We start from the raw sequence: 55,078 nt of genomic DNA, 5'->3' as shown, positions 1-55,078 counted from the left end.
CCGCTGCAACCGAACGCGCCGAAGCTGGAGGGGACGGGGGAGATCAAGATGGAGTCCGCCGAGCGCGCGGCCGGGTACTTCACGACGACTCATGCCGGTACGGACTCGAGCCTGAACGCTCGCACGGTAGGTGTCTACGTGCGCGCCGATCCGGAGGACGCGAGGACCCTCGATGGGGACGACGTCCGTCAACGCGCGAAGCTGATCGCAGTTCGGCTGAAGCACTGGAAGGCGATGACGTCCACCTGAGATCTTCCGCCCACCGACCGCGCAAAGCGCGCGTGGGACAAGACGAGCTGGGACGGGATCGGATGGAGCGGACGAATGTCCCTACGCTCGAGCTGGAGCTCGCCCTCGCGTCCGACCTCGCGAGAAAGGCTGGCGACGCCATCCTTGCGGTGCGCGCCGAGGCCATCGCGTCTTCGTCGCTGAAGGCGGACGATAGCCCGGTGACCGTCGCCGATCTCGCCGCCGACGCGGTCATCCGCGGAGGGCTGGCCGCGACCGGCGACGCCATCGTCACCGAGGAAACGTGGAGGGACGGCAGCATCGGGAGACACCAGCGCGCATGGTTCGTCGACCCCATCGACGGCACCTCGGACTTCGTCAGGGGAAGCCGTGACTACGTCGTCCAGATCGGACTGTGCGTGGACGGCGTTCCTGCGCTAGGCGTCGTCTACCAGCCCGAGACCGGCCTGCTGTGGCGCGGGGTGGTCGCAGACCGCCGCTGCGAGCGCGTCGAGGCCAGCGTCGCGCTCCCGCGCACTGTCGCGGGCCGCGCGCTACCGCCGAGACCGCGCATCGCGATCAGCGTCGCGCACCCGAGCGCGGTCGGCGACTTCGTGGTTCAAGAGTTCGGCGGCGTGTCCGTCTGGCGCGGGTCGGTAGGGCTGAAGGTCGCGCTCGTCGTCGACGACGAAGCCGACGCCTACGTTACCGCGAGCCCGCGCATCAAGCTGTGGGACACCTGCGCGCCCGCGGCCGTGCTGCTCGCGGCCGGCGGCGCGGTCACCACGCTCGCAGGTTCGCCGCTGTCCTACGAAGGGCCCGTCGCACACGCCGGGGGCGTCTGCATGTGGACGCTCGCGGCGCGCGACGGCCTCTCGTCGCGCATCGACGAGGCAGTGCGGCGGTTTCGCGGCCGGATGTTCGACTGACGAGGCTCCCCCTCCGAGCAACCACCGTCATCACTCGTGGCCGCGCCCCTGCGCCCGCCGCTGGCGACACACTCCTGCGCCTCGCAGAGCAGCGCGTGGGGACACAACCATAATCCTGAGAGATTACGGTTTGATGGACGTGGCTCGCGGAGGCACTTCCGGCGCCATTCAGGCGCGGCGCACAAGAACAGGAAAAGGCCGCCGACTCCGAAGGAATAACCCTCCGGAATCAGCGGCCTTCTGAGTCGGGGAGACAGGATTTGAACCTGCGACCCCTTGGTCCCGAATCGCTGCCGGCCACCTCGCACGCGGGCGCAGCCCTTCGCATGGCGTCGCATCCCGTCGGATTTGCTGGCGTCGCGCTTCGCGCTGCGGCGCACGTGGTCGCGCCGCACCCCACCGTTCGCATGGCGCGCACTGCACCAGCACTGCGGCTCCCGCCGCCCGAGCCGGCCCTCTGGGAGGCCGCCGGGGCGAGCGCGGCGACGGCGCGGCCGGCCCTGGCGCGCGTCCTGCTCGCCCGCGCAGCGCTCCAGTCGGCGCTCGCGGAGACGGCGTAAGGGCGGCAGCCCTCACGTCAGCTTCGGCTCGCGCCTCTTCCTTGGGCGTCCCTTCCTGCGGATCAGGTCGCGTCGGATGCGCGCCAAGACCTTTGTGCGCTGCGCGAAGACCTCCTCGAGGAGGTGTTCGAGTAGGTCGAAGCCATCGAACATGTCGTTGGTACTCAACCGTTCGGCTCCGTGGCTCCCTGCGTTCCCCAACCACTTCACCGCCATCATCTCGTCCGCGATCGCAGGGTCTCGCTTCCCATACAGAAGGATGCGCGAGTGAAGCGAAAGCTGCACCCGCTTCCCGTTCCTATCTCGACCGAAGCTCTTCACCCGCTGGCTGGTGAGAATCATTTCGACGCACGAGCGGATGCGATTGGCACATGCAGCTGAATCAACCCAGAACAGGTTCCAGGCGCGGCCAAGTTCTTTCCGAACGTCGGGCGGACACTGATCTGGAATCTGGAACAGGGGTGGTGCCGGATCGAATCCAGACGGCCTGAAGTAAGTCTCCAGGTTGTACGGGTCTCCGGCAATTGCGACGAATTCCACCTCCGTCGAACCGGCCATGACAACAAGGCCCGCACAGGTAGAGCACCGAAGGATCGCGGCGAACCGACCGCGTATCCAGTCAGGGTCCCACCCCGGGTGCTCGTGCAACTTCCTAGACTCGGCGGTCTCCTCCTCAAGGAAACCTCTCTTCTCCTTCCGCTTTAACAGGCCGCCAGCGCAGTGGGGACATGGCCACGACGGCATCCACTCCCACGTAAAGCGCTGGGTCCACTTCTTCCGCTCGACCGCCATCCGGACCTCCGCACGTACAGCATACCGAACGTCCGCGCGCACGTCGGCAAGTCGGCATGACCTTTCGCCGCAGAATTCGAAGACCCGATTCGCGTTCAGCGTGCGCAGGACCACCGCCCAGCATCGGCAGCGATATCGCACTCCTCACCGGTGGCGGCCAGGAAAGAGAACCTGCGCACTCCGCGTGCTATCATCGCGACAACCACCGGCAGTTCGGCGCGGCTCATGGACCCAACCCCGCTCGCACAGCTCCACACGTACCTGGAGGCGTCACGCCAGAAGTACGACGCCTGCCTCGACCATCTCGAAGTCGTGCTGCCCGTTCCGGGAGTGACCGCGACGGTCCGGTTCCACTACTTGCGCCTGGACGCGAACGGCGTACCCAAGTTCAAGGATCTCGCGCTTTGCCTCGTTGATCACGTGATCGAGTTCTGCCTCTCCGCGAGGCGCCGTGGGACTCCGAAGGCGTTCCACGAGTTCAGCCGCCTGAACCGCGAGGCACGCGCGCTTCTGCGTCAGCACGCGAAGGGGGGCGAAGCCGGGGAGTTCCTGCTGTACCTATTGATGGAAGCCGTCCTGCGTGCGCCACAGGTTGTCGCAAAGATGGACCTAAAGACGAACCCCAAGATGGAAGTACACGGGTCAGACGGCATTCACATGCGGTACGATGAGAAAGAGCACTGCCTCGACGTGTTCTTCGGGGAAGCTAAGCTCGAACAGTCCGTTACCGCCGCCGTTAAGCACGCGTTTGAGAGCATCGCCTCGTTCCATGCCACCGGACTGGTCGAGCATGAATTCGGGCTCGTCACCAGCCACTTCAAACACCTGGACGCCAAGCTACAGGAAGCCGTGCTGGAATACGTTGACCGCCTCAACCCGAAGAAAGACTGCCGGATAAACCACGCCATGCTCGTAGGGTTCACTTGGCCCCCGTACCCCGACAGCGCCGGCAAGTCGTACAAAGAAGCGATCGATCAGTTCGTGACGCTCTACACGAAGGAGTGCCCGAAGCTCCACGAGCTACTCACGGTTCAGTTCGGCGCCTTCGCGCACAAGCACCTCAGGTACGACATCTTCTTTCTGCCGTTTCCAGACGTGCAGAGCTTCCGTGACGCCTTCAACGCAGCTCTCAACGCCGAGTAGTGTCGGATGGCGATGATCGACGACAACACGCGCGCCCTGTTCAAGCGACTCGTCGTCCAGAGCGTTCACCCGCTCCTTCCGGGGCAGGCACACGGAGACATCCCCGCGCCCCTGACGAATCGAGAAGGATCTCACCTGCTCGCGATAGCGTCCGCACTTGCGCTCTCCGCGAGCGCAGAAGAACGCACGCTCGCATACGAGATCGCTACGAGGCTGGCCGAAGCAGCGCCTGGCGACGAGGCCGTAGCCGCTGCCGCAGATTTCATCTTTGGCCGTCTCGGCAACTTTCCGGGCCGCCGGCTCTTTCGTGAACGGCACGACGCCCTAGCGCAAAGACGTCCAGTGATGCTCGATCTCGAAGCGCTCTCACGCGAAGAGGAAAACAGCGTAGAAGGCATTGCGGGACAGCGTGTCACATTAACGGACTTCCAATTCGACTTCTTGGAGGAGATGGAGCACGGCGACGCGCTTAGCGTTTCCGCACCGACTTCTGCTGGAAAGTCCTTTGTCTTTTCTCTCGAGATCATTCGGCGTCTGCGCGCCAAGCCCGAACAGATTGTTTACATCGTCCCGACGCGAGCGCTTATTCGGCAGGTCCAAGTTGGGCTGATCCACGAATTCGCCAAGTCCGGACTCGCCGGCGTCCCGGTCAGAAGCGTTCCGCTCCCCGTGACACCGGAGTTGGCTCCAGCGGGAGTCGTTTACGTTCTAACGCAGGAGCGCCTGCTCTCTCTCCTCCAATCCAGCATCGGCGAGGCTGCCATCACCACCCTCGTCGTCGACGAGGCGCAGGGCGTTCGCGAAGGCTCTCGGGGAGTCGTGCTCCAAACGGCGATAGAGACCGTCCTCACACGGTTTCCGCTTGCACAAGTGATGTTTGCTTCACCGATGGCCCGCAATCCCGAGAAGCTTCTTACCGTCTTCGGACGGCCGGGGCGAACGCTTCTCGAAACTCATTCTCCGGTCTCCCGAAACCTGATCCTCGTCTCTCCAGTGAAGCGACGCCCTCAGTCCGCGCGGTACGAGCTACTGATATCCGGCGAGAAGCTTCCGGCAGGCTCCAAGGATCTGACCTTCAGGTTCTCTGGTCCGGTGACCGCACGGCGGGCCGAGTTCGCGAGGGCCGTGACACGGGAAGGCGAGTCGACGTTGGTATACGCGGGCGGCGCGGCACAGGCCGAGGATCTCGCGAAAGCCATCGCAAAGCTCGAGCCAGCGACAGCTGGCGACGATCCCGAGATCGTCGACTTCGTCGAGTTTGTGAAGACTCACGTTCACCCCGACTACGCACTGGCGGAGACTCTCCCGAAAGGGGTCGCCTTTCACTATGGTTATATGCCCGGGCTCGTTCGCTCTCGCATCGAGGAACTGTTCGGCGCGGGCAAGCTGCGATTCTTGTGCTGTACGAGCACGCTACTTCAGGGCGTGAACCTCCCTGCAAAACACATCCTTCTCGAAAACCCACACCGCGGACAAGGGAAGCCGATGACGCGCGGAGATTTTTTGAATCTCGCCGGACGCGCGGGACGGCTCGTGAAGGAGTTCCATGGAAATGTGTGGTGCCTATTACCGAATGACTGGGACGTGAAATCGTACGAGGGCGACGACCTTCAAGACATCGCCACGGCATTTGAACTAACGCTCAAGACGCAGTCCCACACGCTCACGGATGTCATCAACGGCCAAGCAACCCCCGAGGCGACGGAGCTCGGAGAGGCAGTTATCGGCAAGGCATATTCCGACCTCACGCAGGCTGGGCGTTCACTTCTGGGTTCCGAGTTCGTAACCGACGAGAACCGTGACAATCTCAGGCGCGTGGATGAACGGCTTGCATCGTTTCAGCCGACCCTGCCTGCGATCGTATTCAAGCGGAACTCAACCATCCTGCCAGAGCGTCTTCAAGCCCTATTTGACGATCTATCGGCGCGACCCAGCCTGGAATCGTGCTTACCGCTGATGCCGTATGAAGCTGGATTCATCGAGCGGATGCGCTCGCTATTCCGAGATTCGGATCAAATTCTTGAAGGGGTTCACAATGAAAGCTACCGGTACTTCGCGATGCTCGCGTCGAAATGGATTCACGACACGCCCCTTGGCCAGCTTATCGCGCAACGCATCCAGTACCAGAAGCAGCAGGGTCAGTTCCGGAACGTTAGCAGCGAGATCCGCGCGCTGATGAAGTCGCTGGAAACGGATCTTCGCTATCGGTATGTGAAATCGCTCAAAGCCTACAATGACGTACTGAGTGCAGTTCTGGCTAAGAAGAACCGGCCCGACCTGATCGAGAGGCTTATTCCGCTGCATTTGTTCCTGGAGTGCGGCGCCTCGGATTCTGTGACCCTCGGTCTCATCTCCATCGGGTTGTCCCGGACCACTGCGTTGCTCGTCAAACGGTTCGTCAGGTTTCCAGATCGGGCAGCACCGGAGGAGTGCCTCGCCGTTCTCAGGAGAGCGCCGCTGGAGAATCTTCCGATTCCAGCTCTGTGCAGGAGCGAGCTTCTTCAGTTGTGTCGTGCCTAGCTGTCCCGCGGCCCGCCCCGGAGCCGAGTTGGCTCCGGGACGAGCCCCCGTCTTACATCTTGGTGGTTTTGCGCCGAATGGCGGGCCCGCGGTGCTTCGCCGCGAACTCCTTGGTGATGCCGCCCTTCATCACGAGGTGCGCCCGGTACCACGCCGGGTAGTAGCTGTGGTGCTCGGGCATGTTGAACGCGGCCTTCAGCGCCGCCCAGACCTCGGCGTTCCCCTTCCCTTCCTGGATGAGGCGGTACGCGAGACCGGCGCGCGTGACGCGCTCGGGCTTGGGGGCCGGCGTGGCAGGCTTCGTCGCGGGCGCGGGAGCGGCGGCAGGAGCCGGAGCCGAGAGCTTCGCGGTCTTCTTCGCGGCGGGCTTGGCGGTCGAGATGGAGGGGCGGCGGGTGGTCTTCTGGCTGGCGGTCTTCTTGGTCATGGCGACCTCGACGTCGGTTGGAGTTAACTGCAAGGCGAATTCTTGTAGACAGGCAGCTAGACGACTCGCCGTATGACCATGGTGAGCCGGTTGAGGGAGCCCCGACCCTGCTCCGCGGGTTGAGGATGTCGGTGCGTCGGCATACTCTGTGCGTCATGGCGTTCGCCTGGACCGACCTGCCCAAGTTCTTCGACATCCGTAAGGTGCCGGCGCAGATCTGGTTGGCGCTCGCGCTCGCGAGCGGCGCGGCTCTCTTCGCTCCGTCAGGTCTGGCCGGGGCGATGGGCGTGGATAGCCTTCGAGTCACGCATCGTGCGCACTTCGGCGCCGCTTTCATCGTGGCGCTCGCGATGCTGCTCTCACGGCTCCTGACGTATCTCGGGCGGGAGGGCCAGGTGCTGCTACTTCGCTGGCGCGACAGGCAGAACCTTCGCTACCTCGGCCCGGACCAGAAGGCGCTCTTGAAGCGATTTCTCGACGACGATGTCGCGGTGCTCAACTTTGAGTTCACCGATGCAGTGGCGGAGAGTCTGGAGTCGCTAGGGCTTATCCACAGGTTTTCGCGCTTCGACATGGCTGAGGGCCTTGGATTCGCCATCATTCCCTGGCTTCGTCTGCACCTGAAAAGGAACCCCCACCTTCTCGAGGGCGCGGCTGCTCCGAGGGAGATCGACTCGAATTAATAGGCTGCGCGCGCAGCGCGCAGGCAGAGCGGGCACGCCGCGGCGGTGTGCGGGAGCGACCCGTGGGTGGCGCACCGGATGGCGCCCGGGCGGTACTGGTCCCACGAGGCCGCGAGCGTCGGAACGACGCGCCCGCACGTCTGGCATGACCAGCGGCTCCCGTCGGAGCGGAGGAGCCCGCGGCACCGGCACGGCGCGCGAGGTGGGGTCGGGGCGGCCACGGGTTCCTCCTGCTCGCGCACGGCGCGGCGGGGCTGAGCGCGCTTGCGCGTCCCGTGCCGCGCGCTCCACCACTCGCGCTGGCGAGCTCGCCGCCACTCCGCGCAGACGAAGCACTCGCGCCCGTGCCAGACGGGGCGCTCCCCGCACCGCACGCAGAGGCCCGCGACCGTCATCCGCTCCGCCCGTGCGGCGACGCGCCGGGCGCAGCGAGCGCAGGTCTTGAGGCCGGGCCTCGCTGGCCGGCCGCAGCGACAGATGGTCATGCGGCGTTGCGCTGCGAACGTGGCGAGCGAACAGCCCAGACCTGAAGGTGGCGACCGCAGGTCTTCCGCCCCGGGCGCGCTGGTTGGCCACAGGCGCAGAGGCCGGCAGCTGCACGTTCATGGCGGCGGGCTGCCACGCGGGCCGCGCACACCGCGCAGGTGTGCTTGCCATGGCGAGGCGGCCGGGAGCGGCACCGGCTGCACTTGGTGACGCGCATGGACTCCTCCTGAAGCGAGCACCGAGCGACCGAAGCCGCTCGGCAGCGCCCTCCCTCTGGTTACCGGGGCTCGAGGGTGAGGTGCGTGCTGACGGTGGAGCCGCCGCGGTACCGGGTTACCGGCTGCGCCCACCACGACTGCGCCCCGAGCCGCATGGTGAAGCGGAAGGCGCTGACCTGGTAGTCGAACCAGACGTGCATCGAGAAGTCCTCCCGAAGCCCGTCGTCCTCGCCCTCGCGCGTGGCGGTGTAGATGCCCATCGGGTCCACCAGCATCAGGTCACCCTGCGAGCCGAGCGGCTGCGCGGCCTCGGTGACGAGCACGGGGCGACCGAAGATGCGCCCCACGCCGTTGTCCTCGGGCCAGTAGACGATGACCGGCGTGCCCTGCGGCGTGGTGGCGTTCTGCAGCTGCTGCTCCACGTCGCTGTGGCAGAGCCACACGGCGCGCGTGCGAGCGGGCGCGTACAGGCGCGACCACATCTTGCTGACGTTCCCGTACGCGACGGTCCCGGCGGCCTGACCCGACTCCTTGGTCTGCACGACTAGGGCCGGCGAGTTCAGGATGCCTTGAGGCTGGCCGCTGGTCCCCGCGCCGTTGATGAGCAGGTCGTTCACGCGGAACGCGAGGCGGTCGATGACGGCCTGCTTGAGGTAGGCGTCCAGCGCGGCGCCACCGTCCTCCACGAGCTCGTCGCTGACGGGCACGAGGATGTCGACCTTCTCCAGGCGCACCGTGCGGCCTTCCAGCGCGAACTTCGACTGCTTCAGCGCGGCGGCCTCCGGATCCATCGCGGGCTGCGGGCCCGTCGTGTACCAGGACGGCGCGGCATCGGCCGGGAGCAGCACGCTGTTGGACTTCGTCGGGTTGCGGTCGGTGAGCGCGAGCAGGCTCGTCTCGCCGAGCACCACGTCGACGACGGCGCGGCGCACGTCGGGTGGGACGAGGTACCCACCGTCGGAGCCGATGCCCTCTGTCGAGATGGTCGAGCCGGGCGCGGCGGCGAAGATGCCGAGGCGCGAGTCGACGGGGCCCTTCTTCGTGATGGCGTTGCGGACGGCGACGGCGTACGCGGCGAGCGAGCCGTTCCAGGCGGTCTTCATGGTGTGCTCCTTCGTGGCGCGAGCGTCGCCCGGCCGGTCGGTGGGGGTGGTGCTGGGGATGGCCGCGACGACGTGCGGCGAGGGCCGGAGCGCGGCGCGCGGCTTGCGGCGGACCTCGCGAGCACCGGCCCGAGCGCGACGGTCGGCAGCGGCGAGCACGCGGCGCCGAACAGCCTCGCTCCAGATCGAGTCGTTGTACGTGGCGACGATCGCGGCCGGGTCAAGGACGCCGGCGGCCTCGTGGTGCTCCGAGCGCCGAACGATGACGTGGCGTCGCGCCATCAGTGGACCTCCGGGCTGATGCTGCCCAGCGCGCTCAGCACGCCGCTCATCGAGAGGGCCGGAATGGGGTCGACACCCTGGAAGACGGCGGTGCGCGCCGGCCCGTCGAGCCCTGCATACGCCTCACGCCCCTCTGCGATCGCGGCTTGACGCTCCTCCAGCTTCGCCAGGATGCCTGCGTGCGCCTCGGCAGCGATGACACGGAGCTCGGCGTCGATGGACGCGACGCGGCGGGCGCGCTCCGCGAGCTCGTCGAAGTGCTTCTTGAACTTCGTCATGTGGCCGAGGACGGCCTTCGCGTGCGCAAGCGCGTCGGCGGCACGGCGCGCGTCGAGCGTGGCGAGACGAGTCCGAGCCTCTGCAGCGGGCAGCTTCGCCTTGAGCGAGTCGACGTCCGCGATTCGGTTCTCGTAGGCGGCCTGGCCGATCTGGTCGCGGACTGTCGTTTCGGCGGCCTGCGCCTCCTTCACGGCCTGAGCCGCGGCGGCCTGCGCCTGCTCCGCCTTCACCACTTCCTGCTTGGCCTGCTCGGACGTCACGGGATCACCTCGCGTTGGGAGGAGTGGAGCCCGGCCCCCGGGACCTGGAGGAGCCGGAGCCGGGCCCCGGACGCAGCGAGCGAGGTGGGGCTCGGTGCGTCCGATCCGGTCGGCGCGAGGCCAGCACGTGCCGGGTTGGGCTGATGGGGCCTCCCCGCACCTCGCGCCGTCGATCGATCTCGGAACTGCACCGTGCGCCTCGTCGCTCACTGCTGACCCCAGCATTTCCGATGCTTCGGAAACGCGCACTATTAGTGCTTGCGCGATTCGGCGGACGCGAACGCGGAGGGCGAACGAGGACTTGCGCGAGCGCCGCTCGGCGGTGGCTACTTCACGACGCGGAGGCCGGGCTCGGCGAACTCGTCGTCGGGGTCCAGCGCGCCTGTGGCGGGCTTCACGGACTCGACACGCCCGCGGCTCGCGGGGTCGAGGCCGAACCGGGAGAGCATCCCGGAGGCGTTCTGCACCAGACGCGCGACGGCCGAGGGCGGCGCGAGCGGCGGCAGGTCATCGATCAGCGTGACGGCGCGCACGAGGAGACGGAAGGCCGTGTAGTCCGTTTCCGTGAACACGCTCAGCGCGTCGACCTGGCGGGCGAGCTCGCGCCAGTTGCGCTTGAAGGCGGCGCTCTCGCCGGTCGGAGGCGGCGGGACGCGCGAGGCGGCCGGAGTGGGCTCGTTGCGGGAGGAGCGATCAGCGCGGTAGGTGCCGCGCAGCTTCTTCACTCGGGACGGGACTCGGGTGGGCATTGCGGTCACCTCAGGGCGCGCTCGACGTCCTGCACCGTCAGGCCGAAGGTGCGGAGCCAGCCGGCCTCGTCGTTCACCGGAAGGCCCGCCGCGCGATGGACGGCGACGTTCTCGCAGAGGGCCCGGAATGCGAACACCGCGTGCACCGGGCGGATCACGAGGCCGGTCGCGTCGACGAGCGGGGCCAAACGGCGCCACATGCGAGCAGCGCCGGGGTACATGCCGTCGGGCGGTGCGGTCTTGGCGAGGCGGATGCGGTCGTCGTGGCGCATGGGGCCATCTTCGACCGTGACCGGGCTACGCGCACGCTTGGTGCGGGTACCGCAGGAAAGCGCCCGCGAGGGCGCGGGAGAACACCGAAGCCGGCGGTAGGAGGAGGGGTGGCGTCGGGTTACAGCCGGAATCCCACGGTTGCCCTCACATTCTTTCGTGCGGCGCGCGGGTCCTGGCGCACTGCTTGTAGAAATCGAGCCGCCCCGGGGTGCTCGCGCGTTGTCGTGGGCCGGCGTCGTCGTTCACGTCGTCGTCGACGAGGACGCCCGGTGCTCACGGGCTGCCGCCGGGTGGCGCTGGCGCGGCGAGTAGCGCCCGAACGCGGTGCCGGTCTGCGCAACCGCAGTCGTGCTGAGACCTTGCCGTTTACGGGTGTTTCGGGTCGCCAGAGCACCCGTAACACCGTAACACGCAGTGACTACGAGTAATTGCGGCCGTATGTTTCGCTGTTACGGGTTGCCGTGGTCCACCTGGGGCCGCGCGCGGCCACCACCCCGCGCTCTCTCCCACCCCGCGATTCGACGCAAACCCGTAACAGCGTAACAGTACGAGCTCAAACCCTCGGCCTTACTGGCTGTTACGGTGTTACGGCTTGCCAAAACGACCCGAAACACCCGTAACGGGTGATGACCCCCGCCCGCGTCGGTAGCGCCACGCTGAAGAGCGGAGCGCCGAAAGCCACGCGTTCACTTCCTGCCGTCCACCGCAGCCGTCGGAGCGCCGAGCGCATGGCATCGGCGCCCACGCGCCGAAGCGCTGAGCGCCTCGTGTCTCGTTCCTAGTTCCCGCAACGCGTACGCGTGTCGCCGTGGGCCGAAGCGCGACGCGCTCCGCGCTCAGGACTGGGACGGAGCGCCGACCGCTGCTAGCGCGGACGAACCACGTCGCGAGCACGGGCCTCGTTCGCGGCTCGACGCGCGACGCGCTCCGGATTCGGACGCGGGCGGCGACGCGGCCTTGACAGGAGGGACGCGGGGCTCGGCGCTTCGGCCGCGAAAGGGCCCAGCCATGCCGCTTCAGGCGTTAGCCATTTATCCAGACGCCGCATAACAGATCGAGATCCTTACGAATGCACGATCCGTGCGGACAAATCGTACGCACGAGCCGGCGCTACTCGCGACAGGATCGACAAACCCGATCCATGGTGCCCGCACGAACGGAGGCGAATGCCGGCAGGCCGCGAGCGCGATGGTCTAGGTCCACCGCACTCATCGGCCGGGCGACTCAGTGCTTCCGTTGCGGAGATGAACATGGGCAGCGACGAGAGCACGCGGACCCCGGAGGAGCGGCTGAAGGCGATCCTGACCTACCTCGCCGGGGAGGAGTTCACCAAGGACCTCGACACGCGGTACGCGAAGATGAGCACGTCGGATCTGTGCGTCGAGGCGCTCTGTGGCGTGATGCACGAGCACGGCGACTACATCGTCGAGGACGCGCGGCGCGAGTACGAGCCGAAGATCGAGCGGCTGTTCCTGGCGTGGCTCACCGACCCGGCGTCGCCAAGGATCACCCACGACCTGATCCTTACGCTCGCCGTGGCGTGTGGGCTCAAGGGCATCTTCGCGCACTGGGTGCGCGAGATCACCGAGCACGTCGCGTCCGTCAACGCGACGCTCACCATCACCGACGCGTAGCCATGCCCCCGCCGCTCGCCCGCGTCGCCCACCATGAGGCTGGCCACGCCGTCGTCGCCGAGAGGCTGGGCGCGTCGGTCCTCCTCGCCACCGTCGTCCCCACCACCATCGTCCCCGCCCCAGGTCTCCGCGCCGTCAGGGTCGCTAGGGTCGAACGCGAAGACGCACCATCGCGTGAGGACGACATCCTGATCGCGTACGCCGGCCCGCTCGCCGAAGCGCGACACGCCGGCCGCCCGCTCCCGTTCGCGCTGGGCCGGTCGCGCCGGCACGTGTCGCAGGCGGTCCTGCACTACGGCGGCAGCTTGGACCTCCAGGCGGCGGCGCGGGCGGCGGGGCTGGACAAGCAGTTCTCGGATGCGGGCGAGCGGCGGGCGTACATGCGGTGGCTTTGGGAGCGGTCGCGCGTGCTGGTGCGTCGGCGCTGGCGCGAGGTGGAGGCCGTCGCCGCGGAGCTCCTCGCCCGCCGAACGCTCTCGGGTGCGCAGGTGCGGCGCTGCATCGCGAGGGCCGGCGGCTGAACGAAGGAGGCCCGGCGCGCGAGGGAGGGTACGCGCCGGGCCCGGAGGTCGTCAGGGGATGGGGCCCCTGACAGCCCAATTCTGACCGACGTCCCGCAGACGCGCACGTCCGCAACCACTCGTGTCCGTTGCGCGATCTCGATGCATGCGACGCATTTCGTGCACGAAACCACGAACGCGTCGAAAAGGGTTTCACGTAACGTGCGCTGCCGCGCACCGACGGAGGAGACGCAATGGAGACGAACGGTTCGAACGCGAAGAAGAGGCCGTCCAGGGCGCCCGCGGTGAAGGTGGGGGTGAAGCTGCGCGAGCGGCGCGCGGCGCTCTCGCTCTCGCAGATGCAGCTCGCGGTCATGTCGGGCATCGCCCTGAACACGCTCCAGCGGGCCGAGGCCGGCGACTTCACCTACCGCACCGCCGTGCGGCTCGCGCCGCACCTCGACCTGGCCCCGGCGGACCTGCTGCCCGGTGTGAAGGTCTAGCAACGAGGCGCCTCGCGCGATGGGGCGCGGGCCACAACTGAGAGAGGGCGAGGGAGGAAGCAACACGTGACCGCATCATCCACCATCGTTCGGGCCCAGCCCGATCTCCAGACGCTCGCTCGCAAGAAGTGGGAGTCGAGCGGACTCGCCGAGAAGCACGCGAAGAGGATGCGGCTGCGCGCCATGACCGGGCAGCAGGTCGCCGACAAGGGCATCACGCCCGCGATGGCGGGCCTCCTCATTCCATACTTCGACGAGCACGGGACCCCGACCAAGTTCTGCCGGGTGCGGTTCCTCGACGAGGCGCGGACCGGCTTCCTCGCGCAGGCGACGAAGCCGCAGCGGTTCGCGCAGCCCGCCGGGACTCTGAACGAAGTCTACATGCCGCCGCTTCTGGACGGACCATGGGCCGAGGTTCTCACCGACCCCAACGTGGACCTGATCATCACGGAGGGCGAGTTCAAGGCGGCCTGCGCGTGCGCCCACGGGCTGCCGACGCTGGGACTCGGCGGGGTGGACGTGTGGCGGTCGAAGAGCCGCGGCCTACACATGCTGCCGACGCTCGCGCACGCGGAGTGGGCGAACCGGCGGGTCACGATCATCTACGACAGCGACCTCGCCACGAACCCCGACGTCCTGCGCGCACAGAACCAGCTGGCTCGCGCGCTGCTCGACCGCGGGGCACGCGTGCGGGTGGCTACGGTCACCCCGGCCGAAGGTGGCGGGAAGCAGGGGCTGGACGATCTGATCGTCGCCCACGGCCCGGAGGCGGTCGCCGCCCTCGTCGAGAGTGCGACCGCTCCCGACGAGGCGCTCGCTCTGCACGAGATGAACGCGGACGTTGTGTACGTGTTCGACCCAGGCGTCATCGTGGTGCAGCGCAAGCGGAAGGTCATCTCGCCCGACGCGTTCGCGACGCACGCGTACGCCAACCGGCGCTTCGAGCGCCACCTCGGGGAGGTCAACGGCGTCGCGAAGACGAAGGAGGTCAGCACCGCCCGCGCGTGGCTCGAGTGGGGTCACCGCAACGAGTTCGACCGCCTCATCTACGCTCCCGGCCAACCACTCGCCATCGAACGGATCGGCCACCGCGGCGAGTCGGAGCGCTGCTTCAACATGTGGCAGGGCTGGGGCGTCGAGCCGCGCGCCGGTGACGTTCGCCCGTGGCACCGCCTCCTCGACCACGTCTTCACGGGAGCCTCCCGCGAGCACCGCGTCTGGTTCGAGCGGTGGTGCGCGTACCCGATGCAGCACCCTGGAACGAAGCTCTTCACGTCGGTCCTGTTCTGGGGCGTCGTGCAGGGCATCGGGAAGTCGTTCACGGGCGACCTGCTGCGTGACGTGTACGGCAAGGGCACGAACGCGATCCTCGTCAACACGGACACGCTGGAGAGCGCCTTCAACGGCCTGCTGGCGAACCGGCAGTTCGTGCACGGCGACGAGATCACCGGGAACAACAACCGGAAGCACGCCGACAAGCTGAAGAACGTCGTCGTGCAGGAGCAGATGACGGTCAACGAGAAGTTCGTGCCTGCGTACGAGATCGACACCTGCGCCAATTACTTCTTCACGTCCAACCACCCCGACGCTTTCTTCCTCGAGGACGCCGACCGGCGCTTCTTCATCCACGAGGTGACCGCAGGCAAGCTGCCGTCCGAGTTCGTCCAAGACCTGCGCGCATGGCGGTTCGGCGGCGGGCCCGCGGCTCTGTTCCAATACCTGCTCAACCTCGACCTTGGCGACTTCGACCCGCGCGCGGCGGCGCCAATGACGGCCGCCAAGTTGGAGATGGTCCGTGACTCGAAGAGCGACGTGGGGCGCTGGGTGCAGGACCTCCGCATCGCCGACGACGCCGAAGAACCGAGCGCGCTGACCAACAGTTGCGACCTTCTCACCTCGACCGAGGTCCTGAACGCGTACGACCCGATGGACTCGGGCCGTGTCACTGAGGGTCGCATCGGGATCGAGCTCAAGAAGGCGCGCTTCGAGCGGCGGTTCCTGCGCATCGGGGAGCGCACGGAACGTCTCTGGGCCGTGCGGAACCGCAAGAAGTGGGCAGCCGCGAGCGACCGCGAATGGGTCGCACACCGCAAGGCGGCCCTCACTGCCAAGCCCAAGCGGAAGTTCTAGGGGAGGACGACATGAAGAAGAAGCCCGCCCTCGCGGACATCTACCGCCAGAGGTACCTGGAGGCGAACCGCTACCGCCTGGAGCTCCGTAACGACCTCCGGTCCGTGTGGATGGAGTGGCACGGCGTCCGCCCCGCCCGCCGTGACCGCACCCGCTTGCACCTTCTCGACCGCCGAGACCGCGAGGCGGTGGCACAGGGCGTCCCCAACCCGCTCCGCTGCGGGCTCGACCACGTCGAGCTCTGGGAGTGCGTCGAGACCGGGGACATGGTGGGCCTCACCTCCCAGCCGTACTTCGCGGACGAGGCCGAGGCGATGGCCGCGTGGGAGGAGCGGCTCAAGCCGCTCACGACGGACCACGGGTTCGTCGTGAGCGTCAGCTCGCCGGCGCACTCCTGGTGGTGGCCGCTGCACTCGCTCCTCATCGAGATCTGGCGCCGCGACTTCCGCGGCGTACCCGTCAAGTAGACCACGCCTCGCCCGCTCACCGTCGCGCCGCACTCCCTCGACCGACACGGCGCGACACCCGCACCTCACCGGACCCGAGTCCGGCAAACTTTGCTCGTAGTGGAGAGAGTTGTGATGAACACCGCCGTCCCGAACACCGCGCCCGAGGCGCTGCTCACCGCGAAGGAGGTCGCGGGGCTCCTCAAGGCGTCCGAGTCGATGATCTACAAGCTGCAGCGAGAGGGGCGTTTGCCGGCCATCCGCATCGGCTGGCTCCTCCGCTTCCACCCCGACACGGTCCGGGCGTTCATGCGCGGGGAGCCGATCCCGCCGAGGCCCGTCCGGGCCAAGTAGGAGAGGTCCATGAAGAGCAGGGTCCGTGGTCTGACGTTCCGCCCCGACGGTCGCGCCGTCATCCAGTGGGAGGACGGCAACTACCGTCAGCGGCAGGAGACCATCCCGTCGGCCGGGAAGGACGGCCGCCCGCTCACGCAGAAGGGCATCGAGGCCGAGGCGCAGCGCCGGCTCCACGAGTACCGGGAGCGGGCGAGGCGCGAGCGTCAGGGCATCGACGCGGCCTCGACCGAGTGGCTGCGGCGGCCGTTCTCGGATCTCATCGACTGGTGGTGGGACGTTCACGGCAAGACGCTCAAGTCGGTCGCCGTGCCCATCGCGCTGAACAAGCACCTGCGCCCGGACCTGGGCCACCTCCCGCTGCGCGAGCTCACGACGGTCGTGTTCCGGCGCTGGCTCGCCGACAAGGAGGCCGCCGGGCTCGCCCCGAAGACGAGGAACCACCTCCGCTGGTACGCGCTCAACGTCTTCGAGCTCGCCCGGGAGCAGGGCGGCCCGTGGGCGGGGCGGCCGAACCCGGTCGCCGACGTGCCGCGCGCGAAGGTCGTCGCGACGCCGAAGAAGATCCTCGAGCCCGCAGAGTGGAGCGCCGTGCTGGCTCAGGTGCAGGAGGAGTGGCGCGGTCCGGTCGCGCTCGGCCTCTATGCCGGCCTGCGAGCCGGTGAGGTCTTCGGGCTGCGGAAGGAGGACGTCGACCTGCGCGCCGACATCATCATGGTGGCGCGGTCATGGGACGCGCCGCGGACCAAGGACGGGAAGTCACTCCCCGTCCCCGTCGCACCGGGCCTCAAGCCGTTCCTCGTCGAGGCGATGAAGTCGCCGGGGCCGTTCGTCTTCCCACAGGCCGACGGCTCAATGCAGCCGCGTGACCTGCGCCTCGGCAAGATGCTGCGCGCCGCCATCCGGGAGGCGGGCGTGGTCGACGGGTACGAGCACCGCTGCCGCGCGTGGCGCTGCGGGTGGCGCGAGCGACACCAGACCGCCGACCTACCCGAGGCGTGCCCGCGCTGCGGGAAGGCGGCGCTCTGGGCGCGTCCTCTCCCCCGCCACGTCACCTTCCACGGCACGCGGCACAGCTTCGGGACGGCCGTCGTGCGGAGCGCCGGGCTCGCGGTGGCGCAGAAGCTGCTCCGCCACAGCGACCCGCGCCTCACGGCGAACACGTACACGCACCTGGACGATCGGGACGCGCGGGCGGCGGTGGCGGCCGTGCAGGCGGCGGTCGACGCGGCCAGCACTGCGCCAGCACTGCACGACCCCGAGACCGAAACGGCGAAGCCCCCGGAGCCGGCGCTTTCGCGAGCGGTTCCGAGGGCTTCTGAGTCGGGGAGACAGGATTTGAACCTGCGACCCCTTGGTCCCGAACCAAGTGCTCTACCAGGCTGAGCCACTCCCCGATGCTGCAGATCGTCGGTGCTGCACCGCGCCTCGGGAGGGCTCGGTCCGACGCAAGGCCGCGTAGATACTGCCCGAGGCCGGGGGGTGTCAAGGGCGAACGCGACGGAGCGCTCGAGGCCGGCGCGCAGGGCGAATCGAGCGCATCGGAGCAGGCCGCGCCGCTGTCCGGGCTACGTCGGAGCTTCGCTCCGACGGGACGCTGCGCGCCTGCCAGAGGCGACCCGCTGCGAGCACGCGGCCGGCTGCCGGTCCGCCTGCAATTGGCACCGCGCGCACGGGGCGCCCCTCCGGGGCATCTGCGTCCGCACCGGCGACCCGCGCAGGGGTATCGTCCAGGAATCGGAGCCTCCCGTGCGCTCTCCTCGAGGCGGTCTCGAGCGCGGGGACGGCGGGTGGAGGGAGCGGAGCATGCCCGGCGACAGCCCGGCCGTCCTGTGGATGAAGTCGGTCGCCGGCATCGCGTGGCTGCAGCTCGTCCTCGCGGCCGCGCTGTTCGGGTCGGCCGGGACCCTGCGCTACTGGCAGGCGTGGCTGTACTGGAGCGTCTTCCTCGGGGCGGTGCTCGTCATCACGATCCACTTCCTGCGGCACGACCCGGACCTCATCCGCCGCCGGCTCGCCGTCGGACCCGTGGCGGAGCGGCGCCGCGTGCAGCAGGTGGTCCAGGCGCTCGCGACGCTCTGCTTCCTCGCGCTGTTCGTGGCGTCGGGGCTGGACCGGCGCTTCCGGTGGTCGTCGGTCCCCTCCCCGGTCTCGCTCGCCGCGGACGCCCTCGTCGTCCTGGGCTTCGCGATCGTCTTCCTCGTGTTCCGGGAGAACAGCCACACGTCCGCCCTGGTCGAGGTGAGCGCCGGTCAGCGCGTCGTCTCGACGGGGCCGTACCGCCACGTGCGGCACCCGATGTACGCGGGCGCGCTCCTGCTCCTCGCGGCGACGCCGCCCGCGCTCGGCTCGCTCGTGGCGCTGCCGTTCGTGGTCGCGCTCGCGGGCGTGATCGTCGCCCGCCTCGTGGACGAGGAGCGGCTGCTCGCGTCCGAGCTCCCGGGGTACCGCGCCTACTGCGGCGAGGTCCGGTACCGGCTCGTGCCTCGCGTCTGGTGAATACCGGCCCGGCCCTGCCCGGCGCGGCTGCTCACCGCACGCAGACCGCCTCCATCTCCTCGACCTCCTTCGGCACCGCCTCGGTGAGGTTCACGGGGCCGTCCGCGGTGACGAGCACGTCGTCCTCGATCCGGATCCCGACGCCGCGCATCTCCTTCGGCGCGGCCTCGTCGTCCTCGGCGACGTAGATCCCGGGCTCGATGGTCACGACCATCCCGGGCACGAGCGCGCGGGACTTGCCGTCGACGTAGTAGTCGCCGACGTCGTGCACGTCCATGCCGAGCCAGTGGCTGGTCCGGTGCATGTAGTACTTGCGGAACGACTTGTCGGCGATCCGCTCGTCGACCGTCCCCTGCAGGAGCCCGAGCCCGATGAGCCCCTCGGTGAGCTTGCGGACCACGCCCTCGTGGATGCCGTCGATGGTCGCGCCGGCGCGGACCGCGAGGATCGCGTCCTTCTGCACGCCGAGGCAGAGATCGTAGAGCGTCCGCTGCGGCTTCGTGAACTCGCCGGAGACCGGGAACGTCCGGGTCACGTCGGCGGTGTACCAGTCGTACTCGCCGCCCGCGTCCACCAGGCACACGTCGCCGTCCTTCAGCGGCGCGTCGCCGGCGCGGTAGTGCAGGATCGTCGAGTTCGCGCCGGCGGCGACGATCGTCCCGTAGCCGGGGCCCGTCCCGCCGCGACGCCGGAAGGCGTACTCGATCTCCGCCTGGACCTGGAACTCCTTGCGGCCCGGCTGCCCGTCGCGCATCGCCGCCATGTGGGCCTCGGCGGTGATCTCGGCGGCCCGGCGGAGCTTCGCGATCTCGTCCGGCGCCTTCACGAGCCGCAGCTCGTGCAGGATCCGGCCGGGGTCGACCACCCCCCCGGGCGGCATCTTCCCGAGGCGCGCCGCGGACCGGAGCCCGGCGAGGATCCGCGGGAGCCGCGCGTCCCATGCCTCGTCGAAGCCGATCCGCCACCAGAGCGTCGCCGCGCCCTCGACGAGGTCGGGGAGCCGCGTGTCCATGTCCGCGACGAGGTACGCCTCGTCGGCGCCGTACAGCTCCTTCGCCCCCTCGAGGCCCGCGCGCCGCCCGGTCCAGATCTCCCGCTCGCGATCGCGGGGCCGGACGAACAGCACCAGCTTCCGCTCGCCCTTCCGCGCCGCGAACACCGCGCAGCCCTGCGGCTCGTCGAGGCCGACCGCCCAGGCGTGGTCGGAGTCCTGGCGGAACAGGTACTCGGCGTCGTGGTTCCGGAGCTTCTCGTCCGCGGCGGGCAGCACCATCACGCCGCCGCCGCGCCGCTCCATCTCCTCGAAGATGCGGGCGCGGCGCGTCGCGTACACGGTCGGGTCGAAGGACATGGCGCGAGGAGATATAGACAATCAACGGCTGCCCGGCCAGCGCGCTCCGCACCAGGCCTCGAACGCCGCGCGCGCCTCCGGCGGCGCGTCCGGCGCGGGCTCCAGCCAGAGCGTGTCCTCCGGCGCCGCCTCGAGCGGCACCTCGACCTGCACCAGCTCGTCGCGCCGGAAGACCGTGAGCGACACGCGGCCGCCCGGCCCCTTCTCGCAGAGCCGGTCCCACAGCGCGGCGCGGTCCACCCGGAACCCGCCCTCGGCGAGGAGCTCGTCCTCCGCATACAGGCCCGCCTTCCAGGCCGGGCTGCCCTCCCGGACCGTCTGGACCGTGAGCTTCGGCCCCGCCGCGAGGTCCGCGCCGAGCCACCCCGCCGGCGGCCGGCCGTTCTCGGCCTTCGGGGGCGTGCCGCCCTTGTCGTCGAAGCCGGTCGAGGCGCGCCGGTGGAGCTTCAGGCCCACGAGGTCGAGGTCCAGCGCGAGCGGCTCCACGCCGCGGACGAATCGATCGAAGAAGCTCCGCGCCGCGTCGGCCCCGAGGAGCTCGCCGGCGACCCGCTCGACGCCGTCCTCGGGCACGCCCCTCTCGGCGTGGCGCGCGAGCAAGGTCCGGAGCAGCACGTCGAGCGACGAGCCCGCGCGTCGCAGCGCGAGGTCCAGCGCGAAGGCGACCAGCTCCCCCTTGAGGTAGTAGGAGATGGTGCTGTTCGGCGTGTTCTCGTCGGGCCGGTACAGCTTCACCCACGCGAGGAAGCTCGACTCCTCGACGCTCGTCTTCCGCGCGCCCGGCGCGCGCTCGAGCAGCGTGAGCGCCTGGCCGAGGTTCTTCAGGTGGCGCTTCGCGTCCACCAGGCCGGACCGCACCATGGCGAGGGCCTCGTAGTACGAGGTCGCCCCCTCGAACCACCAGAGCAGGCGCGTGTACTGCTCCCGCGTGTAGTCGTACGGCACGAAGGCGGCGGGCCGGAGCCGCTTCACGTTCCACACGTGGAAGAACTCGTGCGCGACGAGCGCGAGCGTCTCCTCGTAGGTCTCGCGAGGGAAGAACTGCATCCGCCCGACGTTCAGCGTGGTCGAGCGCGCGTGCTCGAGGCCGCCGCGGCGCTTCTCGGTGAGGTGGACGATGAAGAGGTACCGGTCGTAGGGCAAACCGCCCATCAGCTCCGCGAGGACCTCGACGATCTTCCGCGTGTCCTCGACGAGCCGCGCCTCGTCCACGTTGCCGCGACCCCACAGGACCATCGCGTGCGGCTTCCCGGCCGCGGTGAAGCGGAGGGTGCGGTGCGTCCCGATCTCCACCGGCGAGTCCGCGAGCTCGTCGTACCCACGCGCGGTGAACACCGCCGGGCCGCCGTCCAGCGCCGTCGCGACCTCCCACCCGTCCGGCGCGTCGAGCTCGAGGACGTGCGGCTCGCCCTCCCGGCCGGGCACGTACGGGAGGACGGCGGCGCCGTTCAGGTACCCGTGCGTGCCGTCGAGGTGGGCGGTCCGGACGGTCAACTCGTTGGCGTACACGCGATATCGGACCACCACGCGGTCCGCGCCTGCGGCAGCGACGCGCACCCGGTGCTTGTCGAGCCGCTGCACGGCGAGCGTACGCCCCGCGCCGTCCTCGGCATGCAGCCCCTCGACGTGGCGGGCGTACTCCCGGACGAGGTAGCTGCCGGGCGTCCACACCGGGAAGCAGAGCTCGGCGAACGGGCCGGGCCGCTCGACGGCGACCTCGACATGAAACAGGTGCGAGTGAGGCTCGGGCATCGCGACGCGGTAGCGCATGCGGAGCTGAAATGTAGCCCGGGATCAAGTCTGCGCCCCGCACTTCTTGCTACGGTCGCGCGGCACTGGGGGATCGGCGGTGGATGGTTCGACACAGCGGAGCGTCACCCCGATCGGCGACCGCCGCGAGCCCCTGCTCAGGCTGTACCTCCTCGGTCGCTTCGAGGTCGTCCGGGAGGACGTCCCCATCCCCCCGCAGGCCTGGCGCCGCCGCCGCCCCGCCGATCTCCTGAAGCTCGTGGCGCTCTCCCCGCGCCGGACGCTCACGCGGGAGCAGGCGATCGAGGCGCTCTGGCCCGACAAGGACCCCGCGAGCGGCGCCAACAACCTGCACCGCGCGCTGTACGACCTCCGCCAGATCCTCGGCGGCCGCTGGGTCGACATCGAGCGCGGCCACCTCAAGCTCCGCCAGGACGTGTGGGTCGACGTGGACGCCTTCGAGCGCGCCATCGAGGCAGGCGGTCGCGAGCGCTGGGCGGAGGCGGTGTCCCTCTACCGCGGCGATCTCTCGCCGGAGGATCTCGAGTCGACGTGGCTCGTGTCGCGGCGCTCCGTCCTCCGGTCGCGATTCGCGGAGGCGGCGTACCCGCTCGCGCGCGCGGCCGCGGACGAGGGCGACGCGAGCGCGGCGATCCCGCTGCTCCGGCGCCTCCTCGAGGTCGACCCGGCCGGCGAGGATGCGCACCAGCTCCTCATGAAGCTCCTCGCCGCATCCGGCCGGCGCGCCGAAGCGCTCCGCCAGTACGACGCCTGCGAGTCGGCGCTCCGCGCCGCCGGCCGCGCGCCGACCGACGAGACGCGGGCGCTCCGCCAGGCGATCCAGCGCGGCGAGATCGGGCCGGCGCAGGCGCGCGCCGGGCTCGACGGCGCTCGCCGCGCCGCGCGGCGGCTCCTCGGGTCGACCGAGCCCGCGCCTGTGCGCGGCCGGGCGGCGATCCTCCTCTTGCTCGAGTCGCTCGCGGAGAAGGGCTCGGGGGTGCTCTTCCTGCTCGGAGAGCGGGGCGTCGGGAAGACGCGCATCGCCGTCGAGGGCGCCCGCATCGCCCAGGCGCGCGGCGCGACGGTGCTCACCGGCATCGCGACCGCGGAGGGGACCGCGGGCGCGGGCGCGCCGTACGGGCTGTTCGCCGACCTCTTCCGCGAGGAGGCGCGCGTGCACCCGGGCGCGCCCGACCCGTTCGCGACCGGCGCGCTGCCGTCCGGTGGCTCGCCGGAGGCGATCCGGCTCCGCGTCCTCGACGCGGTGATCGCCGCGCTCGCGACGCTCGCCGACGGCCGGCCGCTCTGCCTCGTCCTCGAGGACGTGCACGAGGCGGACGAGTCCTCCCTGAACCTCCTCCACTATCTCGCGCGGCGCGCGGCCGAGCTGCGCCTGTCCATCATCGCGACCTGCCGCGAGGAGGCGATCCACGCCGGGACGCCCATCCAGATGGCACTCGCGCACCTCGACGGCAGCCGCCTCGCCCGGGGCGTCCGGGTGCCGCGGCTCGGCCTCACCGCCACGCGGGAGCAGGTCGACGACCTCCTCGGCACGCGCGCGCCCGACGCGCTCGTGGCGCAGATCTACCGGGCGACCGACGGGTGCCCGGCGCTCGTCGAGGAGGCGGTGCGCGCGCACGCCGAGCCGGGCCAGCAGGTCCCCGCCGATCCGTCCGCCGCGCTCCGGGCGCGCGTCGCGCGGCTCGGCGCGCGGGCCGAGGCGCTCCTCGCCGCGGCCGCCGTGGCGGGGCGCCGCTTCGACTTCGAGCTCGTCCGGCCCGCGACCGGGCTCACCGCCCACGAGGCGGTGACCGCGCTCGAGGCCTGCCTCGACGCGCGGCTGCTCGACGAGGACGGCGCCGGATACCACTTCCACGACGCGCTCGTGCGCGAGGTGATCTACGACGGCCTCGCGCCGGAGCGGCGCGCGGCGCTCCACGCCGCCATCGCCGACGCGATCGAGGCCGCCGCCGGCCACGCCGCGCCCGCCGAGGCGCTCGCGCAGCACCGCCGCCGCGCCGGCCAGCGCGAGCGCGCGATCCGCCACCTCGTCGCCGCCGGCCATCGGGCCGCGGACCGTGCCGGCCTCTCCGAGGCGCTCGCGTTCTTCGCGGAGGCGCTCGAGCTGCTCGGGCCGGAGGACGGCGCGGCTCGGCTCGAGCTGCTCGACGCCATCGGGCGCGTCCGCCTCCAGCTCGGCGAGGTGACCGAGGCGGCGCGGGCGTTCGGGGACGCGGCGCGACTCGAGGGTGCCGGCGGGTTCCGGCCCGCCCCCGAGCAGCGCGCGCGGGCCCACCGCCTCGCCGCCGTCGCGCTCGCGGCCGGCGGGGATCTCGCCGCCGCGGACGCGGAGCTCGAGGACGGCCTCGCCGCCGCCGAGGGCCACGCGCCCGAGGAGAGCGCCGCGCTCCTCCACCTCCGGGCGCAGCTCCTCTGGCACGCGGGCCGCCACGAGGCGGCGGCCGCCGCCGCGGACGCGTGCGTCGCGGCCGCCGCGCAGGCGGGCGACGCGGATCTCCTCGCCCGCGGCGAGGACGTCGGCGCGCTCGCTCGCGGGATGCTCGGGACGGCGCTGCCGGCGACCGGGGCTGCCGCCGCCCCCGCGGATCACCTCCGCCAGGACACCACGCCCGAGCACCTCGTGGAGGTGCACGCGATGCTGTGGGACCGCGACCTGCTCGGCGACGTGCCCGCCGCGGACGTCGCGCGCGCCGCCGGCCTCCTCGTCGAGCGCGCGCGGCAGCGCGACGTCCCCGAGGCGCTCGCCGCAGGGCGGCTCGGCGAGGCGACCTGCGCCATCGCCGCGGGCCAGCTCGAGGCCGCCGAGCTCGCCGTCCGCGCCGCGCTCGACGGCTTCCGCGCCGCCGGCTCCGCGTTCGGCGAGGCGCTCGCCATGGAGCGGCTCGGCACCGTCCTCACGATGCGGGGGCGGCTCGACGAGGCGCGCGAGCTGCTCGGGGACGGCATCGTCGTGGCCGAGCGCGCCGCGCTCCGGCGGCACGTGCTCCTCCGGCTGCACGCCGCCGAGGCGCGCAACCGGCTCGCGGCCGGGTTCGCCGGCGCCGCGGAGGACGCGGTGAAGGAGGCGAGCGAGACCGCCGCGCGGCACGGCGAGTGCGCGTCGTGCGACGCGGCGCTCCGCCCGGAGGCGATCCGGGTGGCGCTCGCCCGCGGGCGGATCTCGGACGCGGACGCGGAGGCGACGCAGCTCGAGGAGCTCGCCCAGGCCCGCGGCGGCCGCGTGCTCCTCGCGATCGCGCGCCTCGCCCGCGCGCGCGTCCTCGCCGCGCAGCGCCGGTCCGACGACGCGCTCGTGGCGCTCGCGCAGGCCCGCGCCGGGTTCGTCGCCGCCGGGCACCGGGCGGAGGCGGCGCGCTGCGTCCGGCTGGAGAAGGGGCTCAGGGGCACGGCGGGGCTCCCGGCCGCGCTCCTCGAGCTCGACGCGCTGGTCGTGGTCGACCGGGACGCCTGACGCGCCACCCGTGACCTCGACGCCCGCCCGGGCGCCCCTTACAGTCTCGCGCGATGGATCCCTACGGCCTCCGCCGCGTCGTCTCGCCTCCCGGCGTCCTCCCGCAGCGCGCCGAAGTGCTCGACCCGTCGCTGCCGCTCGGCGAGGACGAGCTCGCGATCTCCGTCGAGGCGCTCAACGTGGACGCGGCGAGCTTCCGCCAGATCGAGGGCGCGGTCGGGCGCGACCCCGACCGGATCGCCGCCGAGCTGCTGCGGCTCGTCCGCGCGCGCGGGAAGCTGCACAACCCGGTCACTGGCTCGGGCGGCATGCTCATCGGGCGCGTCTCCGCCGTCGGACCGCGCCACCCGGCCGCCGCGGTCCTCCGGCCGGGCGACCGGATCGCCACCCTCGTCTCGCTCACGCTCACGCCGCTCCGCCTCGACCGGATCCGCGCGGTGCGCCCCGAGATCGACCGCGTGGAGTGCGACGGGGAGGCGATCCTGTTCGCGACCGGGCTCTGGGCGGAGCTCCCGGAGGATCTGCCGGAGACGCTCGCGCTCGCGGCGCTCGACGTGTGCGGCGCCCCGGCCCTCGTCGCCCGGCACGTCCGCCCCGGCCACCGCGTCCTCGTGCTCGGGGCCGGGAAGTCGGGCGCGCTCGTCGCCGTGCAGGCGCGGGAGAGCCTCGGCGCGACCGGCGCGCTCCTCGTCGCCGACCGCTCCGAGGCGGCGCTCGACGCGCTCGCCACCCTCGGCGTCGCCGACGCGCGGCTGCGGGTGGACGCGACGGATCCGCTGGCGGTCCTCGCGGAGGTGGAGGCGGCGGGCGGCCGCTGCGACGTCGTCGTGAGCTGCGCCAGCGTCCCCGGCACCGAGATGGCGGCAATCCTCTCCGCGCGCGACGGCGGGACGGTCGTCTTCTTCTCGATGGCGACGAGCTTCACTGCCGCCGCGCTCGGCGCGGAGGGCGTCGGCAAGGACGCGACGCTCGTCATCGGGAACGGGTACGTCCCCGGGCACGCGCGGCTCACGCTCGAGCTCCTCCGGCGCAATCCGGCCCTCGGTCGCCTGTTCCAGGAGCGCTACGCACGATAGGGGAGCGGCACCCACCCGCCCGCTCGCCCGTGTCCCCGGTGGAGGTGTCGCGCGTGGGCGACACCATGGGGCCGCCGCGGTTCGCCCGTGACACCCGGGTCGCGGCTGCACCGCCGCGATCACGGGAAACGCACGCGGATCGTCGCGGATCCGAACTTGCACAACCGGCGGATGGCCCCGCGCTGCACGTCGAACGTCAGGGGTCTGGGGCATGCTTCGCCCCACGAACAGGGTGCACCGGATGCCTGCCTGCCTATCCGCCATTCATGCCGAGACGCGCCTTGCGCGCCCCATCCGCGTCCTGCTGGTGGAGGACGACCTCGACCTCCGCGGCGCCCTCGCCGACCTCCTCCGCCTCGAGCGGATGGAGGTCGTGGAGGCGGAGAACGGCCTCGACGCGCTGCTTCACCTCCGGACCGTGAAGCCCGCGCCCGACGTGATCGTCCTCGACCTCGACATGCCGGTCATGAGCGGCCGCGAGTTCCGCGAGGCGCAGCTTCGCGAGCCGACGGTCGCGGCGGTGCCGGTCATCCTGCTCTCGTCGCACCGCGTGGCCGGTGTCCCCGCTGCCGCGGTGCTCGAGAAGCCGTGCGCCCCGGAGCGGCTGCTCGCCACGATCGCGCGCGTCGCGGGCGCCGCGTCGCCACGGTAGACTCCCGCGTCGCGGGGCCGTGGCGGAACTGGTAGACGCAGGGGACCGCTCTGCCGTGACTTTCCGGACCTGACGCGCGTCGGGCCACGTCCCCGCTGATCTCGTCCCCGAGTCGCTCGATCGCGATCGGCACCGCGCGCGCGTCTCTTGCCCGCGCGTGGGCCCGACTCCGCCGGCGGTGCCTGTATCCGGGCGTCGCCCCCCGCGTACTCACCGAGAGGTCTCCCCTCCGCGATCCAGGCGCGGTGCGGGAACCGAAATGGACTCGGGCAATAGTGCCCCATGCTGGACGAGATTGAGGTCGACATGAGAAGCAGAATTCCCGGATTCCGTTCCGCCGTGATGACGCCACTCGTGGTGCTTGCCCTGACCGCGGCGTGCGGAGGCACCAACGACACGGGCTCCGGGACCCCCGACCCGTCGGGCGCGAACCCCGGCCAGCCGTCGACGCTGATGCTCACGACGGACGCCCGGCTCGGCAGTCACCTCGTCGACGGAAGCGGCCGGTCGCTCTATTACTTCGCGAAGGACATCCCGGCGAGCGGCACCCAGGCCGCGGTCTCGAACTGCAATGCGGGCTGCCTCCCGATCTGGCCCATCTTCGACGCCGACGGCGCGGTCGCGCAGGGGATCAACGCGGCGGACGTCGGCCAGATCACCCGCTCCGACGGAAGCAAGCAGACGACGTACAAGGGATTCCCCCTCTACTACTACGCCGGCGACGCGGCGGCAGGCGACACCCAGGGCGAGGGCGTGAACGGGATCTGGTACGTCGTGCACGACCCGACCTACTCGATCGCGCAGCTCAGCAAGGCGAACGAGGCGGCGACCTATCTGACGGACGGTGCAGGCCGCGCCCTGTATTCCTTCGCCCGAGACACCGTCGGCACGCGCACGACGTCACCGGTCACTGCCTGTACGAGTGGCCCGTGCATGACGAGCTGGCCCACCTTCCTCACGGACCAGGTCACGGTGCCGAGTGATCTCGTCGCGGCCGACTTCACCGTCTACACGCGCGCGGACGGCACGCGCCAGTCGGCGTACAAGGGGCACCCCCTGTACTACTACGCCGGCGACACCGCCCCCGGTCAGACCAACGGTCGAGGCGTGCCCGGCTGGCAGACGATCGACCCGACCGCGCCTTGATCGCGTGGCGTCGCGGCGACGGAGGTGGTCCGTCGAGGACCCAGGCCCGTGGCGCAGGGGCTCGCTCCAGGAGCCTCCGCGCCCGAGGCCGTCTCATCCGATGTCCCCCGAACATTCACGATTCCGCTCCCCAGGAGCCCCTCATGCAACGAGCCGTCACGAAGTGGACGCAGTTCCTTCTCGTCGTCGCCCTGGTCGCCTGGCCTCGGCCTTCACCGAGCGCCCCGCTCCAGGCCGACACCTCGGCAAGTGCGCTCGTCATCCGCACCGGCAGGAACGGCCTCCTCCGCGCCCTTTCCCACGATCACCAGTTCACCCCCGCTGTGTGGCAAGCCGAGGTGAATTTCGATCCGAACCATCCGCAGGAGGTCCACGTGGACGTGCGGATCGACGCGGGCACGCTGCACGACCAGGCCGCGCGCCTCGCGCCGAAGCTGCGGGCCTACGTGGATCGCGAGGCCGCCGGGCCGGAGGTCCTCGACGCGCAGCGCTACCGGGAGATCAGGTTTCACGGTGAGTCGGCGAGCACTCGAGGCGAGGGCGACGGTCTCGAGGGCGTGCTGCACGGGGCGCTGTCGCTCCACGGCGCGACGCGGCCGCTCGACGTCCCGTTTCACGCGCGCATGGATGCGCTCGGCTACCGCGTCGCCGGCAGCGTTCGTTTCCGTCAGACGGACTTCGGGATGACGCCGTTCTCGACCGCCGGAGGGTCCATTGGCGTCGATGACGAGATCCAGGTGGATTTCGATCTCGTGCTCGTCCCCGCGTCAGGGGCGGCCAGGAGCGCAAGTCGCCTCGGGGCGCGGTGAGGACCATGGGTGAGCGCCAGTGCACGAGCTGCGCCTCGACCCCATCGTTCGATTCCCCGATCCCGGTCCTGAGGCCGTGGCGGAACGGGTAGAGGCAGGGGGCCTGACGCTCAACCGGCTCAACCCTGCGTGAATGCTCCCGACGAGGCTGGGTTCGAATGCCTCGTTGCTCGAGCGGTCAACGGCTCCTCCTCGGCATGGCAACCGCCGACGGGTTGCCGCTCCATCGACGGTATCGCCTTCACTTCCCGTTGGGCTCTGGCCGCGGCGCACCGCACCTCCTATCGTCGAACCGGGCGAGCCCGCACGGTTCGCCGCCTTGGACAATCACCAATCGATGGGGGTATCGGGATGAATTGGTTCCTGCGAACGTCCGCTCGATCTCTTTCAGCGTCGGTGCGCTGCTCCTCGCACTCCGTGGCGTTCATCGCGATGGCGGCGCTCACCGGCGTACCAACGCTGGCGCTCGCACACCCACCGTGCTGCGTCCAGTGTGTGAACCCGCACGGTGAGACCATCCCATCGGCGGGATCGCTACCCGTGTGCTCGGTCGGCTTGCTCCCGAGCGCGAACGCCTTCCGGGCGGGCGAGAATCCGGACGGCTTCTTCCTCGTCGGCACCACGACCGGGCAGGAGGGTGCCGCCTGCGGTAGCGGTACATCGGATGTCGTCCTGATCGACCTGGGCACGGGCCTGACGTTCGCGGGCCCCGGCCCGGGTGGCGACTTCCTCAACGGGACCACGCTCAAGTATACCCAGGCTCCCGGCACCAAGGTCCCGGACGTGGACAAGATCGGCAGCACGAACGGCAAGGCCGGGGCGGTGGACTTCCACCTCAAGGGCGCCGGCGATTTGGAGGTATGCTCCGTCGAGACCGAGACGTGCGTAACCTGCCACGTGCCGCCGCCGCCCAAGTAGACGCCGAAGGAGTCGAGCCGGCGCCACCCACCCGCCACGTGCGTCACGATCGTCTCCGCCACTGACACGGTCGGTCACGAGCACCACGGGTCACGATCGCGGGCGCGCCAGCGGCGCAGTGAAGCAAGTGGAGCAGGCAATGGCGCGGTGGGATTCGTCCTGCCGCGCCTTCCGCATGTGTGTTCACACCCGCGAAGCCCAGGCCCCGGCGCGCTCTTCCCCTCCGAGGAACGCGAATCGCCTCTCGGGCGACGCCGTGGGCGAGGGTGGTCGCGCTCGATGCGCAGCCTCAGGCAGCCCATGCCTGAAAGCGACGTTTCACGGACAGCGATTCCGCTGTAGATTCGATTGCCTGGGGCCGTGGCGGAACTGGCAGACGCAGGGGACTTAAAATCCCCCGCCGGTCAACCCGGCGTCCCGGTTCGACCCCGGGCGGCCCTACTCTCCCGCGCGAGCGCTGCGGGCGCCGACGCGCAGCGCTTCGAGAGGCGCCGGGGCTGGTGCCCGGGATCACGGACCGCTGCCGCGGCCGCGCACCTTCATGAACGCATCCGCCGCTCCGTAAGCCTCGTGCGCGAGGGCCTCGAAGTTGGGGTCGAGACCCTGACCGCCGGCGAGGCGCCCCGAGATCCATGCCTGCATGAAGCGCGACGCGAGCTCGTCGCGCTCGGTCCAGCGGCCACCTGTCTGTGTCTGGTCTGGCATGCCGTAGGCTTAGCCGGGCGCGCTCGGCCGTGAGGGCTCCCGACGAGGTGTTCGACGCTCGGGCCGGCAGGCGAATGGCGTGGCCCCTACGGGTTCGCGCCCGCGCCCGCCTGCGAGCCCCGCCGCGCCTCGATCGTCGCGAGGAGCTTTCCGAACGGCTCCGCGAAGAGCCGCACGCCGTCCTTGAGCAGGCGCTCCGTCGCGTCGTCCAGCGAGATCCCGAGCTCGGCGAGCGCGTCGATCGTCCGATGCGCGCCGTCGACGTCGGCGTCCAGCGTCCGCGCGACGCGGCCGTGCTCCCGGAACGCGTCGAACGTGGCGGGGGGCATCGTGTCGACGGTGTCCGGGCCGATGAGCTCCTCGACGTACATGACGTCGCGATAGCGCGGGTCCTTCGTGCTCGTGCTCGCCCAGAGGAGCCGCTGCGGTTTCGCGCCGAGCGCCGCGAGCCGGGCCCACCGCGGCGTCGCCGTGAGCGCGCGCCAGTCCTGATACGCGAGCTTCGCGTTCGCGATCGCCACCCGACCGCGCAGCTCCGCCGCCCGCTCCCGGACCCCTGGCGCGGCGTCGCCGGCCGCGCCGACGGCGTCGAGCTGCCGGTCCACGAGCGAATCCACGCGCGACACGAAGAAGCTCGCGACGCTCGCGACGCGGGACAGGTCCTCGCCGCGCGCAGCCCGCGCCTCGAGCGCCGCGAGGTGCGCCTCCGCGACCCGCGCGTACCTGGCCCGGGAGAAGAGGAGCGTGATGTTCACGTTCACGCCCTCCGCGAGGAGGTCGCGGATCACGGGGAGCGCCTCGGGCGTCCCGGGGACCTTGATGAGCACGTTCTCGCGATCGAGCGCGCGCCACAGCCGCCGCGCCTCGTCGCGCGACGCCCCGGCGTCGTGCGCCACCACGGGCGACACCTCGAGGCTCACGTACCCGTCGCCCCGCGCGGTCCGCTCGTAGACCGGCCGGAGGAGATCGGCGGCCGCCCGGATGTCCCGCAGCGCGAGCGTCTCGTAGATGGTCTTCGCGTCGAGCTCCGCCCGCGGCAGCAGCGTCACGAGCTCCTCCTCGTAGTCGCCCGTCCCCGCGATCGCCTTCTCGTAGATGGAAGGGTTCGTCGTGAGGCCGGTGAGCCCGTCCTCCTCGACGTAGCGCGCCAGCTCGCCCGACACGAGGTTCCCGCGCCGGAGGCTGTCGTACCAGACGCTCTGGCCGTAGCGGGCCAGCTCGCGGAGCGGATTCGCCATGTTCGCCCTCCTCTCCTGCTCGTCCTAGTCGTCCAGCTCGCCCGCGTCGGCCACGCCCGAGTCCGGCTCGCCGAGCTCGGGCGTCTTCTCGCCGGGCTGCCGATCCTTCAGGACCCGCTCCACCACGTCATCCGCCGCGGACGCGCCGCGCGACGGGCGCTGCTCGTCGGACGGCGGCCCGCCCGAGGGCCCGCCCTGCTGGCGCGCGTTCGCGTCCGGTCCGGGGTCCTTCGCCACCGGCCGTCGCTCCGCCTGCTCCGCCTTCCGCCGGCTGCCGCCCCCGTCCTTCTCCCTGGGATCCATGCTCGGAGCATGCGCACGCGCGCCGCCGTCGTCCGCGTTCCGGGGTCCCCGCCGTCTCCGTGAGAGGGCAGCGGCGACCGGGCGAGCACTGCCCCGCTCGCCGCTCTTGCCCGAAGGGAGCGCGCTCTAGTCGCCCGGTGGCCGGTAGAGCACCTGGGGCGCGTACTCGAACGCCCGGTAGAGCGGGAGCTGGTCGAGGAAGTGCGGGTCGAGCTCGAAGCCGGCCGGCGACGACGGCGCGACCGCGATGAAGCCGCTCTGCCCGAGGGAGAAGATGCTCTCGGCGGCGATCTCCGGCCTCCCCAGCGCCACGATCTGCGCGTACGTCGCGCGGTTCGACTGCGGGATCCGCGCGACCTCGCCGACGACGGGGTGCGTGTACACGGTCTCCGGTCGCGGCGCGGTCCAGGTCGTCGGATCGGTCCCGCCGGCGGTGGCGAGCGCCGCCACCGCCTCGTCGAACGCCGCCGAGAGGACCGCCTGCCACGGCTGCCCGTTCAGGTAGTCGCGCGACGGCGGGACGCCGCTCTCGAGGGTGGCCGCGAAGTCGAGGACGTGCAGGAGCATGTTCGGGCTCGCGTCTCCGACCGACGTGCCGAGCTCGTCAGCGAACACGTCGGCGAGCGCGCGGTTCAGCCACGCCGTGAAGATCAGCTCGCCGGGCGCGATCGTCGTCGAGCTCACGGCGTCCGGGAACGCGTTCTGGTCCCAGCTTGCGACGACGGCGCGCGCGGCCGGCGCGACCGGGTGGGCCGGCGGGACCGCGTCCAGCGCCGCGAGCAGGTACGGCCGGAGGAAGCGGGAGTCGCGCCCGTTCCCCTTCACGCGCGCGATGTCCTTCGGGATGTCGCGCATGTCATCCACCGTGACGTGGTCGTTCGTCGCGAGGCGGGCCACGATCTCGCGGAGGCGCCCCTGCTTCCCGAAGTTCTGGTCGTCGGCGGCGGGGTACCCGAGCGACGGCTTGTTGTTCCAGTTGGCGAGCCAGCCCTGCGGCGGGTTCACGGAGCGCGGCGTCGGGACGAGCCCGCCCGGCCACTCCGCGCTGCCGTCGCCCGGTAGCGGCAGCCGCGGATCGAACCCGGCTGGCCGGAGCGGGACCTGTCCCGCCTGCCAGTAGGCGATGTTCCCGAGCCGGTCGGCGTACAGGAAGTTGTGGCTCGTCACGACGAGGCCGACCGCGCGCTCGAACCGCTCGAGGTTCGTCGCCCGGTCGAAGCCGAAGAACGCGCTCCCGGTCTCGAGCTCGCGCAGCCAGTGCGCGCGCTTCTCCGTGAACGCGAGGTTGTCCGCGGTCGCGACGACCGGCCCGTGCACGCTCCGCGCGACCGTCAGCGCCACCGGTGACGCGCCGCGCACCGCGATGGACTCGACGCGCACGTCGTACGCGCGGCAGGCGCCGCGGAACTGGTACCCGCTGCCCGGCCCCGCGCCGGCGTCGCAGAGCGTCTCGGCGTAGACGTCCACGTTGTCGCCGGTCGCGGTCGTGGAGGTCCAGGCGACGTGCCCGTTCCGCCCGATGAGGATCGCCGGGGCGCCGGCGAACGCCATGCCGACCGTCTGGAACCCGTCACCCCCGGTGAGCTGCACCTGGTGGAGCACCTCCGGTGCGGACGCGCCCATCTGCGGGCCACCGTACAGGAGCGCGACCCCTTCCGCGCTCCGTCCCGGCGACACGAGCCACGCGTAGCTGCCGAGCTTCGTCGGGACGCCGAGCGACGCCCACAGCGCCTTCGCCGTGGCGAGGCCGTCGTCCGGGGCGGCGGTCGCCGTGGCGGAGGCGGCCGGCAGCGCGGCCGCGAGGCGCGCGGTGGCCGCGGCCGAGAGCGCCTGCGAGGGGGCCCGCTTGCCGTCCGCCGGCGACGGCACCGTGACCGGCGCGTCCGGATCGTCGAGCCAGCGCACGTCGTCGAAGATCGCCATCCCCTCCGTCGCGCCGTGCGCGGCGACGAGCGCGCCGAGGAGCGCCGCGTTGGCGAGCTCGCTCCCCCCGATCTCGCCGAAGCGGCGGACCATGAACGCGCCGAAGGCCATGGAGTCGCGGGTCGTCCAGGGCGCCGGGAGCGCGCCGAGGAGGGCGAACTCGAGCGGCACCTTCCGGGGGTCCTTCGAGACGACGTCGTCGACGTAGCGGTTCACGCCCTCCGCGTACGCGTCGTAGATCGCGCGCTCGTCCGCGGGCAGCGCCGCGAAGATCCCGTCCAGCTCGTCGTCGGTGTACCCGACGGTCCGCTGGTACCGGTCGGCGTCGACGTACGCGGGCCCGAACAGCTCCGCGAGCGTGCCGCGGGCGGCGCGGCGGTTCAGCTCGAGCTGGAAGAGCCGGTCCTGCGCGACCGCGTACCCGTAGGCGACGAAGAGGGCGTGGTTCGTCGGCGCGAAGACGTGCGGCGTCCCGAGGTCGTCGCGGAAGATGCGCGCCGTCTGGCCGCCGACCTGGAGCTCGGTCCAGCCGGGGCCCGCCCGCGGGGCAGGCGGCCCGAGCGCCGCCGCGGAGGAGACGGCGGGGCCGCTCCCTCCACAGGCGACGAGCGCGGCGAGGACGGGGACGAACCACGGCGAGCGAGCCGACATGGCGAACCTCCCTCGAGGTAGCGGGCGACCGGACGGCCCCTTCCTGCCCGATCCGGAGCGAGCCGGAGCTCGCCGGACGGGGGGGCGCCCAAGCGGTGCAAGATCGTTCCCCGTCCGTGCCGGTTCACGCACCGCGCCACGCACCTTCCGTCCGGGTCGGCGTGTCGGCGTCATGGGCCGGAGCGCGCACGGACCGCGAAGGGTGCGGAGGCACCGCTCGCCGCACGGACCGAGCGACGCCGCGCACCGGCTGGCCGGTTCGCGTTCGCGCTCCGCCCCCTGCGGATGCCGAGGTTCAGCGCCCGCCGGGCGCCTTGCGCTCCCGCGCGCCCGAGAGCTCGTCCGCGAGCTCGTGAGCGGCGATCTTGCAGTAGAGCGTGCTCTTCGCGATGCCGAGCCGGCGCGCCGCCCGGGTGAGGTTCCCGTGCTCCGCCGCCACCGCCTGCCGGATCGCGTCCGCCTCGACGTCGCGCAGCCTCGCGCCCGACGCGCGACGCTCACCCTCGGTGAAGAGCGGAGCGGCGGAGGCGCACCCCCGGATCTCCTCCGGGAGATCGTCCACGGCGACCTCCTCCGCACCCGAGACGAGCCCGATCGACTCGATCACGTTCCGCAGCTCGCGGACGTTGCCCGGCCAGGCGTACGCCTCGAGGACCGCCGCGGCCGCCGGCGAGAGCCCGCGCGCCCCGCCGCGCTCCTCCGCGAACGTGCCGAGGAAGTGCTCGGCCAGCGGCACGACGTCCTCGCGACGGTCCCGGAGCGGCGCGATGCGGACGCTCGTCACCGCCACCCGGTAGAAGAGGTCCATCCGGAACCGCCCCGCCGCGACCTCGCCGCGGAGATCGCGGTTCGTCGCCGATACGAGCCGGAAGTCCACCCGCCGCGCGCGCGTCTCGCCGATGCGCGTCACCTCGCCGTCCTCGAGCGCGCGCAGGAGGTAGCCCTGCAGCTCGAGCGGCATCTCGCCGATCTCGTCGAGGAACAGGGTGCCGCCCGCCGCCGCCTCGAGCTTCCCCTGCATCCCGCCGCGGCGTGCGCCGGTGAAGGCGCCGTCGCCGTAGCCGAAGAGCGCGCTCGCGAGCAGGTCGCGCGAGAGCCCCGCGCAGTTCACCGCGACGAGCGGCGCCTCCGCGGCGCCGCAGCGGTGGATGCCGCGGGCGAACAGCTCCTTGCCGACCCCGGTCTCGCCGAGGAGCAGCACCGGCGCGCGGGCGGGGGCGAGCCGCCGGGCCCGCGCGATCGCCTCGCGGAGCGCGGCGCTCGTCCCGACGATGCCGGCGAACGGATCCGGCTCGGTCGGCCGCGGGGCGGGCGCCGCGCGCGTCGCGCGCGCCGGCGCCGGCCGCGGAGCACGCTCCTGCACCAGCGCGACGAGCGTGCCGATCCGCTCCCCGCCGTCCATCACCGGCTCGATGCGAGCCGCTTCGAGCCACACCGGGAGGCGCGCGGGCTCGCCGGGCGCCTCCAGGTTCAGCGCCTCGACGCGGAGCGCCTGCCCGCCGGCGAGCGCCTTCCCCCGCGCAGCCAGGGCCGCGGCGGCCTGGCCGTTCGCCTTGATCGCGAAGCCGCGGCGGTCGAACAGGACGACGCCCTCGGAGTGGGCGGACGAGAGGGGCGACACGCACCGCTCGAGGATGCGGTAGCGCTGCGCGAGCTCGAGCTGCTTCAGGTGGCCTTCGATCTGCGCCGCGGCCGAGGCGACGAAGGCGAGGCTCTGCCGGCTGTAGCTCTGGCTCGCCCCGGAAACGTCCACGGCGCCGATGACGCCGCCGTCGCACGGATCGCGCACGACCGCCGCCGAGCAGGTCCACCGCTGGATCCCCTCGCAAAAGTGCTCGGCGGCGTGCACCTGGACGGCCTGCCCGACCGCGAGGGCGGTGCCGATGGCGTTCGTCCCTGTCGCGAGCTCGTCCCAGCTCACGCCGGGGACGAGCTGGATCTCCCGGGCGCGCTCGAGGGTCGCCGGGTCTCCCTCGACGCCGATGACGAGGCCGCCCGCGTCGGCGAGCAGCAGGATGCTCCCGGAGTCGGACAGGAACTCCCGCGCCGAGGCCATCACCGGAGCGCTGGCCTCGACGAGCGTCCGGTGCCGCGCGCGGTGGACGTCGAGCTCGCCCTGCTCCAGCGCGCGGCGCGCCCGGCGGAGGCCCGGGTCCACCGCGCCGTCGCGGCAGCGGAGCCACGAGCGCGCGATCACGCCTCGCACGGGCGCGGCGGCGACGTCGCCGCCGCGCAGCAGGCGTTCCCATGCGGCGACGACGTCGCGGTCGTCGCCGGGGCGCGCGAAGGACTCCGGGATCGGAATGCCGGCCAAGCGCAGCCTCCCCCGCCCGGGGACCCGGGCGGCATGGCTTCGCTGCCAGCCTATCCCATCCGGACGCGAGGGGCACCGCCGGGGCCGACCTCCCCGCGGGGAGGTCGGCCCGCCGGCGTCACGCCTTCCGGATGATGACCTTGAGCGCCCGCTCCTTCGCCGCGTTGCCGAAGGTGTCGTAGGCCTTCATCACGTCGTCGAGCTTGAACTCGTGCGTGATGAGCTTCCGCGGGGAGAGCCGCCCCGAGACCACGTTCTTGAGGAGCATCGGCGTGGTCACCGTGTCCACGAGCCGGGTCGTGATCGTGATGTTGTGCGCCCAGAGCTTCTCGAGCTTGAGCGAGACGGCCTTGCCGTGAACGCCGATGTTCGCGATGTGGCCGCCCGCGGCCACGATGTCCTGGCAGGTGTCGAACGTGGCCGGGATGCCGACGGCCTCGATGGCGACGTCGACCCCCTTCCCGCCGGTGAGCGCCATCACCTTCTCGACCGCCTTTCCGTCCCCGCTGTTCACCAGCTTCGTGGCGCCGAACTGCTTCGCGACCTCGAGCCGGTTCGCGTCGAGGTCGACCATGATGAGCTCGGCCGGCGAGTAGAACTGCGCGGTGAGCAGGGCCGCGAGCCCCACCGGTCCCGCGCCGATGATCGCCACCGTGTCGCCGGGCTTCACCGCGCCGTTCAGGACGCCACACTCGAAGCCGGTGGGGAGGATGTCGCTCAGCATGACGAGCGCGTCCTCGTCGACGCCCTTCGGCACCAGGTAGAGGCTGTTGTCCGCGAACGGGGTCCGCACGTACTCGGCCTGAGTCCCGTCGATGAGGTGGCCGAGGATCCAGCCGCCGCCGTTCGAGCAGTGCGAGTACATCCCCTTCTTGCACGCCTCGCACTTCCCGCACGAGGTGATGCAGGAGATGAGCACGCGATCGCCCTTCTTGAAGCTCGAGACGGCAGAGCCGACCTCCTCGACGACGCCGACCCCCTCGTGGCCGAGGATCCGGCCGTCGGTCACCGTCGGCACGTCCCCCTTCATGATGTGGAGGTCGGTGCCGCAGATCGTGGTCTTCTCGATCCGGACGATGGCGTCGGTGGCGTCCTTGATCGCCGGCTTCGGCTTCTCCTCCCAGGAGCGCTTTCCAGGTCCGTGGTAGACGAGCGCCTTCATGTGCCGTTCCTTTCGCCAGGGGTGAACGTTCGCCATCGCGGAGCCGATGCCGGCCCGCGAACGGCCGTGTCCCCACTTCATTGCAACGCAGCATCCAACTCGCGGCCCCAGCCGGCACGGGCCTTTCGGAGCGCCCGGTACGCGGGACGGCGTCCGGGTTCCGTACGATCGGCGGTGGGCCGTCCGGGATCCGGACGGTGCGGCGGACGCCCGGGCGATCGCTCTTCGGTCAGCCCGGATCGGAGCCTGCCCGGCCCGGCGCGAGGAGCCCGCGCGTGCACTCGACGAACGCACGCGCCGCCTCGGAGGCGTAGCCGCCCCGGCGCCGGATCAGCGCCAGGTTCCAGCCGATCGTCGGGTCCACGAGCGTCACGACGCGCACGCTGCCGGGCTCGAGCCGCCGGCAGATCGTCCGCGGGAGCAGCGCCATCCCGACGTTGGCGGCGACCATCGCCGCGATGAAGTCCCACTGGCTGCTCTCGCTCGCGATCTTCGGCGAGAACCCCCGCGAGCGGCACGCGTCGAGGATGTGCGCGTGCAGCGCGAAGTCGCGGCTGTAGAGGACGAGCGGGGTCTCCGCGAGCTCCGCGAGGCGGACGCGCTTCCGCCCGGCGAGCGGGTGCGTCCGGTGCAGCACCGCCGCGAGCTCGTCGCGGACGAACGGGAACGCCTCGAAGACCTCCTCGTTCGTGGGGAGCACCGTCACGCCCACGTCGAGGTCCCGGCCGGCGATGGCCGCCTCGATCTCCCGCGCGCCCTGCTCGCGCAGCTCCAGCGAGACGCCCGCGTGGCGCTCGCGGAAGGCGCCCAGCACCGCCGGGAAGAAGGCGGCGCCGACCATGGGCGGCAGGCCGACCCGCACCCGGCCTCGCCGGAGCGCCGACAGGTCGGCCACCTCGTCGTCGATCTCCCGCACCGACCGGAGGACAGCCTCCGAGCGCTCGAACACCACGCGCCCCGCCGCCGTCGGCTCCACGCCCCGCCCCTCCCGCAGCAGCAGCGGCACGCCGACGGAGTCCTCGAGCGCCCGGACCGCCTTGCTCACCGCGGACTGCGAGAGGTGGAGCACCGCCCCCGCCCGGGTGAAGCCGCGCTGGCGCACGACCTCGACGAACACCTCCATGTTCCGCAGCTCCACCGTCCACCTCCGGGGCCGTGCCCGTATTCCGATTCGAGATGGCTTCTATCCGATCAATTCATTTCCTTCATGAGGTCCGCGCCGCTAGGTTCGACCGGTGACCCGCGTCCTGCGCCTCGCCCTCCAGGTCGCCGCCCTCGCCCTCTTCTGGGGTGCCGGGGCCGGCCTGTCCGCCCTGCTCGGCCTGCCGATCCCCGGGCCCGTCGTCGGGATGGCCCTGCTGCTCCTCGCGCTGCGGGTCGGCCTGGTCCGGGCCGAGTGGTTCGAGGCGGGCACCGGCTGGCTGTTCCGGCACATGCTGCTCTTCTTCGTCCCTGCCGCGGTCGGCGCGGTGCAGTACCCCGAGCTGCTCGGCGCGGAGGGGTTGCGCGTGCTCGCGGTGGTGGCGGCGAGCACGGTCCTCGTCATGGTGTCGACCGGCTGCGTCGTCGACTGGGCGGCCCACACGCACCGGGGCGTCGATCGGTGAGACCGCTCGCCTGGCTCGCCGTCACCTGCGCGCTCTACGCGGCGGCCCGCGCGCTCCACCGGCGCGCCCCGTCGGCGTGGCTCTCCCCGCTCCTCGTGGTCCCGGCGGGCGTCGTCCTCCTGCTCGTCGCGACCGGCGCCCCGTACCCGCTCTACATGCGCGGCGGCGGGTGGCTCGTCCGGCTCCTCGGCCCCACCACGGTCGCGTTCGCGATCCCGCTGCACCGGCACGCGGCGCTGCTGCGACGCCACGCGCTGGAGCTCGCCGCGGGGATCGTGTCGGGCTCGGCGGTCGCCGTCGCCAGCTCGGCGCTGCTGTCCCGCGCGGTGGGGCTCGGCCCCGTGGAGGCGGCGAGCCTCGTGCCGCGCTCGATCACGACGCCGTTCGCGATGATCGTGGCCGGCGCGCTCGGAGGCTCGCCCGTGCTCGCGGCGGTGTTCGTCATCCTCACCGCGCTCGTGGGCATCGTGGTGGGGCCGGTGCTGGTCCGGCGGCTGCGGCTGCGGTCGCCGCTCTCGCGGGGCGCGCTGCTCGGGATGGGCGCGCACGGCGCGGGCACCGCCACGGCGCTCGAGCTCGGCGCCGTCGAGGGCGTCGTCGCCAGCCTCGTCATGATCGGCGCGGCCCTGCTCCTCCTCCTCGCGACCCCGGCTCTGCGGGTGGCGCTGCACGCACCGTGACCGGCGCGCCCGCGTTCGCGGGCGCGCGCGAGGTCCCCGGCGGCGCGCCTTCGGCGCGCTTCCGCGCCGCGTCCGGCACGAGCTGGTGGAACAGGCTCGACTCCCGCTTGAAGAAGCCCTCGGTGTGGAATGACCAGTCGAGGCCCAGCACCTCGAGATCCAGGTGGTGCACGATCTCGTGCAGGAGCGTGCGGAGGAAGGTCCGGAACGCAACGACGCGCCCGTGCCGCGCCGTGCGCATCCAGACGCGGATGACCGGCGGCGCCTCGCCCTCGGGCACGTACAGGCCGTGCAGCTCGTGGGTCTCTCCCCGCGGCCGCACCGCGTGGATCTCGAGGCGCGGCGGCGCGGCCCCGAGGGCGCGGGAGACGCCGGCGCAGATCGCGAACGCGGCCCGGGCCACCGCCTCGCCGTCGCTCGCGTCGAGCGCCGTCCGGAGCGCCTCGACGCTCGGGTGGAGGGCGGACACCCCGGGGACGCGGAGCGACGTGACGACGTCGCTCCGGCGGTAGGTCGCCTGCTCGCGGCGGGAGAGGCGCTGGTAGTACGCGAACGGCAACGGAACGGTGGGTTAAGCGCGCCGGGGCCCCGGCGCCGTCAGTTCATGAACGGCGGCGGGCGCACCGTCACACCCTCGATCGGCTGGCGGCCGGCGAAGCCCTCCTCGAGGCCGTGCCAGTGCGACACGGCGGGCTCGCCGAACTGCCAGCAGAGGAAGACCGGCTCCCCGTCCATGAGCGCGTAGAAGTCGACGAGCCCCTGGTCGATGTCCTTCACGAGGCAGCCGAGCTCGTTCACGCGCTCCACCGCCGCGGTGATCTCGCCAGCGAGCGCCCGGAGCCGCTCCGTGTCCGCCTCCCGGCCGGGAGGCGCCTCGCCGTCCTCCTGCAGGAGCTCGACCGCGGCGTCGGCGCCGCCGAGGGAGTCGATGAGGGGACCGAGCTCCGCCCGGACCCGCGCCACCCTCCCGAACTCCAGCTCCAGGGAGGTGACGAGCGCGTTCGCCTCCTCGACCGTGAAGAACCGAGGCCCCGCGTCCATGGGCGGAAACGTTAGCATGGGCGTGTTATAAGCGCGGCTCCACGCCCGCCGAGGGCGGAAAAGGACCTTTCCGACGTGCTCGAGACCGTATCCAAAGGGTTCAAGGCAGCCCGCAACAAGCTGAAGGGGCGCACCGAGATCACCCCCGAGGTGGTCGACGACGCGCTCCGCGACATCCGGGTCTCGCTCCTCGAGGCCGACGTCTCCTTCGACGTCGTGAAGCGCTTCGTCGCTCGCGTCCGCGAGAAGGCGATCGGCGAGGTGGTCGAGACGAAGGTGAAGACGGAGAAGGGCCTGCTGAAGGTCACTCCGCAGGACCACTTCATCAAGATCTGCCACGACGAGCTCGAGGCCCTCATGGGCCCGGTCGACACCTCGCTCCGGTTCGCGGACAAGGGTCGCCCGAGCGGCGTGATGATGGTCGGCCTCCAGGGCTCGGGCAAGACGACGACCGCCGGCAAGCTCGCCAACAAGCTCCTCAAGGACGGAAAGAAGCCCATCCTCGTCGCGGCGGACGTCTACCGCCCGGCCGCCGTCGATCAGCTGAAGGTGCTCGGGGAGAAGCTCGGCGTCCCGGTGTTCCACGAGCCGGGCGTCTCGCCGCCGGACATGTGCCGCCACGCCTTCGAGGCGGCGCAGCGCGACAAGGCGAACGTCGTCATCTACGACACCGCCGGCCGCCTCGCCATCGACGATGAGCTGATGGTGGAGCTGGAGCAGATCAAGGCCCAGGTCCACCCCGAGAACATCCTCCTCGTCGCGGACGCGATGATCGGCCAGGACGCGGTGAAGACCGCGGCCGAGTTCGACCGCCGGCTCGCGATCGACGGCTTCATCCTCACGAAGCTCGACGGCGACGCGCGCGGTGGCGCCGCGCTCTCCATCAAGGAGGTCACCGGCAAGCCCATCAAGTTCCTCGGCATGGGCGAGTCGCTCGATCGCCTCGAGGAGTTCCGGCCCGAGGGCCTCGCCTCCCGCATCCTCGGATTCGGCGACATCGTCGGCCTGGTCCAGGACTTCCAGGAGCACGTCGACGAGGAGACCGCCGAGGCCGACGCGCAGAAGATCCTCTCGGGCGAGTTCACGCTCGGGGACTTCGTGAACCAGATCCGGCTCGTCCGGAAGATGGGTCCGCTCGGCGAGCTGATGGAGAAGTTCCCGCTGTTCGGGGACCTCCCGGAGAACTTCCAGTTCGACGACCAGGCGCTGACGAAGATCGTCGCGATGGTCGACTCGATGACGGAGGGCGAGCGGCTCCGCCCGGACTCGATCACCGACGCCCGCATCAAGCGCATCGCGAAGGGCTCCGGCCGCGGCGAGAAGGAGGTCCGCGACCTCCTCAAGCAGTACAACGCCATGCGCGGGGTGATGAAGCAGATCGGCTCCGCCCCCGGCCTCCTCGCGCGCCTCCCCGGCGTGAAGCAGCTCATGCAGCTGCGGAAGATGCAGGGCAAGGGGATGGAGGACGTCCTCGGCGAGGACGCCGGCGCCGTCGAGCGCGCCCTGCAGGGCGGCCTCGTCGATCCCCGCATGGCCGCCCAGATGGCGGGCCTGCCGAAGGGCTACACGCCGCCGATGTCCGCCGGCGCGATGGCGCGCGCCCGCCTGATGGGCTACGCCCCCGAGCCGATCTCGGTCGAGAGCGCGAAGGAGCGCGAGGCGCGCCGCAAGAAGCGGAAGCAGGAGCGGCAGGCGAAGAAGAAGGCGCGGAAGAGCAAGAAGAGGTAGGACGGGCGTCCCCGCGTTACGCTTCGGGTCGTGACGCGCCCGATCCTCCCCGCCCGCCCCCGCCTCGCCCACGTCGAGCCGCGTCCGGTGACGCTCGAGGACGGCTCCGAGGCGATCGCCATCCACGATCCCAGCGGCGCCGTCCCCGGCGCCGTCGCGCTCTCGCCTGCGGCGTGGTGGCTCGCCGCGCACCTCGATGGCCGGCGCACGCTCGACGAGATCGCCGGCCGCGCCCGGGGCGAGGGGCTCCCCGTCGACGTCGCCCAGCTCGCGGATCTCGCCGCGGCCCTCGCCAGCGCGGGCTTCGTCGAGGGGCCCGTGCTCGACGCCCACCTCGCCCGCGCGCTCGCCGCGTACCGCGGTGCCGCGGCGCGCCCGCCGACCTGCGCCGGCGGCGTCTACCCGGAGGATCCCGCCGCGCTCCGGGCCGCGCTCGACCGGTGGCTCGGACACGCGGACGGTGCCGCGCCGGCGGCCGGCGCGGCGCCGATCACGCTGCTCGTCGCCCCTCACATCGACTACCCCCGCGGCGCCGCCGGCTACGCGCACGCGTACCGCGCCCTCGCCGCCACCGACGCCGACCTCTTCGTCGTCTTCGGCACGGCCCACGCGTCGCCGCCGAGCCTCTTCACGCTCACGCGGGTCGACTACGGCACGCCGCTCGGGCCGGTCCGGACCGACCGCGCCGTGGTGGACGCGCTCGTCGCGACGCTCGGGGAGGAAGCGGTCCTGTCCGACGAGCTGCATCACCGCAACGAGCACTCCGTGGAGCTGCAGCTCGTGATGCTGGCGCACGTGGTCCGCCGGCCCTTCACCGCCGTCCCGGTGCTCTGCTCCTCCGTCTCGCACCTCCGCGATCCCGCCGCCGCGACGGCGCCGTTTCTCGCGGCCCTCGCCCGCGCGGTGCGCGGCCGGAGGGTCTGCTACGTCGCGGGCGCGGACCTCGCCCACGTCGGCCCGATGTACGGCGACGCTCGCGCGCCGACTCCGGCCGAGCTCGCCGCCCTCGCGGCGCAGGACCGGCGCACGATGGCGTTCGTCGCGTCGGGCGACGCGGACGGGTTCCACCGCGACGCGATCGTCGACGACGCGCGGCGGCGCCTCTGCGGGATCGCGCCGATCTACGCCGCCCTGAAGGCGAGCGGCGCGCGGGCCCGGCTCCTCCACTACGGGCAGTGGACCGACGGCACGGACAGCGTGAGCTACGCGGCCGCCGCCGGGTGAAGCGCGCCCGGTCCGACCCGTCGGGGCGCGTCCCGGCTTCACGGGACGAGGGGTCTTTCGCGCGAGGGGTGCCGTCCAGGACCGCGGGGATTACTCGTGAGGAGCATGGCTTCGATCGTCCGCTCACTCGCCCGCGCTGCCCTCCCCGTGACCGCCGCCGTGCTGCTCGCCCGTGCGCCCGCGGCGCGCGCCTGCTCGGTCTGCGGGTGCGGGGACCCGCTCCTCGACGCGGCCGACCCCGCGGCGATGACGAGCCGGCTGCGGGTCGCGCTCGACGGCGAGAGCCTCGACGTCACCTCCGGGAGCGAGACGACCCCGGGCGCCACCGACACCCTCCACCAGTACACCCTGAAGCTCCAGGCGGCCGCGAACCCGGTGCCGGGCGTCACGCTCGTCGGGACGGTCCCGCTCACGCGGAAGACGATGACGACCGAAGGGCTCACGACGTCGGACGTGACGGGGCTCGGCGACGTGGAGCTTGCCGCGCGGATCGCCCTGCTCGACGTCCCGAACTTCGCCGCGCGTCGCCTCCAGGGCGTGGCGCTGTCCATCGGCACGTCCCTCCCCACCGGCCCGAACGATCTCCGCGCCGGCGGCGAGCGGATCGACGAGCACGGGCAGCCCGGGACCGGCAGCTTCGGGCCGTTCGCCGGGCTCCATTACCGCGTCGATCAGGGGGACTGGTACGGCTCGGCGAGCGTGACCGGGCGCGTACATACCGTGAACGGGCACGGGTACCGGTACGGCGGCGCGGTCCTCTGGAGCGCGCACGGGCAGTACCGGCCGGTGAAGCGGCTCGCGCTCGACCTCGGCGTCGACGGGCGCTGGGCGGCGCAGGACCGGGACGAGGCAGGCCCCGTCCTGAACACCGGCGGTACCGTGCTCTCCGCGTCACCGGGGCTGTACTGGAACGCGGCCGGCGGCGCGTGGCTCTCCGTGCGGGCGCAGCTGCCGGTCTGGACGCGGCTCGTCGGGGAGCAGAGCGTCGGGCCGACCGTCGTCGCGGGCGTCCAGTACCAGCTGTTCTAGGCAGTCATTGCGTTCTTCCTACTGAGTCACAGCGGGTTCGCGACGCCCAACTCCTGGCCGTGGACCGTTTGTGGACCGATCTCGACCGGCTCGTCCCCACCGGCCCGGAGGTCGAGGGAGATCGTCGCGAGGTCGCTCTCGGGGAAGAGATCCGGCCGGAGGTGCGCGTACCGCTCGGTCTCGCGCACGGAGAAGTGCCCGAGGATCGTCTGGAGCTTCTGGATCGATCCACCCGCGATCGCCCACTGGCTCGCGAAGGAGTGGCGCCCGGCCTCGTACCAGCCGAGACTCTCGCGGGCGAGCCCGAGCTTCACGAGCACCCTGCGAAGGGCGGCGTGCCGTGACCGGGGGGCGACGCCCTCGATCACCTTCCCCTCGCCGCCGGTGCGCAGCCGCCATGCGCGCAGCACAGGAAGGAGCGGATCGAGGATCGGCACGAACCTCGTCTCCTTGTCCTTGAGCGGGCCGAGAATGCTTTCCCGAACGTGAATGCGCCGCGCCGGGAGGTCGACGCTCGCCCACCGAAGCGCGAGCGCCTCGCCGGGCCGGAGCCCCGCGAACGCAGAGAGCGCGAAGGCGACGTTCCAGGGCTCGGGGAGCGCGAGGAAGATCCGGCGGAGGTCCTCCTTCCGCTCGATGAACGGTGTCGACTTCGGATCGTACTCCGGCCGCACGAGGCGGCGGAGCGAGCGCGGCAGCCCGCGAATCGGGTTCACCGTCGCCTTCCCCTGCTCGATCAGCTCCTCGAACAGACTCGACAGGAGCGCGGTGTAGATGCGGATCGTGCCGCCGCTCAGGCCCTCCGCGCGCTTCACCAGGACGAACCGACGGATCGCGGCGGTGTCCACCTCGGATGGCCTCAGGTGATCGAAGTACGGGGCGAGGTGCAGCCTCCACCGCCCCGCGTCCTCCTCGCCCGCCCGGTGCGTCTTCTTCCGCTGCGCGAGAAAGTCGTCCACGACCTCCCCGAGCGTCGGCACCTTCCGCGGGTCCGGCGCGAGCCCCGTCCCCGCGCGCGCGGCCTCGCCGAGGGTCATCGCGAGCCAGCGCTTCGCCTCCTCGGGCGTCGCGAACCCGGCCTTACGCTGGCGCCGTCCGTTCACGCGGTAGCGCACGCCGAACGACGCCTTCAGCTCGAAGACCTCGCCCTGGCCCCAGGCGCGCGCCTTACGATGACGAGCCATGGTCCGCCGCCCTCCTCCCCGCGAGCCTCTTCAAGACGTGGACGCCACCGCCGCCGGGCGCCCAGGACTCCGCCTCGCCGCGCGCTCGGGCGAGGCCCGCGATCATGTGGCTGACGAGCCGCTCCACCGCGGGCGTCCGCTTCGTCGCGTGCACTTCGTACGCGTACTGCTGCTTCGCTGTCGTCATGGCCTTCTCCTCCTCGGCACGACATCATCCGTCGCCAGCCACCCCTCCCGAGCGAGCCAGTCCGCGAGGATCTTCACGGCGAGATTCCCGACCGTGCGGCGGTCGGCATCGGCCGCGCGAGTCAGCGCGTCCAGAACTGCGGCCGGGAGCCGGATGCTGAGGCGGCGGTCCTTCTTCTCCACGGCGGCCAATGTCGGACGTTGACCGCCATTCAGCAATGGACGGTCCTTCATGCGCCTAGGCGATAGGCGATCGGCCGAGCCGTCGGACCGCGGCGCCATCGAGGCCGCGGCAGCGGGCGAGATCAATGCGCACCGACCGGCCGATCCGGCGGTAGGGGAGCGAGCCGTCCTTCACCCCTCGCCTCACCGTAGAGACGGACACGCCGAGCCGCCGGGCCGCCTCCTGCACGCCCACGAGTAGTGGCGGCTGCGCCTCGATGAGCCGGTCCACCGCTTCGCGCACCGCGCGGAGTTCTGCGACGAACGGGACGAGCGCCTTCCGCACGGCGTCGTCCAGCCCGAGCGCGGCGGCGAGGTCGGGAGCCATTGCTCCTGTGTGCGCAATCCGACACACGGACGTCAATCGACACCCGGGAACACCTTGACCGCGGCGCCGGGGTTGCGGACACCGTCAACATGATCACCACACACCGAATCATCGACGAGGACGGCGAGCAGATGACGCCGGTTCGCCGGCTCCGGGAGGCTCGGGGCTGGGCGCAGTTCAAGCTAGCAGTGGAGAGCGGCTTGTCGATCGGAACGATCGCCGCGGCGGAGCGGTGGGGCCTCATGACCCCGCGTACGGTCCGGCGCCTCGCGGCTGCCTTTCAGGTCTCGGAGGAGGAGCTTCACTCACGCGGCGAGGAGGAGTAGCCGATGACGACGGGTGAAGTCGACAGATACAACGGCTTCGAGGTGCACCCGGCCGCTGGGCTGTTCCCGGAGATGGAAAGCGACGAGCTGCGCGCGCTCGCGGACAGCATCCGGGAGTACGGCGTCAGGGTGCCTCTCGTCTTCCATGGCGGGAAGCTCCTCGATGGTCGGAACCGAGCGCGCGCGTCGTATCTCGCTGGCATCGCGCCCAAGGACGTCCCGCGCCGCTCCCTCGACGAGAGCATCGATCCGTATCAATACGCCTGGGACCTGAACTGCTCGCGCCTCGACTACAGCCCGGCGCAGAAGGCCGCCATCCGGATCAAGGTCAATGAGGCGTCCGGCGAGCTGCAACGCGCACAGGAGGAGGCCGAGGAGCGCGCGAACCGGGCGCGGGCGGAGAAGGCGAAGGGCAACGACAACGCCGCGAAGGAGCGCCCGGAAAACAGTCGCCCGCCACATGACGGACCACTGAAGCGGCACCGGGACAGTCCCGTAGCCAAACAGATCGCGCAGGAGGCTCACGTATCTCCGCGCACCGTCGAGCGGGTGATGAAGCTGAAGCGCGAGGAGCCGGAGAAATTCGAGCGGGTGGTCAATGGCCGCCGGAATCTCCGTCGCAGCGGGAGCCGCGACCTCTTCCCGGCGCAGATCCCGAAGCCGGCCCGCCGCTCCCCGAAGACATTCGCGGCCTTCCTCCGGGAGCGCATTCCATCGACCGATTGCGCGGAGTTGGCCCGGCTGCTGACGCCGGCGCCGCCGGACACCGCGGCGGCCGAATGAAATAACCCCGGCGCCAGAGGGAGGGCGACGCCGGGGCTCGGGAGACCGTCACCGGAAGGGCGAGAGGCCTATGAATTGATCACTACGCAACCACCCTCTGAATTGCAGGATGACCCCGACGGCGAGAGGAAGAGGACGCCGGCCGAGGACCACGCGGCCTTCTGCGCCTACTTGGCCGAGGTGTGGCGCCGCGACAAGGAGCGGCGCAAGGCTGAGCAGACCGGCGCGGTGCTCGGCCTCGGGTGGGCTCTACACGACGAGGAAACGTCGCTCGAGGCCCCCGTCCCTCGAATCGCGACCGGCTGGCCCCGCCTCGACGCCGTGCTCGGCGGCGGGCTCGAGGTCCCGTCACTGAACGTCATCGGGGCCGGGCCGAAGGCGGGTAAGTCCACCTGGGCGCAGCTCATCGCCGAGCGCCACGTCGCGGCGGGCGGGTTCACCTATTACCTCGACTTGGAGAACGGCCGGCGCCGTCACCTCCGGCGGATCCTTTGCCGCCGCGCGAAGCTCGGGCCGAAGCAGGTCGTCGCCGCGCTCCGGGACCACCGGGCCGGCGTCTTCACATCGCGCGCAGAGTACGAGCGGTGGGTCGCGGCGAAGGAATGGGTCCGGGAGACGCTCGGACCACGGTACTGGCTGGAGTGCGGCCCGTCCGACCTCAAGGCCCGCCTCACCCAGGCCCGACAGGTCGCCGGTGCCCGGAAGCTCCTCGTCGTGGTCGACTCGCTCCAGAAGTTGCTCCGCGAGCCGAAGGAGCGGCGCATCGAGATCGACAACTGGCTCCGCCTGTTCGAGGAGATCCGGTACAGGTTCGAGGCGACGATCCTCGTCGTCTCCGAGATACGACGTGGGCGCGAGGGGTACGCGCCGGGCGAGGACACCTTCAAGGAGAGCGGCTCGATCGAATACTCCGCCGACCTCGCCCTCACCCTGGACCGTCCCCGGGCGGACGAGGACATGGAAGCGGTCTCGCACCTCGTCGTCCAGCTCGCGCGCGACTGCGACGAGGACCCCCGCGGCGACGTGGCGAGCTACCGGCCGGTCTTCCCCTACTACGGCCTCGCCGAGGAGGACCCCGTCCCGCGCGCCGCGCGCAAGGGCAAGCCCGGTCGGAAGCCGGCGACCCGCGAGGCGATGGAGGCGCTCCTCCGCGAGGCGCTCGCGGACGGCCCCGCCACCGTCAAGGCCGTTCGCGCTCGGGCGGAGGCGGCCGGCATCGACGCCACCGGGAACACGTTCAAGCGCGCCCGGCAGGCCCTCGGGGTCGAGGACGTCATTCACGAGGGCGAACGGGCCTGGAGGCTGCCCTCGCCACAATGACGAGCGTAATCTGGCATTCTGGCAAGAGCGGGCTCTTCGCGCTGAGCCGCAGCGTTTTCAGGGTCGCCAGAATACGGAGGCTATTTTGGCAGGCGCCCGGGGACGGGATGGAGCCCGACCGCAGAAGAGGGCTCCCGTCCCCTGGTACCCGATCGAGTCGCCAAATTGCCAGAATTCCCCGTAGGGGAGGTAATTTGGCAGATGGCGGCTCAATTGGGGCGAGGATAGAGGCGCGTGCCTTTGGTCGACCATGGAGGCGGCCGATTGGATTCGTAACCACACCCTGCGCTATCGTAAAAGGACCTTGCCAAAACCCGTCAGCGTGGCCCCAGATGCAGCGAAACCTACGACTGGCGTGAAGAAGCGCGCCCGTCGCCTGAAGACCGCCAAGAATCTCTCCGGGTTCGTGCGCGCGAAGATGCGCGAGGTCGAGACCGACGAGTCGATCCCGAAGGCGCGACGGGCGAAGCTGCTCCTCGACTACGCGAAGCTGCTCGCGAAGCTCATCGAGAGCGCCGCCGAGGAGGAGCAGCTCCGTCGCGCCGAGCGCGTCCTCGCGGAGTCGCGCGCGCAGGCGGCCTCGAGCCGGCCCTGAGCGCTCGATGGGCCACGCCCGGTCCACGACGTCCGATCCGCCGCCGCAACGGCCCTAGAACGCCAGCGCCGGGACGGCGCACACGGCGCAGTACCCCGGATACTGGAGGGTCGCATTGGGGTTGGTGCTCTTCGAGCGCCGCGCGGCGCGCTGTCGCAACGTGACGTCCCGAGATCAGACCTGTGTCGTACAGTCGGCGTCATGCCACCTGCGAATCCGTGGTTCGACTTCTGGCAGAAGCTCGCCCTCATCGTCGCCGACAAGGTCGTCCTCGGCCTCGCCGTCCTGCTCGTTGGCTTCTGGTTCCAGAGGAGACTGGAGCAGCACCGTCGGAATCAGGCCGTCTTCACCGAGCACGCGAAGATGGCAGTCGCGGCGTTCAATCGCGTCCTGAGCATCGTCCACGACATCCGATCGACGATGTCGGACGTGAACGCGACAGCCTTGACCGAGCGGGCGAAGACCCGTCTCTCCAAGCGCGCGAGCGAGATGATGCGCGTGCTGATGGAAGACCGGTACCTTGTTGGACCAGCGTTCTTCTCTGCCGGGATGCGGCTGGCCTGCGTGGCTCGACGCTCGACGGTGATGGACGACGACTTCGCAGACTTCCTCGCGCACACGTACCACGTCGAGGATCTCCTCAAGGTGATGCTGGCGAGTCGCCCCCGTTTCGCGCAGCTCCCGAGCGACGAGCGACACTTCGCGTACCCCACGATCGAAGAGGCTTCGAAACGCGCGGGAGTGACGGACACATGGCCCGTACTCGACGATTACGCCGATCCGGAGCCGATCATCCCCGAGGGCGCTCGCAAGCGGGCTCTGGAAGCGGCCCGTCTCAGCGGCGGACCCTCGACGCCTACAGACGGGTGAGGCTTCCATGCAGCCGCGGTGAGCGTCGCGCGCACATTGCACGGCCCTCCACATTCCGTTAGGCATCTTCTCGTAGCCGCAGTTCGCCCAAGCTAGCCCGACCCGGCCGCCAGCCGTCCAGCAGGTCCGAGGTCGTGTCGTGGCCGAACCGCTACCCTCCCCATCTGTCGAACCTGTCGTCCTGTCCATCCCGCAGGTCCGCCAATTGCTCGGCTGCGGTCCGAAAGTCGCGCGCCAGATCGTCCGCGAGCACGGGTTCCGCGTAGGTCGACGCCGCCTCGGGATCACGCGCGACTCGTTGGCCCTGTACCTGGCACGCCACGCCGAGCCCGTGAGCACCATCGCGGAGCGCCTGCACCACCTCCTCGCGGCCCGAGCCGCGGCGCTCGTCAGCGACGCAGTGAATCCTAAAAGCCCTGCCTCGCGGAGGTCGACGCCGTGACCCGTCCCGAGGTCCAGGCCGCCCTCGACCGGCTCGCTGACGAGCGCGAGGGGATCCGCGGGCGCGATGTCGTCGCGCCGGAGAACCCAGGGCGCGCATCCCGCGAGGCGCGGCTCTTGGAGATCGAGGCAGAGGTCGCCGCCATCGAAGCCGCCGTCGAGCCCGAGCCGCCGCCCGTGCGCGTGACGCTCTCCGGGGTTCCCGAGCGCGCCTCGCTCTCGAGCCAGATCACCGGCAGCGTCATCGCCCAGAACGACGGCGATCTCAACGTCGCGGTCGCCGAGGTGCGCACCTGGGGCGAGGTCGTCGCGCGCATCATCGCCGAGGTCGAGGTTCCCTGCCCGCCGAGCCCGCACTCGTCGCCCGCGATCACGCCGGCGGCCGTGTTCTCCGAGCGCGGCGTGCCGCCCCCGCAGATCGAACCCGGCGAGACCTGGCGCTGGTCGTTCTCGGTCTCGTTCATCGCGCCCCGCAGCCCGCCCGCGCTCATCTACCGCATCGGCGCGAGCGTCCGATTCACGGACGGCACAGTCGTCGAGGCCGAGCCCGTTCGAATGCGCGTCAACCCGCCCGCGTAAGGAGACCATCGATGACGGACCGTGAGATCGAGAACGACTCCCCAGCCGCCGCGCCGCCCGAGCCCGAGCCGCAGCCGGTCCCGGAGCCCGTGGAGACGGTTCCCCCCGCGTTCGACGCGACGCAGACCCTTGGTTAACTGGAGGTTCACATGGCCCTCACTTGGACGACACCGACGCTCGCGACCGGCTTCTACGGGAACGTGCAGTATTCGTTCGACACCCCGACTGCCGCGCTCGCCACGATCGTGAGGTTTCGCGGGCAGTTGGTCGGGCCGGTCGGCACGACCGCCTTCCAGATCGGCGCGGGCGGGCGCCCCTTGCAGACGGCGAGCCTCGACGCCTCCAGCGGGCTGAATGGAGTCGCGCAGGTCGCGATCACCTCGGGCGGCTTCGTATCGCTGCGCGCGAACACCACTGGCGTCGAGCCCGTCACCGTGGTCTTCGACGGACTGAGCATTGCGGGAGAGCAGTGATGGACGACAACACTCCAACCGCTCCGCCCGTCGCTCCGGAGGCGACTGAATCGCCCGGCACTGGCGGTGTCGAATTCGCGCGCCGGGTGCTCGGTCCACCCGGCAGTGCGGTGGGGCCCCGGGAGCCGGAGGGCTCGGCGTCGTCGGATAGCGGCGCCGACTCGGCCTCCACTCCCGGGGCCGCTCGTACTGCGCGCGAGCGGATCGACGAGGCGAAGCGAGCACGGGACCTCGAGCGCCGCGAGCGCGAGGTCGAGCGCTGGCAGAAGCGCTTCATGACCGAGGAGCAGCAGGTCGCGCACCAGACCGCCGACTTCCGCCAGGACGTGCGCGAAACCATCGCGGCCGATCGCGATCGGTGGGAACTCGTGAACTCGCTGGGCCTCGTCGATCGCGTCATCCAGTACCACCACGACGTCTGGGCCAAGTACGGCCAGCTCATCGACCCCGCCGAGATCGCCGACAAGATCGAGGAGGCCGCGCTCACGAACCTAGTCTTCGCCGCCAAGACGAAGAAGCTGAAGGCCGCACTCGCCCCGCCGCCGCCCCCGCGGCTGGAGCGCCGGGAGGTGCCGCCGGGCACCACGGAGACGCGCCGTCTCGACGATACGGAGAGGATGGCTCGTGCGCGTGAGGCGATCGACCGCGCGCTCGGGAGGCTCAAGTGACGACGGAACTTGAAGCTGCGCTCGCCGAGCTGGAGGCCACGCGCAAGGCGCTCGAGGAGGAGCGCGCGGCGCACGCGCCGCGGGTCGATGCTCCCGAGCCGCATCCACTCCGGGGCCGGTGCGCGGTGTGCGACTCGAACCACCAGCCGGGGCAGCATAGTCACTGCATGCACTGCCGGCGGCCCATCGGCAGCCGGTTCTACGCCGATCCGCCGGTGCCGCCGTGCCCCACCTGCCACGCCGAGGGCGTTCCGCCGCCGCCTCCCGGGCCGACCGCGCCGCTCGAGATCGGACGCGCGCGGAACTGGAGCAAGTCATGAAGTTCGCCCGACGCGACATCGCCGCGACCGTCCGCGACGCCCTTTGCTACCACTCGGGCGTGCGGGCCGAGGCCGGCGACCCCGAGCCCCCCGCGCTCCCGCGCGACGTCATCCGCGCGATCCAATTGGGCGACGACGCGCCCACCGACCCGATGGCGAGGGCGAAGGCGATGCTCGATGCGATCGCGTCCGTCCGCGAGGCGTTCGCGGGGTCTGATCGGGGTGCGACGGGGCGCGATGAAGGCCCCTACCTTTCGCTGCCGCTGGCGAGGGCAGCGCTCGATGAGATGCGGCCTACACACAAGGAGTGAAACATGCCTCGCGATGAACTGCTGGAGAAGCTGTTGCAGTCCCATGGGATCACCGGCCCGAGCGACGAGACGCACCCCGACGACGGCGATCTCAGGACGGCCGCGGCCCGGGAGTTCGTCGCTGCGATCCGTTCACAGAACGCGAAGGCCGTCGCGGAGAGCTTCAAGACGATGCTCGACGCGCTCGACGTGGACGACTCTTCACCCACCGATAAGGAGGAGTAGTCATGGCAAAGAACGTGAAGCCCGGGACAACCGATATGGCGGCTCATTGTCGCCAAGCCGGCCGCGAGGCCGAGGAGACACGGCGCGCGAACATGCGCAACAGCTTCGGCGGCGCCGGAAAACGCGAGGGCACTCGTCTTCCGCCCGCGGCGGCCCGGAACCCGGCCGGCATGGGCGGAGTCGCACGACTTTCCGAAGCCGAGGCGCGCGCTCGTCAGGCGCGGTCCATCGCCGACGTCCGCCGGGGGAAGAAGTGAGTTGACCCGCCCGACGAGTCACGGGCTACCCGCGGTCGACGGCTGGGAGCGCGCCACGTCGGCTGAGCGGAGCGGGCTCTACCGCGCCCCTCCATCGCGTGTGTGCGCCTGCGGGCATTCACTCCGGGAGCACATGGTCGAATTCGCGTGCGGTACGTGTGTTCACGCGTTCTGCGACTGCGAACGGTTCGAGGACTAGCCATGGCCGACGCCT

58 protein-coding genes, 2 tRNA genes and 1 pseudogene (2 of these 61 cut by a window edge) are annotated in these 55,078 nt (G+C 71.2%); 39 read left to right on the top strand and 22 right to left on the bottom strand.

Annotation, left to right across the window (positions count from 1 at the left end; all coding sequences use genetic code 11):
- The 3 genes from AMOR_RS20095 to AMOR_RS20085 all read left to right on the top strand — a co-directional run.
- Positions 1-249 carry the 3' portion of a TIR domain-containing protein gene (locus tag AMOR_RS20095; RefSeq protein ID WP_248353526.1) on the top strand. It extends 681 nt beyond the left edge of the window, so 249 of the gene's 930 nt are visible here — the last part of the coding sequence; its start codon lies off the left edge, out of view; its stop codon occupies positions 247-249.
- 32 nt (positions 250-281) lie between these two features.
- Complete coding sequence (locus AMOR_RS20090) at positions 282-1,157, top strand: 3'(2'),5'-bisphosphate nucleotidase CysQ family protein (RefSeq protein WP_248353525.1); 876 nt, start codon at positions 282-284, stop codon at positions 1,155-1,157.
- A gap of 407 nt (positions 1,158-1,564) precedes the next feature.
- Positions 1,565-1,717 carry a hypothetical protein gene (locus tag AMOR_RS20085; protein ID WP_248353524.1) on the top strand — a complete coding sequence of 51 codons (153 nt, stop codon included), beginning with the start codon at positions 1,565-1,567 and terminating at the stop codon, positions 1,715-1,717.
- Positions 1,718-1,729: 12 nt separating this feature from the next.
- On the opposite strand, the gene AMOR_RS20080 is transcribed toward AMOR_RS20085, so the two are convergent.
- On the bottom strand, positions 1,730-2,509 hold the full coding sequence (locus AMOR_RS20080; RefSeq protein ID WP_248353523.1) for a DUF4145 domain-containing protein: 780 nt from the start codon (positions 2,507-2,509) through the stop codon (positions 1,730-1,732).
- Positions 2,510-2,659: 150 nt separating this feature from the next.
- Here AMOR_RS20080 and AMOR_RS20075 point away from each other — a divergent pair, with 150 nt between their 5' ends.
- Together AMOR_RS20075 and AMOR_RS20070 are read left to right on the top strand one after the other, a co-directional pair.
- Complete coding sequence (locus AMOR_RS20075) at positions 2,660-3,652, top strand: HamA C-terminal domain-containing protein (protein ID WP_248353522.1); 993 nt, start codon at positions 2,660-2,662, stop codon at positions 3,650-3,652.
- Between the two features lie 6 nt (positions 3,653-3,658).
- Positions 3,659-6,172 carry a DEAD/DEAH box helicase gene (locus AMOR_RS20070; protein WP_248353521.1) on the top strand — a complete coding sequence of 838 codons (2,514 nt, stop codon included), beginning with the start codon at positions 3,659-3,661 and terminating at the stop codon, positions 6,170-6,172.
- A gap of 52 nt (positions 6,173-6,224) precedes the next feature.
- Here the strand turns inward: AMOR_RS20070 and AMOR_RS20065 are convergent, their stop codons facing one another.
- Entirely contained in the window at positions 6,225-6,599 is a 375-nt protein-coding gene (locus AMOR_RS20065; RefSeq protein WP_248353520.1) for a hypothetical protein, read from the bottom strand.
- A 155-nt stretch (positions 6,600-6,754) separates the two neighbouring features.
- On the opposite strand from AMOR_RS20065, the gene AMOR_RS20060 reads away from it, so the two are divergent.
- Positions 6,755-7,282, top strand: a complete 528-nt coding sequence (locus AMOR_RS20060; RefSeq protein ID WP_248353518.1) for a super-infection exclusion protein B — start codon at positions 6,755-6,757, stop codon at positions 7,280-7,282.
- A 763-nt stretch (positions 7,283-8,045) separates the two neighbouring features.
- Here the strand turns inward: AMOR_RS20060 and AMOR_RS20055 are convergent.
- From AMOR_RS20055 to AMOR_RS20040, 4 genes are all read right to left on the bottom strand, one after another.
- Complete coding sequence (locus AMOR_RS20055; RefSeq protein ID WP_248353516.1) at positions 8,046-9,371, bottom strand: phage major capsid protein; 1,326 nt, start codon at positions 9,369-9,371, stop codon at positions 8,046-8,048.
- Positions 9,371-9,910 carry a hypothetical protein gene (locus AMOR_RS20050; RefSeq protein ID WP_248353515.1) on the bottom strand — a complete coding sequence of 180 codons (540 nt, stop codon included), beginning with the start codon at positions 9,908-9,910 and terminating at the stop codon, positions 9,371-9,373. Before AMOR_RS20050 ends, AMOR_RS20055 begins: the two co-directional genes overlap by 1 nt.
- A 326-nt stretch (positions 9,911-10,236) precedes the next feature.
- Complete coding sequence (locus AMOR_RS20045; RefSeq protein WP_248353514.1) at positions 10,237-10,659, bottom strand: hypothetical protein; 423 nt, start codon at positions 10,657-10,659, stop codon at positions 10,237-10,239.
- A gap of 5 nt (positions 10,660-10,664) precedes the next feature.
- Positions 10,665-10,931 (bottom strand): hypothetical protein, encoded by a 267-nt coding sequence (locus AMOR_RS20040; RefSeq protein ID WP_248353513.1) that lies wholly within the window; start codon positions 10,929-10,931, stop codon positions 10,665-10,667.
- A gap of 1,251 nt (positions 10,932-12,182) precedes the next feature.
- On the opposite strand from AMOR_RS20040, the gene AMOR_RS20035 reads away from it, so the two are divergent.
- From AMOR_RS20035 to AMOR_RS29865, 7 genes and pseudogenes are all read left to right on the top strand, one after another.
- On the top strand, positions 12,183-12,566 hold the full coding sequence (locus AMOR_RS20035; protein ID WP_248353512.1) for a hypothetical protein: 384 nt from the start codon (positions 12,183-12,185) through the stop codon (positions 12,564-12,566).
- A gap of 2 nt (positions 12,567-12,568) precedes the next feature.
- Positions 12,569-13,087, top strand: coding sequence for an ATP-dependent metallopeptidase FtsH/Yme1/Tma family protein (locus tag AMOR_RS20030; RefSeq protein WP_248353511.1), 519 nt, complete (start codon positions 12,569-12,571; stop codon positions 13,085-13,087).
- A gap of 233 nt (positions 13,088-13,320) precedes the next feature.
- Positions 13,321-13,569, top strand: coding sequence for a helix-turn-helix transcriptional regulator (locus AMOR_RS20025; protein ID WP_248353510.1), 249 nt, complete (start codon positions 13,321-13,323; stop codon positions 13,567-13,569).
- Between the two features lie 66 nt (positions 13,570-13,635).
- Positions 13,636-15,699 carry a DUF3854 domain-containing protein gene (locus tag AMOR_RS20020; RefSeq protein ID WP_248353509.1) on the top strand — a complete coding sequence of 688 codons (2,064 nt, stop codon included), beginning with the start codon at positions 13,636-13,638 and terminating at the stop codon, positions 15,697-15,699.
- Between the two features lie 11 nt (positions 15,700-15,710).
- Positions 15,711-16,166 (top strand): hypothetical protein, encoded by a 456-nt coding sequence (locus tag AMOR_RS20015; RefSeq protein WP_248353508.1) that lies wholly within the window; start codon positions 15,711-15,713, stop codon positions 16,164-16,166.
- A gap of 114 nt (positions 16,167-16,280) precedes the next feature.
- Positions 16,281-16,499 (top strand): helix-turn-helix domain-containing protein, encoded by a 219-nt coding sequence (locus AMOR_RS20010; protein WP_248353506.1) that lies wholly within the window; start codon positions 16,281-16,283, stop codon positions 16,497-16,499.
- 9 nt (positions 16,500-16,508) lie between these two features.
- Positions 16,509-17,621: pseudogene (locus tag AMOR_RS29865) on the top strand (tyrosine-type recombinase/integrase); the annotation flags it as partial.
- 201 nt (positions 17,622-17,822) lie between these two features.
- Here AMOR_RS29865 and AMOR_RS20005 read toward each other — a convergent pair.
- Positions 17,823-17,896 (bottom strand) — tRNA-Pro (locus AMOR_RS20005).
- A 409-nt stretch (positions 17,897-18,305) separates the two neighbouring features.
- Here AMOR_RS20005 and AMOR_RS20000 point away from each other — a divergent pair.
- The gene (locus AMOR_RS20000) at positions 18,306-18,998 is read left to right on the top strand and encodes a methyltransferase family protein (protein WP_248353505.1); all 693 of its coding nucleotides are present in this window, start codon (positions 18,306-18,308) and stop codon (positions 18,996-18,998) included.
- Positions 18,999-19,029: 31 nt separating this feature from the next.
- Here the strand turns inward: AMOR_RS20000 and AMOR_RS19995 are convergent, their stop codons facing one another.
- Positions 19,030-20,349 (bottom strand): aminopeptidase P N-terminal domain-containing protein, encoded by a 1,320-nt coding sequence (locus AMOR_RS19995; protein WP_248353504.1) that lies wholly within the window; start codon positions 20,347-20,349, stop codon positions 19,030-19,032.
- A 21-nt stretch (positions 20,350-20,370) separates the two neighbouring features.
- Positions 20,371-22,119, bottom strand: coding sequence for a M61 family metallopeptidase (locus tag AMOR_RS19990; RefSeq protein WP_248353503.1), 1,749 nt, complete (start codon positions 22,117-22,119; stop codon positions 20,371-20,373).
- 79 nt (positions 22,120-22,198) lie between these two features.
- Here AMOR_RS19990 and AMOR_RS19985 point away from each other — a divergent pair, with 79 nt between their 5' ends.
- The 7 genes from AMOR_RS19985 (at position 22,199) to AMOR_RS19955 (ending at position 30,612) form a co-directional block, all read left to right on the top strand.
- Positions 22,199-25,570: an ATP-binding protein gene (locus AMOR_RS19985; protein ID WP_248353502.1), complete on the top strand. Its 3,372-nt coding sequence runs from the start codon at positions 22,199-22,201 to the stop codon at positions 25,568-25,570.
- A gap of 53 nt (positions 25,571-25,623) precedes the next feature.
- Entirely contained in the window at positions 25,624-26,646 is a 1,023-nt protein-coding gene (gene kdd, locus AMOR_RS19980; protein WP_248353501.1) for an L-erythro-3,5-diaminohexanoate dehydrogenase, read from the top strand.
- A 241-nt stretch (positions 26,647-26,887) separates the two neighbouring features.
- Positions 26,888-27,298, top strand: a complete 411-nt coding sequence (locus tag AMOR_RS19975; RefSeq protein ID WP_248353500.1) for a response regulator — start codon at positions 26,888-26,890, stop codon at positions 27,296-27,298.
- A 342-nt stretch (positions 27,299-27,640) separates the two neighbouring features.
- Positions 27,641-28,444 carry a hypothetical protein gene (locus tag AMOR_RS19970; RefSeq protein WP_248362567.1) on the top strand — a complete coding sequence of 268 codons (804 nt, stop codon included), beginning with the start codon at positions 27,641-27,643 and terminating at the stop codon, positions 28,442-28,444.
- Positions 28,445-28,587: 143 nt separating this feature from the next.
- Complete coding sequence (locus AMOR_RS19965; RefSeq protein WP_248353499.1) at positions 28,588-29,253, top strand: YceI family protein; 666 nt, start codon at positions 28,588-28,590, stop codon at positions 29,251-29,253.
- Positions 29,254-29,670: 417 nt separating this feature from the next.
- Positions 29,671-30,171, top strand: coding sequence for a hypothetical protein (locus AMOR_RS19960; RefSeq protein ID WP_248353497.1), 501 nt, complete (start codon positions 29,671-29,673; stop codon positions 30,169-30,171).
- A 354-nt stretch (positions 30,172-30,525) separates the two neighbouring features.
- A tRNA-Leu gene (locus AMOR_RS19955) sits at positions 30,526-30,612 on the top strand.
- A gap of 69 nt (positions 30,613-30,681) precedes the next feature.
- Here AMOR_RS19955 and AMOR_RS19950 read toward each other — a convergent pair.
- The 7 genes from AMOR_RS19950 to AMOR_RS19920 form a co-directional block, all read right to left on the bottom strand.
- The gene (locus AMOR_RS19950; protein ID WP_248353495.1) at positions 30,682-30,876 is read right to left on the bottom strand and encodes a hypothetical protein; all 195 of its coding nucleotides are present in this window, start codon (positions 30,874-30,876) and stop codon (positions 30,682-30,684) included.
- An 86-nt stretch (positions 30,877-30,962) separates the two neighbouring features.
- Complete coding sequence (tal, locus tag AMOR_RS19945; protein WP_248353493.1) at positions 30,963-32,114, bottom strand: transaldolase; 1,152 nt, start codon at positions 32,112-32,114, stop codon at positions 30,963-30,965.
- Between the two features lie 24 nt (positions 32,115-32,138).
- Positions 32,139-32,417, bottom strand: a complete 279-nt coding sequence (locus tag AMOR_RS19940; RefSeq protein ID WP_248353492.1) for a hypothetical protein — start codon at positions 32,415-32,417, stop codon at positions 32,139-32,141.
- 126 nt (positions 32,418-32,543) lie between these two features.
- The gene (locus AMOR_RS19935) at positions 32,544-34,991 is read right to left on the bottom strand and encodes a penicillin acylase family protein (protein WP_248353491.1); all 2,448 of its coding nucleotides are present in this window, start codon (positions 34,989-34,991) and stop codon (positions 32,544-32,546) included.
- A gap of 295 nt (positions 34,992-35,286) precedes the next feature.
- The gene (locus tag AMOR_RS19930; protein WP_248353490.1) at positions 35,287-37,305 is read right to left on the bottom strand and encodes a sigma-54-dependent Fis family transcriptional regulator; all 2,019 of its coding nucleotides are present in this window, start codon (positions 37,303-37,305) and stop codon (positions 35,287-35,289) included.
- Between the two features lie 118 nt (positions 37,306-37,423).
- Positions 37,424-38,467 (bottom strand): zinc-dependent alcohol dehydrogenase family protein, encoded by a 1,044-nt coding sequence (locus tag AMOR_RS19925; RefSeq protein ID WP_248353489.1) that lies wholly within the window; start codon positions 38,465-38,467, stop codon positions 37,424-37,426.
- Between the two features lie 229 nt (positions 38,468-38,696).
- A complete protein-coding gene (locus tag AMOR_RS19920; RefSeq protein WP_248353488.1) occupies positions 38,697-39,605 on the bottom strand; it encodes a LysR family transcriptional regulator in 909 nt (302 codons plus the stop codon).
- A gap of 97 nt (positions 39,606-39,702) precedes the next feature.
- Between AMOR_RS19920 and AMOR_RS19915 the strand changes: the two genes are divergently transcribed.
- The gene (locus AMOR_RS19915; RefSeq protein ID WP_248353487.1) at positions 39,703-40,074 is read left to right on the top strand and encodes a CidA/LrgA family protein; all 372 of its coding nucleotides are present in this window, start codon (positions 39,703-39,705) and stop codon (positions 40,072-40,074) included.
- Positions 40,071-40,754: an LrgB family protein gene (locus tag AMOR_RS19910; protein ID WP_248353486.1), complete on the top strand. Its 684-nt coding sequence runs from the start codon at positions 40,071-40,073 to the stop codon at positions 40,752-40,754. Before AMOR_RS19915 ends, AMOR_RS19910 begins: the two co-directional genes overlap by 4 nt.
- Here the strand turns inward: AMOR_RS19910 and AMOR_RS19905 are convergent.
- Both AMOR_RS19905 and AMOR_RS19900 read right to left on the bottom strand, forming a co-directional pair.
- Entirely contained in the window at positions 40,684-41,313 is a 630-nt protein-coding gene (locus AMOR_RS19905; protein WP_248353484.1) for a hypothetical protein, read from the bottom strand. The two genes, AMOR_RS19910 and AMOR_RS19905, sit on opposite strands and share 71 nt — an antisense overlap.
- 38 nt (positions 41,314-41,351) lie before the next feature.
- Positions 41,352-41,795, bottom strand: coding sequence for a DUF2203 domain-containing protein (locus AMOR_RS19900; protein WP_248353482.1), 444 nt, complete (start codon positions 41,793-41,795; stop codon positions 41,352-41,354).
- Between the two features lie 75 nt (positions 41,796-41,870).
- On the opposite strand from AMOR_RS19900, the gene ffh reads away from it, so the two are divergent.
- The 3 genes from ffh to AMOR_RS19885 all read left to right on the top strand — a co-directional run bounded on the left by ffh (position 41,871) and on the right by AMOR_RS19885 (position 45,776).
- Positions 41,871-43,523, top strand: a complete 1,653-nt coding sequence (gene ffh, locus AMOR_RS19895; protein WP_248353480.1) for a signal recognition particle protein — start codon at positions 41,871-41,873, stop codon at positions 43,521-43,523.
- Positions 43,524-43,553: 30 nt separating this feature from the next.
- On the top strand, positions 43,554-44,747 hold the full coding sequence (gene amrB / locus AMOR_RS19890; RefSeq protein WP_248353478.1) for an AmmeMemoRadiSam system protein B: 1,194 nt from the start codon (positions 43,554-43,556) through the stop codon (positions 44,745-44,747).
- A gap of 105 nt (positions 44,748-44,852) precedes the next feature.
- Entirely contained in the window at positions 44,853-45,776 is a 924-nt protein-coding gene (locus AMOR_RS19885) for a hypothetical protein (protein WP_248353477.1), read from the top strand.
- A gap of 26 nt (positions 45,777-45,802) precedes the next feature.
- Here the strand turns inward: AMOR_RS19885 and AMOR_RS19880 are convergent, their stop codons facing one another.
- From AMOR_RS19880 to AMOR_RS19865, 4 genes are read right to left on the bottom strand one after another with little or no spacing between them, the layout of a single operon-like run.
- A complete protein-coding gene (locus tag AMOR_RS19880) occupies positions 45,803-46,960 on the bottom strand; it encodes a tyrosine-type recombinase/integrase (RefSeq protein WP_248353476.1) in 1,158 nt (385 codons plus the stop codon).
- On the bottom strand, positions 46,944-47,147 hold the full coding sequence (locus tag AMOR_RS19875) for a hypothetical protein (RefSeq protein ID WP_248353475.1): 204 nt from the start codon (positions 47,145-47,147) through the stop codon (positions 46,944-46,946). Before AMOR_RS19875 ends, AMOR_RS19880 begins: the two co-directional genes overlap by 17 nt.
- Positions 47,144-47,329, bottom strand: coding sequence for a ribbon-helix-helix domain-containing protein (locus tag AMOR_RS19870; RefSeq protein WP_248353474.1), 186 nt, complete (start codon positions 47,327-47,329; stop codon positions 47,144-47,146). Before AMOR_RS19870 ends, AMOR_RS19875 begins: the two co-directional genes overlap by 4 nt.
- Positions 47,330-47,384: 55 nt before the next feature.
- On the bottom strand, positions 47,385-47,696 hold the full coding sequence (locus tag AMOR_RS19865; RefSeq protein ID WP_248353473.1) for an excisionase family DNA-binding protein: 312 nt from the start codon (positions 47,694-47,696) through the stop codon (positions 47,385-47,387).
- Positions 47,697-47,785: 89 nt separating this feature from the next.
- On the opposite strand from AMOR_RS19865, the gene AMOR_RS19860 reads away from it, so the two are divergent.
- The 13 genes from AMOR_RS19860 to AMOR_RS19800 all read left to right on the top strand — a co-directional run.
- Entirely contained in the window at positions 47,786-48,022 is a 237-nt protein-coding gene (locus tag AMOR_RS19860) for a helix-turn-helix domain-containing protein (protein WP_248353472.1), read from the top strand.
- A 3-nt stretch (positions 48,023-48,025) separates the two neighbouring features.
- The gene (locus AMOR_RS19855; RefSeq protein WP_248353471.1) at positions 48,026-48,805 is read left to right on the top strand and encodes a ParB N-terminal domain-containing protein; all 780 of its coding nucleotides are present in this window, start codon (positions 48,026-48,028) and stop codon (positions 48,803-48,805) included.
- Positions 48,806-48,907: 102 nt separating this feature from the next.
- Entirely contained in the window at positions 48,908-50,125 is a 1,218-nt protein-coding gene (locus AMOR_RS19850; RefSeq protein ID WP_248353470.1) for a DnaB helicase C-terminal domain-containing protein, read from the top strand.
- A 355-nt stretch (positions 50,126-50,480) separates the two neighbouring features.
- Entirely contained in the window at positions 50,481-50,720 is a 240-nt protein-coding gene (locus tag AMOR_RS19845) for a hypothetical protein (RefSeq protein ID WP_248353468.1), read from the top strand.
- A gap of 201 nt (positions 50,721-50,921) precedes the next feature.
- Positions 50,922-51,590, top strand: a complete 669-nt coding sequence (locus AMOR_RS19840; RefSeq protein WP_248353467.1) for a hypothetical protein — start codon at positions 50,922-50,924, stop codon at positions 51,588-51,590.
- A 438-nt stretch (positions 51,591-52,028) separates the two neighbouring features.
- The gene (locus AMOR_RS19835; protein ID WP_248353466.1) at positions 52,029-52,610 is read left to right on the top strand and encodes a hypothetical protein; all 582 of its coding nucleotides are present in this window, start codon (positions 52,029-52,031) and stop codon (positions 52,608-52,610) included.
- 149 nt (positions 52,611-52,759) lie between these two features.
- Entirely contained in the window at positions 52,760-53,083 is a 324-nt protein-coding gene (locus AMOR_RS19830; RefSeq protein ID WP_248353465.1) for a hypothetical protein, read from the top strand.
- Positions 53,083-53,751, top strand: a complete 669-nt coding sequence (locus AMOR_RS19825) for a hypothetical protein (protein WP_248353464.1) — start codon at positions 53,083-53,085, stop codon at positions 53,749-53,751. The genes AMOR_RS19830 and AMOR_RS19825 overlap by 1 nt, the downstream gene beginning before the upstream one ends.
- The gene (locus AMOR_RS19820; protein ID WP_248353463.1) at positions 53,748-54,071 is read left to right on the top strand and encodes a hypothetical protein; all 324 of its coding nucleotides are present in this window, start codon (positions 53,748-53,750) and stop codon (positions 54,069-54,071) included. Before AMOR_RS19825 ends, AMOR_RS19820 begins: the two co-directional genes overlap by 4 nt.
- The gene (locus tag AMOR_RS19815; RefSeq protein WP_248353462.1) at positions 54,068-54,382 is read left to right on the top strand and encodes a hypothetical protein; all 315 of its coding nucleotides are present in this window, start codon (positions 54,068-54,070) and stop codon (positions 54,380-54,382) included. The genes AMOR_RS19820 and AMOR_RS19815 overlap by 4 nt, the downstream gene beginning before the upstream one ends.
- Positions 54,383-54,385: 3 nt before the next feature.
- On the top strand, positions 54,386-54,607 hold the full coding sequence (locus AMOR_RS19810; RefSeq protein ID WP_248353461.1) for a hypothetical protein: 222 nt from the start codon (positions 54,386-54,388) through the stop codon (positions 54,605-54,607).
- A gap of 2 nt (positions 54,608-54,609) precedes the next feature.
- Positions 54,610-54,864 (top strand): hypothetical protein, encoded by a 255-nt coding sequence (locus AMOR_RS19805; protein ID WP_248353459.1) that lies wholly within the window; start codon positions 54,610-54,612, stop codon positions 54,862-54,864.
- A 201-nt stretch (positions 54,865-55,065) separates the two neighbouring features.
- Positions 55,066-55,078 carry the beginning of a hypothetical protein gene (locus tag AMOR_RS19800; RefSeq protein WP_248353457.1) on the top strand. Its footprint extends 2,006 nt past the window's final position, so the window shows 13 of its 2,019 coding nt (coding positions 1-13); the start codon lies at positions 55,066-55,068; the stop codon falls past the right edge of the window.

This window comes from Anaeromyxobacter oryzae (genome assembly GCF_023169945.1).
GTDB lineage: Bacteria > Myxococcota > Myxococcia > Myxococcales > Anaeromyxobacteraceae > Anaeromyxobacter > Anaeromyxobacter oryzae.
This window is presented reverse-complemented; position numbering and strand designations above follow the sequence as displayed.

Excerpts from the sequence above, each read along its gene's own strand:
- AMOR_RS19830 (WP_248353465.1), top strand. The coding sequence starts at position 52,760 with ATGGCCCTCACTTGGACGACACCGACGCTCGCGACCGGCTTCTACGGG.
- AMOR_RS19900 (WP_248353482.1), bottom strand. The coding sequence starts at position 41,795 with ATGGACGCGGGGCCTCGGTTCTTCACGGTCGAGGAGGCGAACGCGCTC.
- kdd (WP_248353501.1), top strand. The coding sequence starts at position 25,624 with ATGGATCCCTACGGCCTCCGCCGCGTCGTCTCGCCTCCCGGCGTCCTC.
- AMOR_RS19925 (WP_248353489.1), bottom strand. The coding sequence starts at position 38,467 with ATGAAGGCGCTCGTCTACCACGGACCTGGAAAGCGCTCCTGGGAGGAG.
- AMOR_RS19990 (WP_248353503.1), bottom strand. The coding sequence starts at position 22,119 with ATGCGCTACCGCGTCGCGATGCCCGAGCCTCACTCGCACCTGTTTCAT.
- AMOR_RS20035 (WP_248353512.1), top strand. The coding sequence starts at position 12,183 with ATGGGCAGCGACGAGAGCACGCGGACCCCGGAGGAGCGGCTGAAGGCG.
- tal (WP_248353493.1), bottom strand. The coding sequence starts at position 32,114 with ATGGCGAATCCGCTCCGCGAGCTGGCCCGCTACGGCCAGAGCGTCTGG.
- AMOR_RS19810 (WP_248353461.1), top strand. The coding sequence starts at position 54,386 with ATGCCTCGCGATGAACTGCTGGAGAAGCTGTTGCAGTCCCATGGGATC.
- AMOR_RS19935 (WP_248353491.1), bottom strand. The coding sequence starts at position 34,991 with ATGTCGGCTCGCTCGCCGTGGTTCGTCCCCGTCCTCGCCGCGCTCGTC.
- AMOR_RS20000 (WP_248353505.1), top strand. The coding sequence starts at position 18,306 with ATGCCCGGCGACAGCCCGGCCGTCCTGTGGATGAAGTCGGTCGCCGGC.
- AMOR_RS19970 (WP_248362567.1), top strand. The coding sequence starts at position 27,641 with ATGACGCCACTCGTGGTGCTTGCCCTGACCGCGGCGTGCGGAGGCACC.
- AMOR_RS19995 (WP_248353504.1), bottom strand. The coding sequence starts at position 20,349 with ATGTCCTTCGACCCGACCGTGTACGCGACGCGCCGCGCCCGCATCTTC.
- AMOR_RS20080 (WP_248353523.1), bottom strand. The coding sequence starts at position 2,509 with ATGGCGGTCGAGCGGAAGAAGTGGACCCAGCGCTTTACGTGGGAGTGG.
- AMOR_RS19950 (WP_248353495.1), bottom strand. The coding sequence starts at position 30,876 with ATGCCAGACCAGACACAGACAGGTGGCCGCTGGACCGAGCGCGACGAG.
- AMOR_RS19885 (WP_248353477.1), top strand. The coding sequence starts at position 44,853 with ATGGCTTCGATCGTCCGCTCACTCGCCCGCGCTGCCCTCCCCGTGACC.
- AMOR_RS19875 (WP_248353475.1), bottom strand. The coding sequence starts at position 47,147 with ATGACGACAGCGAAGCAGCAGTACGCGTACGAAGTGCACGCGACGAAG.
- AMOR_RS19975 (WP_248353500.1), top strand. The coding sequence starts at position 26,888 with ATGCCTGCCTGCCTATCCGCCATTCATGCCGAGACGCGCCTTGCGCGC.
- AMOR_RS20065 (WP_248353520.1), bottom strand. The coding sequence starts at position 6,599 with ATGACCAAGAAGACCGCCAGCCAGAAGACCACCCGCCGCCCCTCCATC.
- AMOR_RS20045 (WP_248353514.1), bottom strand. The coding sequence starts at position 10,659 with ATGCCCACCCGAGTCCCGTCCCGAGTGAAGAAGCTGCGCGGCACCTAC.
- AMOR_RS19855 (WP_248353471.1), top strand. The coding sequence starts at position 48,026 with ATGACGACGGGTGAAGTCGACAGATACAACGGCTTCGAGGTGCACCCG.
- AMOR_RS19805 (WP_248353459.1), top strand. The coding sequence starts at position 54,610 with ATGGCAAAGAACGTGAAGCCCGGGACAACCGATATGGCGGCTCATTGT.
- AMOR_RS20015 (WP_248353508.1), top strand. The coding sequence starts at position 15,711 with ATGAAGAAGAAGCCCGCCCTCGCGGACATCTACCGCCAGAGGTACCTG.
- AMOR_RS19880 (WP_248353476.1), bottom strand. The coding sequence starts at position 46,960 with ATGGCTCGTCATCGTAAGGCGCGCGCCTGGGGCCAGGGCGAGGTCTTC.
- AMOR_RS20040 (WP_248353513.1), bottom strand. The coding sequence starts at position 10,931 with ATGCGCCACGACGACCGCATCCGCCTCGCCAAGACCGCACCGCCCGAC.
- AMOR_RS19825 (WP_248353464.1), top strand. The coding sequence starts at position 53,083 with ATGGACGACAACACTCCAACCGCTCCGCCCGTCGCTCCGGAGGCGACT.
- AMOR_RS19860 (WP_248353472.1), top strand. The coding sequence starts at position 47,786 with ATGATCACCACACACCGAATCATCGACGAGGACGGCGAGCAGATGACG.
- AMOR_RS20055 (WP_248353516.1), bottom strand. The coding sequence starts at position 9,371 with ATGGCGCGACGCCACGTCATCGTTCGGCGCTCGGAGCACCACGAGGCC.
- AMOR_RS19840 (WP_248353467.1), top strand. The coding sequence starts at position 50,922 with ATGCCACCTGCGAATCCGTGGTTCGACTTCTGGCAGAAGCTCGCCCTC.
- AMOR_RS19940 (WP_248353492.1), bottom strand. The coding sequence starts at position 32,417 with ATGGATCCCAGGGAGAAGGACGGGGGCGGCAGCCGGCGGAAGGCGGAG.
- AMOR_RS20060 (WP_248353518.1), top strand. The coding sequence starts at position 6,755 with ATGGCGTTCGCCTGGACCGACCTGCCCAAGTTCTTCGACATCCGTAAG.
- AMOR_RS20030 (WP_248353511.1), top strand. The coding sequence starts at position 12,569 with ATGCCCCCGCCGCTCGCCCGCGTCGCCCACCATGAGGCTGGCCACGCC.
- AMOR_RS20070 (WP_248353521.1), top strand. The coding sequence starts at position 3,659 with ATGGCGATGATCGACGACAACACGCGCGCCCTGTTCAAGCGACTCGTC.
- AMOR_RS20085 (WP_248353524.1), top strand. The coding sequence starts at position 1,565 with ATGGCGCGCACTGCACCAGCACTGCGGCTCCCGCCGCCCGAGCCGGCC.
- AMOR_RS19965 (WP_248353499.1), top strand. The coding sequence starts at position 28,588 with ATGCAACGAGCCGTCACGAAGTGGACGCAGTTCCTTCTCGTCGTCGCC.
- AMOR_RS19815 (WP_248353462.1), top strand. The coding sequence starts at position 54,068 with ATGAAGTTCGCCCGACGCGACATCGCCGCGACCGTCCGCGACGCCCTT.
- AMOR_RS20025 (WP_248353510.1), top strand. The coding sequence starts at position 13,321 with ATGGAGACGAACGGTTCGAACGCGAAGAAGAGGCCGTCCAGGGCGCCC.
- AMOR_RS20010 (WP_248353506.1), top strand. The coding sequence starts at position 16,281 with ATGAACACCGCCGTCCCGAACACCGCGCCCGAGGCGCTGCTCACCGCG.
- AMOR_RS19865 (WP_248353473.1), bottom strand. The coding sequence starts at position 47,696 with ATGGCTCCCGACCTCGCCGCCGCGCTCGGGCTGGACGACGCCGTGCGG.